This is a genomic window from Streptomyces sp. NPDC005794 (genome assembly GCF_042871445.1).
Lineage (GTDB): Bacteria > Actinomycetota > Actinomycetes > Streptomycetales > Streptomycetaceae > Streptomyces.
The window spans coordinates 115,344-173,014 of sequence record NZ_JBIAIN010000012.1 but is presented as its reverse complement, the minus strand read 5'-3'; the positions used below and the strand labels follow the sequence as shown (position 1 = coordinate 173,014).

The following is a 57,671-nucleotide window of genomic DNA, read 5'->3' as shown; positions in this document are numbered from 1 at the left end:
GGCGGTCCCGATGACATCCGTGAACGGCCCCACCTCCCCCAGCCACCGGCCCGCGGTGGCCGACCTCGCGCACCGGGCCCGCGACTTCCGGCTGCGGATGTCCGTCATCGGCTGCGAGACCGAGACCGCACTCGACACCACACGCGACCGCTACGGGCGAACCGTCCATGCAGACACCGCCGCAGCCGCCCTGGCCCGCCGTGACCAGGCGGCCGTGGAGGCGTACGCCACGCACCTCGCCCCGTACGCCGGCGCACTGCTCGATTCCGCTCGCCACGCGCTGGACGAACTGCCGCCCGCCCGGCACCTCGCCGGATGGCGGACCGTGCTGGATGGCCTCGCCGCCTCCACCTCCGAGATCCGCCGGGCGCTCGACCAGCCCCTCGCTCCTGGCTCGGCAGCCGAACGCGCGCAGCATGCGGCGTTGTGGCCCCACCTCGCCACCTGGGCGGATCACGGTTACATCGCCAGCAACCTCGCCGACCAGCACCAGCGGCCCCACCACAAGACTCCGCTGAGCGGTGAGGAACAGCACGCGTGGACCGAGCGGGCCCAGGCGGCACAGCGGCGCGGGGAGCTGGAGCTGACCGAGTCGTGGCACGCCGCTGACGGTCAGCCGATCACCCTCGCGTACCTGGTCGAGGACGACGACTCGACGGTGGTCGCCCTGCGAGGTGACCCGGATGCACCGGGCTGGCAGGTGATCGGTCACCATGTTCACGACTACGAGGTCGGGCAGGCGCTGCCCGCCGCGGTCCCGCCCGGTGTGCTGCGCGCGGACGTCTCCCGGTTCAACCGGCCGGCGCCCGCCCCCGAGGTCTCGCTGCAGGAACTCGTCCGGGACGTCATCGAGGCACAGAGCGCCGGGGACGCGTCCAACGCGCTACTCACCGCCACCCAGCGCGGGTACAACGCGGGCCCGATGATCCGTCTCCAGGAACTTGTGGAGACCACGTGCCAGTTCGCTTCCGCGCTGGAGACCGTGCAGGGCCGGCAGATCGCTGTCCGGCTCGCCGCGCTCGGCCGGCAGATCGACTTCCTCACCCGTGAAGTGCACGAGGCCGCCGAGGACCTCGGTGCGACCGTGGCCGTCCTGCCGCCGCACCGCACCCCCGTGCTGCGGGCCCGCCCACGCCCCGCGCCAGGGACGACACTTCCAGCCGCGTCGCCGCAGCGCACCACGCCGGCCGCGCGCCGCCCGTAGCAACCCTCGCACCCAGCCGGAGACACCCTGACTACTGCCACCGCCCACATCACCTTGTACCTGAGTCCCGAGGACGGGCTCGTCGCCCTGCCCCGCGGCTCTGGCGCCGACTGGGCCCGCACCGCACTGGATCTCTCCGCCTTCGAGGAGCACCACGAGGGCATCCACGTCCTGGCGCTGACCAGCCCGGCCACGGCGCAGAACTCGATCGACACCCTGTACCGCAATGCCCAGCACTTCGGGATCACCGTCGACATCACGCGCCGGTCCTTCATCGGCGACGTCGCCCGCCGTATCGCCCAGGCACTCGACGGGACGTGGGAGGTGGAGCTCGGCAACCTCCAGCTGCCCCAGTCCGACGCACGCCAGCGCTTGCGCTGGGCATGGTCCGCACCTGTCCGCTCGCTGTCCTCCAACCCGAGGGCCTACGGCGCGCTGTCGGCCGCGGCGTTCCTCACTCATGAGGACGGACGGGAACTGGTGGTGACCGAGCAGCCGTATGCCGATCAGCTCCTCGTTGGCGTCCTCGCTCCCCACATCGAATTCCTTTCCCTGGGCATCCAGCCGCCGGCCAGCATCGGCGTCCCCACCGAGCAGGCAGCGTTGAAGAAGATCACCCGCACGCTGCTGCCCTCCTACGACCGGGCCCTGGCCGACGCCCATCTGCTGATGCTCGACACCACGCTGGTCCAGGTACGGGAAGCCCGTGGCAGTGCGGAGCATGCCGACCTGATGCCTCTGGCGTCCGCTCTCCGCCAGCACGCGCCGTATCTGATCCGGCACCTGCGCAGCACACTGCCCGGGCCTCTGGCCGCGCAGTCGGCCGCCCTCCTCAACCGTGCCGAGAAGACGTTCACCCTCGCGCCGCCTCCGGAGGACCGGGCCGCCGGTGAGCTACTGGACCAGTGGCTGGAGCACGGCAAGCGCCTGACCGAGATGACCCGCTCTCTCGAACACGGCCTCATCGACCGGCCCTCCCTCGCACCCGCCGCCCAGCCTGGGCTGCCGCCCCAGCCTCCGAACGGGCCCGCCAGCCCACGCCCCGGGCGGTAGCCATGACCCGCCCTCACCCCCGGCCGGACCTCTATCGGCTGCTGGCTGCTGATGTGCTGGAAGCCCCGGGCCCGCCTCGCCTTCGCCCAACACCCCACCGCTTTCCCGCCACCACCGATAGGAGATCCGCCTTGCCCGAAGCACCAGCGGAGCCGTTCATGACGATCCGGCACACCATCACCGGCGAGATCACCACCACCGGCTACAACGCCGCCGCCCGGCGGATCCTGCTCCAGGACGGCTTCGAAGAGACGCCAGTCTGCGCCTGCCAAGCGACGGAACCCGGTACGGAGCAGACGCACGAGCCTGCTCGGCAGCCCGCGAGCTGCTCGTCGCCGGCCACCCCGTGCACCGGGACCGAGCCCTCGGCCGGCCGGTGAGCGCCGGCGGTACGCCGTGGTTGGCCCGGTCGCCGATGTCCGCACAGTCCGTGATCCGTTCCGAGGGCGGCCTGCCTCTCCAGCGCATCGTCAACCCCGCCCATACCCGCACCTATTGGAGGGGTCTCGTTTGACCACACCCGGAACGCCTACCAGTCCAGCGCGCACCAGGGGCGGCGAACTACGGGCCAAGGTAGCCCGGTTGCTGGCCGACCGGCCGGCGGACACCCTCACCATCGGGGACATGGCCAGGCAGCTGGGCCACTCCCACGGCGCCGTCCGCAACGCCGCCCTCACCCTGGTGCGACGCGGCGAGGCCGACCAAGGCGGAACCGGACAACCGGAATTCCGCGCGAACGGGAAAACCTCCGCAGCCGCGCAGACCGCTGTGATCAGCCCACCGGGCACCCACTCTTCCCGCGCCCAGGCGGCCACGACCCGCACCACCATTCCCGCAGCAGCCCCGCCGCGGCAGACCGGCCCGATCCGCCGCGCGGGGGGCCAGCTCTACCACCCCCGGGAGCTGGCCGATCTGCCCGACGTGGAGGCGCTGAATCGCTTGCGCGACGCCGACGTGCCGGTGCTGCTCTACGGCCCTCCGGGCACCGGCAAGACGAGTCTGGTCGAGGCGGCGTTCCCGGACCTGCTCACCGTCGCCGGTGACGGCGACACCACGGTCGGGGACCTGGTCGGCGAGTACACGCAGGACGACGCGGGAGGCTACGTCTTCCAGTACGGTCCGCTGGTCACCGCGATGACCGAGGGCCGCGCCCTGCTGATCGACGATGCCACCTTGATCTCACCGATGGTCTTGGCGGCACTGTATCCCGCGATGGACGGGCGCAGGCAGATCCAGGTCAAGGCCCACAAGGGCGAGACGATCAAGGCCGAGAAGGGCTTCTACGTGGTAGCGGGCCACAATCCCGGCGTCCACGGGGCGGTGTTGACGGAGGCGCTGTCCTCCCGGTTCAGCGTGCAGATTCAGATCGGCACGGACTATGACCTCGCCAAGGCACTGAGGATCGATGCCCGCGTGGTCCGGGTCGCCCGACACCTCGCCCACCAGGTCGAACTCGGCGAGCTGGGCTGGGCCCCCCAACTGCGAGAGCTGCTCAGCTACCAGAAGACCGAGGCCGTCCTCGGCACCACGGCCGCGCTCGCGAACCTCGTCGGCATCGCCCCCGTGGAAGATCGCGACGCCGTCGCCGACGCCATCATCAAGACGGTCGGCATCAAGAAGATCGCTCCCCTCACCCTCGGCAAGCAGCTCCCTGCCTCAGCCGCCCGGCAGCCACCGGGCAGCACCGTCTCCGCACACCGGGGCCGCTCGCGATGAGCGCCCACCACCACGTCCAGTCCCCCGCCACCACGCCGGACGACGCCGACCTCGCGCGATGGGACGACGACGGCGCCCCGCCCGCGCAACCCCGTTCCTCCCCCAACGCGTGGCTGCGCGTGGGAGCCGAACTCGGCGACCGGCTGGTCGCCCTCTCCGGCCGCCAAGACCTCCTCGTCACCTGCCGCCCCGGCACACGCAGCGGCGCACCGGCCGCCTATTTCCCCACCCTGGGCGAGGTCGAGTTCGACGCCCGCCTGTTCGCCCCGCTGAAGCCCCACGAGATCCATCCGCGGATCGTGGGCGACGAGGAGCGGTATCCCGCCGCCTGGGGAGTGTTCGTCCACGAGGCCGCGCACGCCGCCCACTCCGTCTGGACGGCGCCTGCCGGAGCGGACCCCCGTGTCGTCGAGGCCGCGCTCCTGCTGGAGGAGAGCCGTGTCGAAGGTGCGCACCTGATCACGCGGCCCACGGACCGCACCTACCTGCGCACCAGTGCCCGAACCCTGGTCATGCCCGACATCGCCCACCCCACCCTCCAGGGCATCGAGCACGCCGCCGGCGTGGCAGCCCTGGTCCTCGGCCGCCGTGACGTCGGCATCCTGGACGCCGGCGAGACCCGGGCCGTCGCCGATCTGTGCGAAAAGGTGCTGGGCGCAGACCTGCTGGCCACGCTCACCCGCATCTGGACCGCAGCCCACCAGTGCCCCGACCACGACGCCACGGCCATGCTCTCGCACGGTCAAGCGTGGTGCGACGCTCTGGACACTGCGGCCCCCGCCCGGCCCGTTCCGGAGAACCTGGCCGATCTGCTGTCCGGCGCCGTGGGGGCCGTCATGGACAGCACGGCAGCCACCGACGCCGCCGACCTCGCGGCACAGGCCGCCGCGGCCACCGCCGTGGCCGCGCAGTCGACGGCGCAGGCTCAGGACCGCGCCCAGCGGGCTGGCCAGCGACGCAAGGCCGCCGCCACCGCCAAGTCGGTCTTCAACGCCCGTGGCACCGTCAACCCCGACGGCACACCGGCCCCCCGCAGCAGCCCGATCACCGGCACCCGCAAACCCACCGCCGCAGAGAAGAGTGCCGCCGCGCGCCTGAGCCGCGCCCTGCGTGCCGCCGCCTACCGCGAGCGGACCGAGGAGCGGACCTCCAGCCCCACCCCGCCCGGCCGCCTCAACATGGGCCGTGCTCTCACCCGCGACGCTCAGCGCGCGGCCGGGTCGGTCCCCACCGCGGAACCGTTCACCCACACCCGCCGCCGGAACTCCCCCACCCCACCGCTGCGTGTGGGTATCGCCGTCGACGTCTCCGGCTCCATGCGTGCCGCCTGCGCGCCCGTAGCTTCCGCTGCCTGGATCGTGGCACGCGCAGCAGCCCTGACCGACCCCGACTCCCTTACCGCCACCATCGCCTACGACCAGCACCTGACCGCATTGATCCGACCCACCCACCGCGCACCAGAGCGCGTGACGACGTTCAATGCCACCGGCGGCCACCACAACCTCGGCGACGCCATCGACGCACTCGACCACGGCCTCGAACTCAGCCGCCCCGGCGCCGGCCGCCTCCTCGTGATCGTCACCGACGCCCAGTACGGCAGCGACGAAACCACTCAAGCCGTCACCCGCGTCAAGCGGCTCTCGACCGCCGGCTGCGCCGTACTCCAGCTCACCCTCACCGCGTCGTCCCAGCACCTGCCGGGGACCACTCTGCTGCACCTGCCCCGGCCCTCCAGCGCTCCCGTCGCCATCGCCACGGCGGCCACAGACGCCATCCGCCGGACACGCTGAGACGACGCAGAAGGCGAAAGCGTCCCCGAGACCACCGCCAAGCACTCCAGCCCATCATGAATCGCGCATCTGATGCACGACCCTCCGCACCGACGCAGGCCACCACCCCAACCGCCAACGAAAGGCACTCGATTTGAAGCCCCAGACCAGCAGCCCGAGCTCGACCGTAACGCCCATCAAACGGAATTCCCCGGGAGTCCCTACGCAGTGGACTGTCGAGCATGCCTGCTCCCACCAGGCCGTCCATGACCTGTCCGACCGTCCCGCCGACAAGCGAGCCGGCTTTGCCCGCTGGCTCGCGGGGAAGGACTGCACCGACTGCTGGAAGGCGGCGCGCGACGCCGACACCGAGTCGAAGGCAGAGTGGCTCGCGGCCAAGCGCGCCGCCGAGCAGGAGGCCGCGCTCGCATGGGCGAAGCAGTTCGACATGCCGCAGCTGGAAGGCCCGGAGAAGGCCCTGGACTGGGGTGAGCGCTCCCGCCACCAGCTGATGACGGCCGCGCACACCGCGTTGGTCCTGGAGGGGAGTTGGGACGAGGCGGATTGGGCGGAGCTCGAAGAGAAGGCTCGCGCCATCGCCCGTGCCGGATGGTGGATCGACCAGCGCGAAGCCGAGGGCACTGACCTGCTCGAACTCCTCGACGCGGCCACCGAGGCGGACTGCGGAACTCAGAACCCGTTCCGCTGATCGCGGCGGAACATAGCCGGGAAACGCCGGTTAGCCAAACCGGCGTTCCTCCGGACCATTGTTCCTCCCACCCCGCCACCGATCGTGTGGAAGGAACAGCATGTCCCAGCCCCCGCCCACCTCGGCCTTCGCGCCGACACCCGACCCGCTCACCCCCGACCGGGACATCACCCACCAGCACTTCCAGGCCGGCGACACCGTCGTCGTCCTCAAGGGCGTAGCCGGCGGTGAACTGTGGGGCGACTCCATGCGCGTCGTCACACCGTCCTGGCACACCCCGACCGACGAAGACGGATGGCGACTGCGCGACGCGACCGGCGGAGCCCAGACCTACGTCACCGCCCACCCCCGCTACCTCGTGCACCTCTCACGCCGCTGTCCCGACTGCCTGATCTACCTGCGCGCCATGGAGGACGTACTCCTCGCGCGGTTCGCCGACCGCAACGAGCTGATCGACTGCGGCTGGTACACCATCACCGCCCTGGGTCAGCTCGCGCACATCGCGGACATCCGGGGCGGCCGATGACTCCCCCCACGCACCGCCCCGGTCGTACCGCCGCGCTCCACAAGGCCAGGGCCCGAGCCGCCGCGGATCCGGTCGATTCTTCCTGGCCGCTGCGCCTGGCCGAAGACCTCCGCGACATCCGGGCCGACTGGAAGGAGTCCGCCGGGGTGTGCGCGGATGCCGCCTGGGCGGCACGCGCGGCCGGCCACAGCGTCCTGGGCCTGTTGTCCTCAAGGGATGTCACCGCAACCGGTCATGATCCGATCACCGCCCGCACCTTGGCGCATCTGTACCTGAGCGCCCTGCGGTTCGACTTCCGCTGCCCCACCCTCCAACGCCTTGTCGAACAGCTCACGCAAACCGCTCGTCAGCCGCTGGACTGTTACACCCGGGCCCTGTTCGCCTTCGCGCTGCTGGGCCAGTCCCGCCCGGAGGGCTTGGCGGTCACGGACGAGGTCCTCGCGGAGGCTGAGGAGCACCCCAAGACCCTGCACGTTCTGTTGCACGGACTATGGCTCGGCCAGGACCTGGACCGGGGCGCGGAGCGTCTTCTGGCCCTCAGTTCCCGGCCGGCCCTGGACACTGGTACCGACCCGATCGTCCTCTTCCGGGTGGCCGGTGCCCTGCGCCGCCTGGGCCGGTACGACGAAGGGCTGCTCGCCATCGACAGGGCGATCGATTCCCTCCCGCCGGGGGATCCGTCGGTCCACGCCGATTTGGTCCGCGAGCGCTCCCTGCTCTGTGCAGCCCGCGACCTTCATCAGCACTGGTCGCCCACCCCCATGTCGGGAAACAGGCCGTCATGATCCCCCGGTTGCACGTGCGGTCCCACTCGCCGCACGACGCGCTCGCCGAGGCGCTGGGCCGGCCGGTCTCCTCCACCGAGTGCCTGCCCGAGTACACGGTCGTCGCCCACTGGTCGGGGCTGGATTACTACGTCCTGGACGACGAGCAGACGATATGGACGTCCCTCCATTGGGCCGAGCACCTCGAAGGGCCCTACCTGGAGTCCCCGTTCACCGCCAGCCCGGACGACGACCGGAGGGCGATCCTCCACCTCGACGTCCGACTTCACCCGGCTGACCGGGAGCTGACCGGCGCCGAGTGGGCCGAGGCCGCCCAACGTCTCGCACGGGCCGCCGGTATCGAGATCCCCGGCGCCGCGGATCATGGCTGGCGGTGGATCGCCGTGCAGGCCCAGCCTGGACGCCTTGATCTGATCGCCAACCTGATCCACATCGACGGAACCTGGCGCGCCCCGCCCGCCGACGTCCTGCGACGCCTTACGCACGAGGCGCGCCGCATCGAAGAGGACCTTCACCTGATCCCCGTCCGCTCCGGCTCCGCGACGCGGCCCGCCCTCCGCGCGGCGCCGACGGCATCGGCCCAGCTCGCGAGCGTCCTCACACAGCTCGCCGACGAACAGGCCGGCCCTCTGGCCACGGTCCGCGGACTGGTCGAGCACACTGCGCACCGCGTCACCCGCCAACCGGGAGCCGCCAGCAGTGACACAGCGCACCGCCTGGAGCTGATCGCCCGCCGTCTGCACGCCATCCAGCAGGCCCTGGACACCACCGCAGCCCACCTGCTCCAGCCCCGGGTCGCCAACGTGCCGCTCTCCACCCGGCACACCGCCCACAGATCGCCGTAGGAGAAACGTCTCGCCCCACACAGACCGCTTCCTGAATATCCGCCGTGACCCGCACTCCGACGAACTCCTTGCCCGCGGCGGTGACCCCGAGGCACACAGCATTCTGCAGCGCGCACGCTTCATCGCCGTCGTCCGCGTTCACGACACCTACCACCGTGCCCCCGCCGGCCTCGCCGAGAACGAGGAATCCCGCATCGCCATCGAAGCCGTCGCTCGCCTGCGGGGCGCCGGCTATCAGGTCGATTGCGACGAGGAATTTGACACCGCCGCCTATCAGGCCAGTTACCTGCCTCTTGGCTCTTCCGTCTCCCATATCGCCGAACGCATTCACGAGGCCACCACCACCGAAGAGGCTGCGGAAGCCCTGATCGAGCTGACGGCCGCCCACGACGGAATCCTCGCCGCGTTGGATGAAATCCTCACCGCCACCGCCGACTTCCACGACGGGCTCGGCCAGGCAGCCGACCCCCACATCGCGCGGCGGCTGCGCTACCTCGCCGACGAGCACCTGCGCGTCATCCGCACCGACCTCTCTGACACCCGCAACGCGCTCGCCGACCGGCACGAACCACACCCCGGCCGCAACACCTGCAGCGGAGAGGTCCCGGCCACTGAACGCGAGCGCTCCGCCGTGTGCGCCTGCCCGCCCCCGCCGCGCGCGCTACCGGCTCCGCCGCCCCCGGTGGCCGCCGGACTGCGCCGCTGACTCCCACCTCGCCCAAGGACACCATGCACGACTACGAAACCTCCGAGCGCCTCGCCTCGTACGCCGACGTTCTCGCCGGCGAACTCCCCGGCACCTGGATCAGCTCCCCCGTTCCGGCCGACGCGAGGGACAGCCTCGCCGACCGGATCTGGGACCTGGACCTGGTCGCCGACTTTCTCGCCGAACACCCCCTTCAGCAGGCCGCTGTCCTGAGCCGCCCGGACGGCGCCCAGCTCGTCGTCCTTGACCGGCATGACGAGCGCGACGGATTTCTCATCGCCGCGGTCGCCCCCCGCGCTCTGCCCGACGAGGCATACCGCGCCGTGCTCGAACCCAACGGCATCGCCTTGACGGACGATCCGTTCCTGAGCGCCGAGCAGGTTGCCGGCGACCTGCTCCCCCGCTACGACACCGCACTCGCCCAGGTGCGGCACAACGCTCTGGGTGGCATCCAGCACTCCCAGGCTGACCGGGTCGTCCTGACCTGGCAGCCGGACGGCAGCGTCGCCACCGCGCCTGTCGACGACCGTGCCGGAGCGGTCCTCATCGCCAACGGCTTCGTCCAGGACCCACAAAGCGGCATCCACCGCCTCAACAACGACGATACCCAGGCGCAGGCTCGTGCCCTGCGTGAGATCGGCCCGCAGCTGGAGGCGCTCGGTATCGGAACCGCCCTTCAGCATCCCGCAGGCCGGGCCGCACCCACGTCTGCCCCGGCCGCCGTGCCGCCGGTGCCGGCAGGTACCCGCGCGCCGGCGGGCCGAGGGCGATGAAGCAGACGGAGCCTGACTTCCGGGTGCGGGAGTACGCCACCATCACCAAGGATCCGCGCACCGACCTGGTCGTTGCCATCGGCGGCACCGACAAGGCGGCGGACATCCTCCAGCAAACCGGCGGGTTCCTCTCCGCTGCCGCAGGGGCTTATCACCGGCTTCCCCACGGCCTGCCCGTCGAGCAACAGCGGCTGAAGGCGACCACCGCCTCGCACGCGCTGCTGGCCGCTGGTCACAGTGTCCACCTCGATCCCGCACTGAACGCGCTCTCCACCCCGAACGGCGAACGCGATGGGCCCTGCGCTACCTCGCCCAGCTCGGCGAGCGGGTCGCCGCCGCTGAGAGCAGCAGCGAGGTGGCCGAGGTGCTGACCGAGGTCGCCGCCCCGGTCACCGGGCTGCTGCCCCTCACCAGGGAAGTCGTCGTCCGTGCCTGGATCGCCGCCGAGCGCCTGCAGAAGACCGCCCCCAGCGAGGAACCCGACCCCATCGCCCGGCTCGGGGACACCGCCAGGTCCATGAGCCAGGCCGCGCACGTGATCCTCCACGCCCGCAACCACGCCGCCCGCACCGCGCAGACGCCGGCCTCCTCACCGGCGAGTCCCACCCGGCCCTCGGCCTCCCGCCGCCGTTGAACCCGGCATCGGCCAACGCCAACTCCCCCTCGCACCGGCCCGCCGCGCACCCCGTGAACCCGGGTGGCCCCGACACGCGCCGGGGCCACCCCGCCCCGCTCGATTCCCGGAGAAACCCGTAGCCCGCACGCCCCCGCCCATCAGCCACCGGCTCAAGCCCCGCCTCGCAACCGCTCTGTTCCGCCGCTACCTGCGCGCCTGCATCCTGACCGGCCCCGACCGCGCCTCTCCACTGGCCGGCGCTCGCCCGGAGGCCGTCCTCGCCGAGACGCAGCGCGTTGGACAGCGCCACCACCACTGACCGTCCACCGACCCGGAGGAGCATGTCCCACCCCGCCCCCTGCCCGGTAGAACTGGCCGACGACATCACCCGCCGGCTCGGCCAGCTCGCCGACCACCTCTCTCAGCTTCCCCCGCCCCAGGCCGCGCAGGTCATCGCCCGCATTCTCGACCCGGATGCCGGAGTGCTCGGCGGCATCACCCACCTCGTCATCACCGGCAGTGTGTTCGCCAAGGACCAGGCCGAACGCGGCCTCCTGCCCCCGGAGGTGTGGCTCGCTCTGGGCCGCGCCTCGAACGAACTGCACGACATCTCCCTCGACCTGGACGAACACCAAGACACCTTGCGGCAGGTCGGCACCCGGCCCTCCGCTACTGCGGCAAAGCCTCCGGTCCCCGCACCGCTCGTGGTCCGGCGGCGCCGGTGAAGAAGAGGAAGCAGTGGTCCGGCTGGGGTCCGGGTGAGCAGGCCGAGCAGCATTACCTGGTCCAGCCCCGGGCCCTGGCCGGCGGCGGTGACGTCCGGCACGTCTCGGAGTTCCTGCGCGCGTCGGGGTGGCGGGACAAGTCCAAGACAGGCGGCCCTCTGCACATGGAGAGCCCGGACCGCACCCTTCGTGTCGCCTACGACCCCTACGTCCTGCCCGGGGGGTGGACCATCCACGGCAGGGCGGACGGGGCGAACGGGGAGTGGGCGGCTCACCTGGGCCGGCAGACGCCCGTGGAGATCGTCGCCGGTCTGACCGACGCGCTCACCCGTCCCCGCTCCGCCCACGCCCCCAACGTCTGGGCGCCTTTGAAGGAGCAGGAGTGGGACATGGGTTTCCAGGGCGAGCACTACATGGCCACCAGCCCCGACGGCACCGCGTGGATGCAGTACCACCACAGCCCCGACGGCTCGGCAATGTGGTGGACCGGAGCAAAAGACCAGCAAGGCAACGGCTGGACGGCCACCTTCACGCCGAACACGCCGATGCACCTGGTGCAAGCCTTCTCGGCCGAACTCGCCGGGCCCGAGCCCGTGATGCGCCCGCGCGGACGCGTCCCCATGAGCGCGCAGATCCGTACCTGGTCGGTCTCCGTCAAGCCCTCCCAGCTCAGTGCGTGGCAGCAGGCCCGCGTCACGGCCGCCCGCGCCGCCACCTGGGCCCGCAACAGCGCGCAAAACACCCGGCCACACACCAACACCCGCCCGTACGCCACGGCCGGCGGCGCCCGGACCCGCCGCTGACCCGCCTCTCCGTTCGAAGGAGCCCGATGCCCGCACCCACCCCGGACACCATCCGCACCCTGACCGAGACACTCTCCGACCTCACCGACTACCTGCGTGATGACCCCGACCCCGCCCAGGCCCTCGCGCTCGTCGAGCCCTTGGTCCACGACTACACAGGCGCCCCCGTCCAGATCGCCGACATCCTTCGCGCCCTCGTCCGCGCCCTGCAGGACCACCCCGAGGCCCCCAACATCCGACACACCGGCTCTCTCTTCCAGGAGTTGCTCGGCGCCGCGTCGGAGCTGGAGGACCAGCACACTCTCCACTACGCGCTTGAGGACATTCGCGCCCTCTACCCTCGAAGCTGCACCGGCGAACCGGGATGCGCCCGGTGCCGGTGAACGAGCGGCAGCTCGCCGCCTTCACGTACAAGCACGCCACCCAGATTCCGTTCGACACCAGCCCGCGTCACCTGGCCGGCCCCGGGGACGCCCGCCACGTCACCCACGGCCTCGCCGCCGCCGGCTGGACCTGCACGTCCGACCCGCTCAGCCCCGAGATCGTGCTGCGCAGCCCGGATCACCGCTACAGCATGCAGTTCGACCCGCAGTCCGCCACCTCCGCGTGGTGGCGGCTGCAGGCCCAACCCACCCGCACCGAGCGGGGCTGGTACGCGGAGTTCGGCGAACTCGTCCCCGCCGAAACTCTGTGCCGTCTCACCGACGCCCTCATCGCCCCGACGCCCACGGAGCACGTCGATCCGTTCCAGGTTCTGGAGTCGGCGGGATGGATTCTCGAATCAGCGACCGCGGCCCGCTCCCCCGACGGAATGTGCCACGTACATCGGCCAACAGACGAAGGCGTATGGCGGTCTTCCTGGCGCGTGGAGACCTGCCAGCCGGGATACGAGACACCGATGGGGCCCCGGATCTGGCACGCCTTCGTCGACGAGTCGATGCCCGAGCACCTCGTCGGTGCCTTCGCCGCCGCACTCGCCGACCCCGCACCACTCCAGCGCGCCATGTACGACCGGCCCGCCCACTACAGCGCCGTACAGAGCCGCAGCCTGCTCACGCCCGAGGCCGTCGTCGCAGCCCACAGCACCCGGCTCGAGGCCATCCGCGCGCAGACCCGCGCCGCCCGCCGCCAGCAACGGGCGGCCCAGCCCGCAGTCACCCCGGCCACGGCCCGTGCTGTGCGCCCGGCCGTTCGCCGCTGATTCCGACAGGACCCTTCCCATCTCCGCCAATCACACCGCACACCGTAAGTTCCTCCACCACCTCGACCGCTAACTGAGCGACAGCAAGAAGATCCTCGACGCGTGGGACCTCTACTCTGACGAGCACACCGATCTCGATGGTTGGCCCTACGACGAGCATGCCTACGGCATGCGCGCCAGCCGGCGCGACGCCGATACCGCCGAGACGTTCGAGGACCTCCGCGCCGGCGCCCGCCACCTGCTGGCCACGGCCGACATGCAGCTCGGAAACCTCCCCACCGCCGCGGTGCAAAACCGCTGGGTCTACCAACTGGGCGTCCTGCAGACCGCACTCGACCGGCTCGACGAACTGCACGAGCAGTGGCGGGAAACCCGCGACAGCCTCCCCGCCAACGCCAAGCCCGGGACCCCGCTCTTCGATGACGCACTCGCCGAGCACCACGCCGAATCGTGGACCTACCTCGACGACTGGGCCTGCCACGGTCATACCCTGCGCGAAATCAACTCCGCCGCCCGGAACACCCCCTCGCCCCTGGCCCCACCCCCGACCACGGTCCCCGCACCCGACCGGCGAACCCCGGTACGGAGGTGAACGTGCCTTCGAGTCCCGAGACCGTCGAGGTCGACTTCATCACCCCGCGCCACCTCGCCGGCGGCGGCGATCCCGCCTGGATCACCGTTCCCCTCCACCGGGCCTGCGGCTGGAGCCACGGCCACGACCCCCTGATGCCTCGCGTCCTTCTCTCCAGCCCCGACCAGAAGGCCCTCCTGCGCCTGGAGCCCGACCCTGCCGGACAGTGGTGGACCTTGAGCCACGCCGCGGAGCCGGACAAGCCCGCCTGGTATGCGAGCTTCGGCGCCCGCACCCCCGTCGAACTCATCGGCGCCGTCACCGACGCCCTCACCGACCCGGCCCCGCCGGCGGACGCCCTTTCCGATCCGTACATGCCCCTTCGACAAATCGGCTGGTCCACCGCCTCCACGGACAACGGCCTCGCCTCACCCGACAACACCGCGTTCGTCAGCCGACTGGGCAGTGTTGAAGACCCGGGGGCCTGGTTCGTCACCGCTGCCCTCGCCCAGAACCGGCCGGTATGGCAGGCCCGCTTCGGTGAACACACCCCTGCCCGCCTGGTCACCGCGTTCACCGCTGCGCTCGCCGATCCGAAGCCTGTGCACCGCATCGACAGCGGGCGCAGTATCCCGACCCGCGACCCGAACATCGTCACCCGCCAGACCACGGACGTACGCGCCGACCTCCTCGCCGGGGCGCTGGAAGAACGCGTCCGCTCCCTCGCCGCCCGGCAGGCCACCCCGCCGACGAGTCCGGCCCCCTCGCGACAACCGCCGGCCAACAAGCGCCGCAGCCGCTGAACCTCCGTCCCCGCCCGGAAGTACATAGCCCTTGCCCCCTTCCTCCGCCAACAGCAACACCGACGGGTATGACCTCGTCCTGCGCCTCCTGTTCGGTGTCCTCGCCATCGTCGTTCCCCTGGCTCACCTCGCCTGGCTCTGCGGCAACATCACCGCCTACCTCACCGACACCGCCTGGGCCCCCTACCAGCCGACCGCTGCCCTGCTTCACCCCGAGCAGGTCTGGCCCCACGTAGGGGAAACAGCCCTGCTGATCGGAGCCCGCACCGTCCCCGTACTCCTGTTCCTGGCCCTCGGAACGGCAGCGGTCCTTCTATGGGTCCGGTACAAGAACCGTGGCAGCGGCCGGAAGAAGGTCACCGACATGGCCAAGGCCCGGGACATCGAGCCGCTGATGGCCAAGGCGATCACCGACAAGGCCCGCTCCCTGCGCCCGAGCCTGAAGGATGCCAAGCACATCGCCGCCAAGGACACCGGCATCCTCCTCGGCAACCTTCAAGGCAGCCGCCACGAGGTGCGGATGGGATTCGAGGACGTCGCCGTCGCGATCATGGCCCCCCGGTCCGGCAAGACCACATCGCTCGCCATCCCCTCCATGCTCAGCGCACCCGGCCCGGTCCTCCTCACATCGAACAAGGCCGCCGGAGACGCCTTCACCACCGCTTACGAGGCCAGGGCTGCGGCGGGAACGGTGTGGACCATGGACCCGCAGCAGATCGCCCACGCTGCCCGCGAGATGTGGTGGAACCCCCTCGCCAGCGCCACCACCCTGGACGGGGCGAACCGGCTCGCCGGACACTTCCTCGCCGCCTCGGTGGACGCCTCCCAGCAGGGCGACTTCTGGTCCAAGGCCGGGTCCAACATCCTGTCCCAGCTGCTCCTGGCCGCGGCACTCGACGAGCGGCCGATCACCGACATCATGCAGTGGCTCGCCTTCCCCGCCGACCGCACCCCGCTCGACATCCTCCGCGACCACGACTTCGCCGCCGTCGCCGCCCAGCTCAAGGGCACCGTCGAAGGGCCACCGGAAACGCGCGACGGCATCTACGAGACCGCCCGCCAGTACGCCGCCGCCCTGCTCAACTCCGAGATCGCCGCATGGGTGACGCCCCAGAAGGACGTCCCCGAGTTCCGGCCCGCCGACTTCGTCACCTCCACCGACACCCTGTTCCTGCTCAGCAAGGACGGCGGCGGCGGCGCCTCGGCACTGATCGCGGCATGCGCGGACTCGGTGATGCGCGCCGCCACCGCCCAGGCCGAACGGGCCGGAGGACGCCTCGACCCACCCATGCTCGCGATCCTCGACGAGGCCGCCAACGTCTGCAAAATCTCGGACCTTCCGGACCTGTACTCCCACCTCGGCAGCCGCGGCATCATCCCCATCACCATCCTCCAGTCCTACCGCCAGGGCCAGAAAGTCTGGGGAGACGCGGGCATGGACGCCATGTGGAGCGCATCCACCGTCAAGGTCATCGGCTCCGGTATCGACGACCCCGACTTCGCCGACAAGCTCAGCCGTCTGATCGGCGACCACGACGTCGAGACCACGTCCACCTCACACTCGGAGTCCGGCAAGTCGACCTCGGTATCGATGCGGCAGGAACGGATCCTGCCCGCCGACGCGATCCGCGCCCTGCCCAAGGGCACCGCGCTCTGCTTCGCCACCGGCATGCGCGCCGCCATGCTCGACCTGCGCCCCTGGTACCGGGAGCCCGGGGCGCAGGAATTGTCCGCGGCCTCCGCCCGCGCGTCGAAGGCGATCACCGCCCGCGCCGTCGCGAAACACGCGCCGACACAGGCCGACTTCGGGAAGGCCGTGTGAGCGATGCCCGGATGCACCCCGGTGCCGGTCCGCTCACGCCAGGTGAAGGACTTCGTGCGCGCCTGATGCCGTCATCACCCACGCCCGCAGACCAGATCTTCGCCATCGTCGGCCGGCCCGGCAAGCCCCCCTGAACCGCACGCCTGGAGACCACCTGCCCACCTACGAACCCACCGACCTCGACGAAATGTTCCCGCGCCAGGCCCTGGACGCCGTGACCGCGGACATACGTGACCACCACATCACCGCGGACAGCACCGGCCTGTTCAACGCCACGCGGCACATCGGTCTGCTGTGCCACCTCACCTCGCGCGTGACCGCCGACGCCGAGTACCAACTCACCCCGAACATCGCCGGTCTTCCGTCCGCCGAGATCCTCGGTACGACCGTCGGCCACCTCGGACGGGCCATCGCCCACTACACCCAGGCCCTCGCCCCGCTCATCACCCTCACCACCACAGCGCAGGACACGCTCCAGCAGAAGCTCGACTCACCCGGCCTCCGCAGTCGCCTGCGAATCCACCTCGATGACGCCGGACGAGCCCTGGCGGCGGCCCGTACCGCACTGGAAGTGCCACAGCCGCCCATTGATTCGAAGGCCCCTGCTCCGGCGCCGCTGCGCGCCCCGGCCGCCCGGCGCCGCGTATGACGACACCGCCTGCCGAGGGCCTGCTGTTCGAGGTACCCGCCCCGCCGACGCCGGTCGAACGGCTGCTGCTGCTCGCCGACCAGTACGTGCGGCACAATGACACACTCGACCGGCTCCTGCGCACCGGTTCGGAACCCGGGCCTGACGCCCATGTCGCCTCCGCCCAGCAACTCGCCTCCGCGACCCACGCCGCCATCACTGCGGTCACCAACGAGCGTCTCTTCGAGAGTCGCGAGTTGTCGGACGCGGTGGTCCGCCTCCAGCAGCTCGCCTTCCTGAGCAGTACTTCCACGGACCATCCGCTCCCGATGGCCCGCACGCTGACCGCGCTGGCCCCGGAGGCTGTCGTGGACTGCGCCGCACACGTCGCCGGAGAAATCCGGCGCCGGCGCTGGAGTGCCACCGCCGTTTCGGACCCGCAGCTGACCACCACCCAGCACGTCGCCCTGTGGGAGATCGCCCGCGGACACGTCGTGGCCACCAGCTCCCAGGGCCGGCAATACGTCCACTACCGCGACGAGCGCGTGCTGATCGGCACCCTGCGGTCGCTGGAGGCCAAAGACCTCGTCGAGCGCGTCCCTCAGTCCGCGCCCTCCGCCTACGTGGACGGACCGCTGCAGGACCGAATCCGGCTCACTTTGCCTGGGACCACCGCCCTGGCCTCCACCCTCGGCCTGCCTCCAGCCGCCGGGAACCCGCCGACAACGACACCGCCACCCGCCCCTGCCAGCGCGACGACGGCCGTCCGAAGCCGCTGACCGACCCTCCCCGCAATCACCGGAGCAACTCATCACCCTGCGCCACATCGACCTGCCGCTCCAGATCGACCTCCTGCGTGAGCTCGGAGCCGACTTCACCGCCCTGCACACCAAGGTCACCGCGCTCGACCCCGAACCGGGCAGTGACCTGCTGCGGCAGGTCGGCCCCCAGATCCTCGCCATCCACGACCTCGTGAGCCGATCCCTGGTCCGGCTGTCCGTCCTGGACAACAGTCAGTACACCGCCGTGCCCGGCAGCCGCTTCTCATTGGACACGCTCAGCGGCGTCACCGCGTCCGCTTCGATCGCCGCCTCCCAGCTGGCACGAGCCATCGGTGACAACCCGCTCGACGGCGCGGACTTCGCCGGTCCGCCGGCCGACGAGGAATCCCTGCGCCAGACGCGGCACGCCGAGGCCGCACCGGCCCTGGCCAAAAGCCTGGCCACCGCCGCCCAACACCTCGAACTGAGCGCGACCTGCTGCCAGTACACCGCATCCGCCATCATCCGCGACCTGACAGAACATCCCGAACACCGGCCCGGCCTGCCGGAGCTGTCGCCCGCCCAGTACGCGGTGCTCGAACGGATCGCCCGAGGCGGCACCCATCGATACGCTCCGTACCACCGGCCCGTGCGTGTCACCGACGGGGACGGCCGGGCCATCCACGCGAAGCCCTTCGGTGTGCTGGAGAAGGAGCGCCTGATCCGTGTAGCGCGGACTCCCAATTACGTGAGCCAGGACGTCGTGGTCACGGCTGCCGGACAGCTCGCGCTGGACTTCCAGAAGCCGCACCGCTCCCAGGCACCGTCACCGGCCAAGGTGCCTGCACCCCGCAACACGGGCGGTAGGAAGCGGTGAACACGTTCGCCCCGAACGATCTGGTCCTCGTCTCGCCGCGGTACCTGGCCGGCGGCGGCATGAACAAGATCAACGATGCCATCGGTCCCCTGGTCCACCTGTTCGCGTGGCCCTACGAGCACAACCCGCGAACCGGACGCATCGACATCGACAGCCCCTGCGGCAGCGTCTTCCTCGACTTCGACCCCAACCGCCAGGACGGCGTGTGGTGGACCATCGCCCACCACGAGCCCCACTGGCGGATCGAGTTCAGCCGGCAGACGCCGAGCGAGGCCATCGCGTCCGTAACCCAAACCCTGCCCCAACTGCTCGGTGACCGCCGGCACGCCGACCGCATCCCCCTCGCGACCGGCTCCGTCGCCCACCTCGCCAAGACCAGCGGCTGGGAGGCGTTCTCAATTCCGTCAGGTGTGGCGTGGGCCTCACCCGACGGCCACTGCACCGTGGAACACACCACGCACCCCACGCACCCGTGGCGGATCAAGCACTCGGTGTACGACGGCTTCGACACGCAGTGGAGCGCCACGTTCACCCCGGAGGTGCCCGAGCGCCTGGTCGCTCAGTTCTTCACCCACCTCGCCACGACCACACCGGTGGAACGTGTCTTCCGAGATGTCCCGTATTTCGTGCAGAAGCTGGACGAGGTGCTCATCACCCCTGCCCATGGGGCCACTGTGAATCCGCATGTCGCCCACGCCGGCGCCCAGCTCGGCCGTGCCGTACGCCACCGCTGACCTCGCCATGGACAAAAGCCCGCATCCGCGGGCCTGCCCGACCCCGTTGGCGGGCCAACCCGCGCAGGCCCCCTCCATACCTCCCACTGCAGAAGGTTTGCTCATCAGTCCGCTTCCCTCCGCCAGCACGCGCCGTGTATCTCTGCCCGACGGCGCGGAACTGACCGTCTACCTTGACGGGCCGGCCGACGCGCCCGTCACCCTCGTTCTGGTCCACGGGCTGTCTGTCACCGCGGACCTGTGGCGCCTGCACACCCCGCCCCTTGCCGCGCAGGGCATCCGGATCGTGCGCTACGACCAGCGCACACACGGGCACTCCACCCGGGGAACAGCCCCGATCACCCTGGAGAGGCTCGCCGACGATCTTTCCGTCCTCATCGACAGCTTCGCCGCGCACGGTCCGCTGGTCCTCGCCGGCCACTCCATGGGTGGCATGATCCTGCAGACCCTGACGACGATGCGTCCCGACCTGCTCCCCCGGATACAGGGCCTCCTGCTGATCTCCACGCCCGACGGGCCGGTCACCACCCGCCCCGTGCCCGGGCTGCGGACCCGGCTCCTCAGCTGGGGCCGCGACCTCCTCGCCCTCACCTGTACCCACGTGCCCGCGGTGGTGGACGCGATACGGCGCCGCCTGCCGCGCTCCAGCCCCTGGGCCCTGTCCACCGCCGCGCCCGAGAGCGGTGGCACCAGCGTGCCAGTCGCCTGCCGGCGCGGCCTGCACCACACCGCTACCCGTGACATCGCCGCGTTCTGGCAAGCACTCGCCGTCCGCGGATCCCGCCCGATCGACGGGCTGCGCACCCTCGGTCCGCGCCTGACCCTCCTGGCCGGTTCCGCTGACGTCCACGTGCCCGCCTGCCATACCCGGGCCCTCGCGCGCCGCCTGCCCCAGGCTCGCTTCGTGCTGGTCGACCAGGCCACCCACACGCTTCCCATCCGCCACCCCCACGCAGTCGTGGAAAGCCTGACCAACCTCCTGCCCACCGCCCGAAACCACTGACCCCACATGGAGAGGAACATCCTGCTCGCCGCTCAGAAACTCGACACACTCCTCGCCCAACCCGCATGCCAACTCGGTGTTTTCCTCCCCGCCGGCCTGCATCCGCAGAGCGCTGAGCAGCATCACCTCGACTGCCTCGCGCAGGCCGGAGCCGACCTGGTCGAGATCGGCTTCCCCCACCGCGCGCCTTTCCTCGACGGTCCCGTTATCCAGTCCGCCTACCGCCGCGCTCTGCGGAACGGGCACGTGCTGGATCGCGCCGTCCGTGCGGTTGAGTACGCCGCTCGCCTTCGGCCGACCGTCGTCATGGCCTACTGGGATTCCGTCAGCCGCTACGGCCCAGAGCACGTGGCAGGTCTGTTCGCCGACGCCGGTGCCGCCGGGGTGATGGTCGTCGATCTGCCCGCGCACATGGCCGCACGCTGGCATGAGACCGCGAGCAGCGCGGGCCTGTTCACGCCCAGCCTCGTCTCGCGTCAAACCCCTGAGTCCGGTCTGCCGAAGGCGGTCGCCGGGGCATCGGGATGGCTGTACGCACCCGCCAGTACGGCCCTCACCGGCCACCAGGGCGTCCTGGACATACCTGCCCTCGCCGCCTTCACCCAGCATCTTCGGACGGCAAGTTCGCTCCCCGTCGTCTCGGGAGTAGGGATCTCCACCCCGGCCCTCGCCGCACAGGTCGCCCCGCTGGTGGACGCGGTCGTCATCGGCACCCCTGTTGTCCGTACCCTGCTGGCGAACCCCAACCAGGCCCCCGCTGTGGCCGCCTCGTTCGCCCAGGCACTGCGCCCACCCCACCCCGCGGAGCACCGTGTCTGATTCCCCTGCACCGGCCGAAGCCCTTTCCCGCCTGAGCACCGACGCGCTTGCCCTGCACCGTGCCCTGCGCGCCGGCGGCAAGGGCCGCGCCCGCACTCTGGCCCTCTGGATCACCGATGCACAGGACCTCGCCCGCAGCGCGCTGGAAGCACTTCTCGACCTCACGCAGGCCCGGCCGTACACCACGGCCGATGAACTGCTATTCCTCGACCGCCTCGCGCAGATCGCCAAGGCTGCCCAAGGCGCCGGTGCCGAGCTGACCGCGGCTCTGGCTCGCGCCGTGGAGAACCAGCGCCGCTGCGCCGGCGCCGCGTCGGGACGGGTCGTTGTCCTCGGGCCCTCGCCCCAGCAGCTCATCGCTTCGGCCGCCGACCTCCTCGGCCGCATCCCCGCCCTCTGCCACGCGATACACCGCGACCGGCTGGTACCGCCCATTCACCACGCGAACCAGCCGTGTTGAGGGCGCGCCACCCCGTTTCCAACCCTCAGGACAGACCATTTCAGATCAGCCCCGATTCCGTGCCCTTTCCCTTGGTGCCGGTCTGTGCCGAATTCAGCGTGTTGCACGCGGCCTACGACGCCTCCATCAGCAAACGCAAGGAGCGCGGATCGGACGGCAAAGCCATGCACGCCCTGTCAGCGCTCAGAGCGGCTTCGGACGTACGACACAACCACAGCCCGACCCCGGGCGGGCCTCCGTTCCATAACCACTGAGGAGAATGACCTGACATTCCCGACCCAGCACCTCCACATCGAGACCGACATCCACCAGCAAGTGGCTCTCCTCGCGCGCGCCTTGGGGCTCACCGCAGACGAGACCATCGCTCATCTGCTCCGCCTCTACGCCCAGCCCTCGTTCGAGACACCAGCCCGCGCAGACATGCTCACCCCCGTCTACGCCATCTATCAGCGCAGGCGCATCGATGGGCACTTCGACCGTTCCACCGGCGCCTTGAGCATCCCCGCAGGCCCCGGGGCGGGGCAGTACAAAACTCCCAGCGGCGCTGCTCGCGCCGTCATCACGGCGCTACGCCCGCAGGTCTCGCCCGTCCGTACCGGATGGACGTTCTGGCGCCTTGCCGAAACTGGCGCCCACCTCGAAGTCCTCCGCGGCGCCGCCACTCACACACGCACCACCACGAGCCCGCCCGTACCGCCGCCCACCAGCACAGCCACGCCGCGCACCCGCTGACCCCCGTCGACCCACCCCGGGGACGCAGGCCCGCCGTCACCGGCGGCCCGTCCAATCCGCGACATCGCGCCCCCGTCCTGACTGGCCTCGGATGCCGCAGTCGCCCACCCTCGCCCGAGCTGCCCCGGCACCCCGGCTGTCCCGTCACCTCGCGGATCACCCCGCCCTCACCCCTGGAATCCTATGAACACCCCCACCCTGAAAATCCTTTCGCTCGGTGCCGGAGTCCAGTCCAGCACCCTGCTCGCCCTGTCCGCCGAAGGTGTCCTTCCCAAGGTCGACTACGCGATCTTCGCCGACACCGGCTGGGAACCCCGCGCCGTCTATAAGCACCTCGACCGCTTGGAGCGTGAGATAGCCGCCCCGGCCGGCATCCCCGTCCTACGCGTGTCCGCCGGCAACATCCGCGACGACGCCCTCGATCCGCACCACCGGTTCGCCTCCATGCCCCTCTACATCCTCAACCAGGACGGCAAGTCCGGGATGACCCGACGGCAGTGCACCGGTGAATATAAGATCAAACCAATAAAGAAGCAGGTCAGAGTCCTCCTCGGCTATCCCTACCCCGCCCGGATCCCGCGGGAGGTGTTCGTCGAGCAGTGGGTCGGTATCTCAACCGACGAGTTCCATCGCGCCAAGGACGCGGACGTGAAGTACATGCGTAACCGGCACCCGCTCATTGACCTGGGCTGGTCGCGCACCGACTGCATCCGGTACCTGACGTCGCTCAACCTGGCGGACACCCCCAAGAGCAGCTGCCTGGGATGCCCCTTCCACGGCAACGCTCAATGGCGCCACATCCGCGACACCTCACCTGCCGAGTGGGCGGACGTGGTGGCCTTCGACGCCGCCATCCGCCAGGGCAACGCCCGCGCGAACGCCAGCGGCAACCGGCTGCTGGGCGAGGCGTTCCTCCACCGCTCCCGCGTGCCCCTGGCCGACGCCCCTATCGATCACGTCACCGCCGCCGAGTGGGCGGCCCTCCAGCAGGAGCTGGGCAGCGACGACGACGTCGCGGTGCTGGAGGAGGGTGTACCGGACGGATGCTCGCCCTGGGCCTGCCGCGGCGACGCGGAGGCGTTGGCCCGCGACGACTTCGGGCTGGCGACGTGATCGTCCTCGATCTGTTCGCCGGACCTGGCGGCTGGAGCCACGCCCTGACGATCCTCGGGGTGCGCGACGTCGGCCTGGAATGGGACGAGTGGGCCTGCAAGACCCGCGCAGCCGCTCGGCAGTTGACCATCCGCACCGATGTCGCGATGTATCCGGTGGGGCCCTTCCTCGGAAGGACCGCCGGGCTCATCGCCAGCCCGCCCTGCCAGGCATGGTCGATGGCCGGTAAACGTCTCGGGCTCCTCGACCAGCCGCTGGTCCACCAGGCCGTTGCTGACCTCGCCGTCGGCCGCGACACCCGTGAACAGCTCCTCACCGCCTGCCAGGACGAACGCTCGTTGCTCGCCGCCGAGCCCATGCGCTACCTGCACGCCCTCAACCAGCACGGCCAACCCGAGTGGATCGCGATGGAGGAAGTCCCGGACGTCTTGCCGCTGTGGCGTCAGTACGCCGCGGTCCTGCGCAGCTGGGGCTTCTCGGTGTGGACGGGGATCCTGAACGCGGCGGACTACGGAGTGCCGCAGACCAGGCGGCGCGCGATCCTGCTCGCCTCCCGCACCCGCACCGCCGAGCCCCCGCCGCCCACCCACGCCAAAGTCGCCGAGCCGGAGTCGCTGTTCGGGCCGGGCCGCGCCCGCTGGGTATCCATGGCCGAAGCCCTCGGCTGGGGTGCCACCGACCGGCCGGTGCCGACCGTATGCGCCGGCGGAGGGCCGGGAGGCGGCCCGGAGCCCTTCCCGTCCGGATCCCGCAAGACCCTCAGCGACGCCCGCGACCGCGGGGCCTGGAAGCCCCAGAGCACCCTCGTCCTGCAGTCGCGCCGGGAAGGCGCGGGGTGGTCGGCCCGGCACGGGGCCAGGGAGAACCGGCCGGCCGACGAGCCGGCCCCCACGTTCACCGGCGAAGCACACCGCTGGTCATGGTCCCTGCGCAGCAACAACCAGTCCAACGCGACCGTCCGAAGGTCTGACGAACCGGCCGGCACCCTGTTCTTCGGCCATCGCGCCAACGAATGCGTGTGGATCGCCGAAGCCGCCCCCCGCACCGCTGGCGAGGAGCAGCCGGCGCCGGAGTCCATCCGGATCACCGCCCAGGAAGCCGGCCGCCTGCAGACCTTCCCCGCCGACTACCCCTGGGCCGGGAACAAGGGGCAGGTCTTCGGCCAGATCGGCAACGCGGTGCCGCCCCGGCTCGCCGCCCATCTGCTGGCCCCGTACCTCGGCAAGACCCTCCACCCCGACGACTTCACCCTGGCCGCGTAGATGCCCCACTCCACCGACCCGTACGAGGACGACCTGGACGACCTGCCCTCTCCGCGGCCCGTCCACTACGCCGAGCAGTCCCTGCTCGGGGCGCTCCTCCTGGACCCCCACCGGCTCTCCGACATCCGTGTTCTGGAGGCCGAGCAGTTCAGCAACCACGCCCACGGTGCTCTCTTCCAAGCCATGCGGACGGTGCCGCTGCCTGATCCGGAGGCCCACCGCTCCGATCCCGCCTGGCTCAACACTGTCCTCGACGCGGCCCGCCCCCGTGCCCCCGGGCTGACGGCCTCCTACCTTCACACCCTCGTCCAGGTCTGCCCGTGGCCCCAGCACGCGCCGACGTACGCCCGGATGATCCAATCCGATCACGCCCGGCGCACGCTGCTCATGCACGCCCAACGCCTCGACCAGACCGCGGCCGACGCAGCCCTGCCGAACCGGACCGTAGCCACCCTTGCCCAGGCCAACTCCCTCGCAGAGTTCCTGGACACGCTCGCCGGACGGTTCGCTCCGCACCCGGGCTCCCTGCCACGTACTGTCCTGCCGAAGCAACCCGCGGCACGCAGCAGCGAGGACGCCCTCGACGAGGAGCGACTCCTCCTCGCCACGGCCACCGCGCACCCGGCCGCTCTGAAGGACATGCGCTGGCTCCAGCCCGAGGATTTCACACAGCCCCTGCACGCAGCCCTGTGGCAGTGCCTGACCTCGCTGGTCCACCGCGCCGAGCCCGTGGACCCGGTCACCGTGCTCTGGGAAGCCCAGCATCGCGGGCTCCTCGCCGACGACCTCTCCGCCGGTGACCTGATGGCCCTGGTCTCCACACCCGTCGGGTCAGCCGACTACTGGGGCGAACGCCTCCTTCAACGCGCCCTGCTGGCACGCGCGTGCGACGTCGCCACACGGATCGCCACCTACGCCGAGGACCCGGCCAACACCACGCACCAACTGATCACCGGCAGCCGTCGTGCCCTGGCCGACCTCGCCGCACTGCGTACCCGCTGGCAGCGCAGCACCGCCCCTACGCCGCCGACGACTCCCCGTGCCCCGCGCAGCCCGGCCGTCTCCCGGGCCGGCCCGCCGCCCCGAACCACCGCAGCACGCGCACTCCGATGACCACCCGCTCCGGCCGACCCTCGCCGGCCGGAGCCGCGAAACGAGGCCAGATTGCCGCACCCCGAAGCAGCCCCTCACATCCGCCTCGACCTGTACCAGGAGCGCTCCAGCGCCGTCACCGCCACCACCACGGGCACCCCCACCCGCACGATCCAAGCCCTTCTCACCCTCCACGGCTTCGAGCCGCTGGACGAACAGACGATGGTCATGGCACGCATCGACCGCGAGGAACCGCACTACGCCGAGCAAGCCGCGCTCGCCCTGCGAGCCGAGAACCTCAGCGTGGACGTCACCCCCGAGCTGCGCGAGGAGATCGACACGGAATGGACCTGGGCCAACTACCCCATGCCCTGGTGCTCGCGCGAGGAGATCCGCGAGGTTTCCGACGACGCCCAGAAGATCTACGACGACATCCGGCACGGGCGCCTGATCATCCACGCCCACGCCCACGACGGCTGGACCACCGTCGCCGTCGGCACCTACCTCCACGGCCCGAGCATCCACCTCCACGGGGAAAACCACCTGCGCACCGAATCGCTGCGGTACGACACGCCCGTGGAAGCCATCACCGAGTTCGATCGCCTCTACGACGATGCCGTACGCCCCGGCCCGGCGCCGGCCACCAGCACCGAGCACGAAGCTGAACGGATTCGCACCTCGCTACCGGGTACGGCCGACGCGCCGACGGCACCGGCAACGCCCAGGCTCGTAGACGCGCATGCTGCCGCGGCCGGCAACCACGAAGCACTCCTGAACGACTTTCTCGAGTCGCACGGCGAGTGGGAAAAGTGGCACTGCATCCCTATTGAATCGGCGTGTTGAAGCCGATCTGACAGGGTGGCGCGATGAACAAATGGCGTGTCTTCTGGGTTCCCAAGCCGGCGCCGATCGCCACACCGTGCGTGCCAGTTCTGGCGGGATGGACGGACCTGCCGGAGCGCGAGGCATCAACCGGGATCCGGCCCGGCGACCCGATTCTGCTGGCACCGGACTACCGCATCGACGAACTCCTCGGCCTGTACACGCGCAGTAATCCGTTCCGGGGATACACAAGAGAGACGAAGCGGAACTACATCACGGACCTCTGCCTGTTCCTCAACTTTCTGTGGCTGCGCGGGAAGGTATGGACGATGGCCGTGGAGACGGATGTCGACGACTTCCAGTTCTGGCGCGAGTCCTCGCCCGAGAACCCGGTGCGGGTGGGCGGGAACAAGTGGAATCGGGAATTGGCCGCGCTGATGAGCCTGTACACGTGGGCGACGAAGCCGGCTAACGAGTTCCTACCGCGCAACCCGGTGCCGGTGCATCGGGTAGCGGGCCGGCATGGGCGGATTGTCGAGGTGCCGGACGGGAAGGCGAAGGACGCCCGGGGCAGCAATGTCCACTGGCTGACACCTCGGACGTTCCGTCTCTGGGTGGACGTCGGGCTGCGCGGTTACGGCACTGACTGTCTTCCCTCGCCGGGCTGGGTGGGCCGCCTGGAAGACCGCAACGTTGCGTTCGTGCGCTTGCTGACCTCTTCGGGGGTACGGCGGCTGGAAGGCGCCTCACTGTTGACGTTCGAGGTGCCGTCACTGCGTTTGGAGGGCGGCCGTTACTACACTGGGCGCCTCGCAGCGGCGGTCACTCGTTCCAAGAAGGCCCGTACCTACTACGTCGAGGCTCATGTGGTGGGCGATATCGAGAACTACGTCGACTCCTCGCGCGCACAAGCCATCCGAACGGCCCAGACCCGGGGCCGGTACGACGGCGTGCGAGACATGCGGCTGGTCACCCGGGTGAGCCGGGGACCGAAACCGACGGTGTACTGGTGCGACAGCAAGGGCGTCACGGGCCGCATTGCGCTGACGGAGGCGACCGCAGACGAACGGATGACGTGGTACACCGAAGGCCCGGCGGGACCGGAGCCGTTGTGGCTGTGGCTGAACGAGATGGGCCTGCCGTTTCAGCCGCACTCGTGGAACAACGTCTTCACCGCGGCGAACCAGCGGTGCCGGGCGGTTCTGGATCCGGAGCCGGAGCGTCGGCTGGACCCGCACCGCAGCCTGGCGCCGTACGCGACGCCCCATTCCTGCCGGCACAGCTTCGCCCTCTACATGCTGGTCATCCTGCACAACTTGATGGACCAGAGGTTCGGGTTGAGCCCGGAGGAGCGGCGGGACTACCGGCTGCTGTACGGGGACCCTTGGCGGATGGTGCAGGACCTGTTGGGTCATGCGTTCCTTGAGACGACCCGCGAGCGATATCTGGCCCCGGTCGCCGACCTTCAGCTGCGGTCGCTGCTGACCACCGCGCCTTCGTTCCGCGAGGGGGAGCCGTCGGCGCAGGAGATGGATGGGGTGTTCGCGCGTCTGGCGCGGGAGGCCGGGGGCATCCAGGACATCGACGCCATACTGCGGGTCGCCACGCGGGCGGCGCGATGAACAGACGTGGGCGTACGGCGCCGCTGCCAACAACGCTGGTGTGCAGGCCAGCGGTTCTGCTGGACGACGGCCTCGTCGTCGAGCACCGAGACCGATCGGGAGCCGTCGCTGTCTACGACTTCCGTGCTCTGCCGGTCGGGGACACCCTGCGCCTGTCGCTGGCCCGTCTGTTCGCCGCGCGATGTGTGCCGAGCCGGTGGACCTCGCACCAAAGCAGCAGGTACTTCTGGCTCCCCTTGCAGGCGTTCACCGCCTTCCTGGCCACACTGGACGCGCCGGTTGCCGATCTTGACCAGTTGACCGCGGGGGTGTGGCAGCAGTGGAGGCTCAGCCGGCCGAACGCCCCGCTCGGCTACCGCCAGATCACCACCGTGCGGGGGCTGTTGCTTGACGACCCGCGGCTATCCGCGGCGGCACGGGAGGCGCTCGCCCGCCGCGTCCTGAAACCCGCAGCCAAGGAAGCGTCCTTCCAGGACGCCGAGTTCGACGCGATCGTCACCACGGCGCGGCGTATGTTCCGTGCCGCGCATCTACGGATCACGGACAATGCCCGCCATCTCGCCCAATGGCGGTCGGGGACTTTCGCTCGCGGCAGCGAGGCATGGCTGCTGGGCGAGGCGCTGGACTGTCTGGCCCGGACCGGTGAGGCACCCCACGACACCAGGGTGCGTCGCCAGCGTAGCCGTGTGCTCGCTCGCTATGCGCGGGTGCTGGGCGGGGAAAAGCCCGAGCACACGTGGCAGCGACTGTTCTTGACCCGAATGGAGACGGTCGCGCTGGGGGTGCTGTTGCTGGCCGAGCACGGCTGGAACCTGTCGGTCATCAACCGGTTGAAGGTGCCGCAAGCGGCCCCGGACGCCGGCAGCAACGGCCCGCGGATCTACCGGGTCGAGCTGGAGAAGCACAAGCGCGGCGCCGGACGGTACTTCGAAACCCGCAACCTCACCGACGACGGGGCCGCCTCCCCTGGGCGGCTCATCACGCAGGCGCTGGAGGCCACCGTGTTCGCCCGCGCGGCCGTGCACACTCTGAGCCCCGGCACAGACCGCTTCCTGATCTGGCGCTCCGGAAGAGCCCCGCTGGAGGTCCATCCACAGGACGAGACCGGCAGGAAGTTGGGCATCGGGGTATTCGGGTTCGGAATCTCCGGCCGCACGGCCAAGGGCTGGGCGACCCAACAGGGCCTCCCCTCCTCGCCGTTCCGCAGGGGGCGACGGACGGTGAACACGCTCCACCGGCGCGCGCCCGGACAGAACAGCCAAGCCACTCACGACCGCGTCTACGCGCTGGGCGATCCCCAGGTCCGCCAGGCCGCGGTCCCGGTCATCGCCGAGGCGGCTGAAGCCGTCGTGGCCAAGGCCCGCGCCACCGTGCTCGCCGCCGAACTGCGCAAGCGAGCCGATCCGGCCGACCAGCCGACCGCTACCGCCGACTGCCACGACTACGACAACAGCCCCTATCCCGGGCCCGGCGGAGGCTGTGGGGCCTCGTTCCTGATGTGTCTGGCCTGCCCCAATGCCCGGATCCACCCCGCCCACCACAGCCGTCTGGCCCATCTGCACCACGCGCTCGACAGCCTGCGCACCGCCATGGAGCCGGGCCAGTGGCAACGCCAGTGGGAGAACGGGCACGCTCGCCTGGAGCACCTCAAGGGCCAGCTTGGCGCCGCGGTGTGGACTCGCGCCCTGGCTGACGTGACGGACACCGACCGCGATCTCATCGCCCTGCTGCTCAACGGAGACCTCGACTCGTGACGGCTACCCCAGCCCCCCTCCCTGTCCTTCCCGGACCCGCCACCCCCGTCATCCCCGCCCACCGGGTCGTCGACGGCTACGCCGGCCCCATCGCGTGCTACGCGGCATCGGCCTGGCCGCTGATCCCGATGAACGCCAACCCGGGTGTCACGCACAGCACCATCCACTGGTCTGCGTTCCCCGGCACGTTCCGGGAGGAGATGCGGCTGGCCGCCTGGACCTTGATCAACGGCGAGCTGCCCGCAGTGTTCCTGCGTGAGCGCCATCCCACCTGGCGCTCACGCCAGGCCCCCAAGGTCATCTATCAGACGATCGGGACCTGGTGCCGACTGGCCGTGTGGCTCACCGACCGGGGCATCACCACGCTGAGCGACTGCACCACACCGGTACTGGGTGAGTTCGGCCGTCACCTGTGCGATGGCGGGTCGGCCCGCATCACGGTGCACGGCGTGCTGTCGTCGCTGACCCGGCTGTGGGTCTTCGACCAGCTCAGTGGCCGTCCCAGTGGAATCGGCTGTCCGCCGTGGGAGACCGAGGGGGTGGACGACTTCCTGCCGACGGCGACGCCGGGCGGCGAGAACGCCACCGAGGCGATCGCCGAGCAGACCATGGGCCCCTTGCTCGTGTGGGCGATCCGCACGGTCGAGGAGTACAGCGACGACGTCCTGGCCGCCTGGGCTGAACACAACCGTGTGCGTGCGGCGGCTGCCGCCAACATCGCCACTCCCGCCTCACGAGCCGCTCTTCGGGCCTTCATGGACCGCATCGACTCCGGCAAGCTGTCGATTCCGACCACACAGTGGCTGGGCAGAACCACGATCGCGGGCGCGTATATCGCCGCGCTCACCGGCGCCTCCCTGAGCCAGGTCTACAGCATCACCCGTGATCACGGGTGGCGGCAGGCCGCCCTGGACCGGCCCGGTCGGTGCCCGCTGCGTGTACCAGTCACCGGCAAACTCGGCGGCTTCCCCTGGAGAGAGGCCGTCGACTACACCGAAGCAGGCTTCCTGATGCGCCAGTTGGGCACAGCGTGCTTCGTCATCATCGCCTATCTGACCGGGATGCGTCCCGGCGAGGCGGCCGGGCTGCGCAGCGGCTGCTGCCCCGACCCACGGCCGGACACCGCGGGGCGCACCGGGCGGCACTTGATCACGAGCACCGTGTACAAGACCGCCCGCGACGAAGACGGCAACCATCGCTCCGAGGGCGAAGTCCGCGCGGCTCCCTGGGTGGCCATCGCCCCTGTCGTGAACGCCATCCGGGTCCTGGAACGCATGGTTTCGCAAGGGCAGCTGCTGTTCGACCACCACGCCCACGACCTGCGCGGCACCCGGGCCGGCTCCGGCTCCCTCACCGTGCACACCCTGGGCACCCGGGTGGAGGACTTCATCACCTGGGCCAACCACGAGGCAGCCGCCCGCGGCCTGGCCCATGAGGTCATCCCACCGGATCCGCACGGGAGGATCGGTACCGAGCGGTTCCGCAGGAGCCTGGCCTGGCACATCGCCCGCCGCCCCGGGGGCCTGGTCGCGCTCGCGATTCAGTACGGCCATCTGCGGACTTCCGTAGCGGCCGGATATGCCGCGCGCAGCCGGGACGGCATCCACGACCTCCTCGACGTCGAGACGGCCCGCGCCACCATCGACACTGTCGCCGACCTGAATGCCGCTCTGGAGGACGGCCTCGGCATCTCCGGGCCCGCGGCCCGCCGGGCCATCAAGGCCGCCGCCACCGCGCCCCAGTACACCGGCACCGTCATCACCGCACGGCAGGCCCGACAGATCCTCGCCAACCCTCACTTGGCCGTCTACGACAATCCCCACACGCTGCTGATGTGCGTCTACAAACGCGACAAGGCCCTGTGCCACCGCGGCCTCAAGGACACCCCCAGCCTCGACCGGTGCGTCCCTGTCTGCCCGAACATCGCCCGCACCGACCAGCACGCCACCGGCCTCCGCCTCCGCGCCACCGCGTTCGCCCAGCAGGCAGGCCACGTTCCCGGCCCGCTGGGCGAACGGCTACAGAGCAACGCTGCCCGGCTGCGCGACCTCGCCGACACCCACCACCGCACCCGCACCACCCTTCAGGACGGCACCGCATGAGCCCCGCACCCGACGAACGCGACCGTATCCGCGCGGCCATGGACCGCATCCTGCTGGGAACCGCGCAGCACTCCAACGGCGCGCTGACGATCGTCGCCCTGGCTCAGGAAGCCGGCGTACCGCGCAACGCGCTCACCCAGCGTCACCTCGACCTCAGGAACGACTTCTACACACAGGTCAGGGCACGCGGACAGACGCCGCACTCCGAGATCCGCCTGCGCCAACAGATCGTCAAACTGAAGGAACTCCGCACCAAGGACGCCACCGAACTGGCCCAGCTGCGGACCGACGTCGAGCACCTCGTCCGCGCTGTCAACCAACTCACTGCGCACAACCGACAGTTGCTCCACACCCTGTCCCAGCCCACCTCCCCGGTCCGAGCGCTGCCGATGCAACCGCACCCGGACTCAAGCCACTGAGTTCCTGCGCGCGTGGTGAGCCGGTTCTCCTACTCGCGGCGGGCCCCGCCACCCCCTAGTCAAGCGCGGCCCGCTCGGCGGGCTACAGGTCGGCGACGCGGAAACTCCACCAGCACGAGCCGGCCCCGGAGTCCTGGCTCGTATGACGGCACCCACACGGTGGACATCGACGGCGCGCTCGCCGAGCTCGATGCCGACGGCCACCGGCCGCTGCGCCTCCCCGTCCAGGGCCGACCTCCGGCTGCGCGGCTCACGGTGGCCGGACCCTTCGGTCTTGCTGGGCGCGGCCAGGCGGTTCGGGCCCTGGCCCCTACACCGGCGAGTGTGGCGCTGGGGGCGGCCGGTTTCAGGTGGGGCGGCGGATGGCGTGTACGGCGGTGTCGTAGAGGTCGAGCATGTCGGCCTGTCCGCCCAGACGTACCCATTCCTCGTTGGCTGCCTGCAGGCAGACGATCGCTGCGGCCGCGATCGCGCGGGCCTGCAGGGTGCGGCGGTCGGAGTCGGGCAGTCGCGGCTCGATCAGCGGTGCGAACAGGTCCTGCCAGCGGGCCTGCTTCTCGGTGTGCCCAGCGCGCAGGGAATCGTTGCCGAACAGCAGCGTGATGAACTCCAGGCGCCCTTCGGCTGTTATGTCGATCTCCTCGAGCACCTGGAACGCCGCGCGCAGCGCCGTCCAGGCATCCTCGTCGGCCGGGCGCCCCGCGAGGCGTGCGGCGATCAGGTCGCCCTGTTCGTCCAGGCCGCTGAGCGCGAGGTCCTCCTTGTTGCGGAAGTAGTTGAACAGGGTCCGCCGGGAGACGCCCGCGGCGGCGGCGACCTCATCAAGGGTCGTGTTGTCGAAGCCCTTGGCGCCGAACAGCTCGATGGCGGTCCGGGCCAGCAGGGAGCGGACCACGGAGCGGGTCTGTTCCCGGATGGGGGAGGGGGCCGGTTTCTGAGTCATGCACCGATGGTACGCCGTATCACTCGATGCACCTGCTTGCACTCAGTGCAAAACCGTGCGTAGAGTGAACCCATGAGCAAAATCGACTACCACCGCCAGACCGTCATCGTCACCGGCGCCAGCTCCGGCCTCGGCGCCGAATTCGCCCGCCAGCTGGCCCGCCGCGGCGCGAACCTCGTGCTCGTCGCCCGCCGGGCGGACCGGCTCGAGAGCCTGGCCGCCGAACTCACCCGCGCCCACGGCGTCACGGTGACCACCGTCGCCCGCGACCTCGGCAAGCCCGACGCCGGCCGCACATTGCGCGCCGAACTCGAGTCCCGCGGCATCCACGCCACCGGACTGGTCAACAACGCCGGCTTCGGCACCCACGACGCCTTCAGCGACGAGGACCCCGACCGCCTGCAGAGCATGATCACGCTGAACGTCAGCGCGCTGGTCGACCTCAGCCGCGCCTACATCGCCCCGCTGACCTCCGCCGATACCGGCATCCTGATCAACGTCGCGAGCCTGCTCGGCTTCCAGCCGACCCCCTACATGAGCGCCTACGGCGCCACCAAGGCATTCGTCCTCAACTTCACCGAAGCGCTGTGGGAGGAGAGCCGCGGCACCGGTCTGCGCGTCCTGGCCGTGAACCCCGGTGCCACCCGGACCGAGTTCTACGACGTCGCCGGCAGCACCGCCGACTACGGCACGAAGCGGGCAACCCCACAGCAGGTCGTGAAGATCGCCCTCGACACGCTCGACCGCCGGTCCGCGCCCCCGTCGGTGATCACCAACGGCCGGTCAGTCGCTCTCCTCGGAAGGCTCCTGCCGCGCCGCTCGATGGTCCGGCTCATGGGCTGGATGGACCGCCGCCAGCGCCCGTAGCACCCATCGCCCCCGCCCTCATCAACAGCTAAGGAAACACCGCCATGACCAGCACCGACATCACCAGACAGCCCACCGACGCGGAGCGCTTCCACCACATCCTCCAGACCCAGCGCACCGCCTACCACCGCGACGGAGCGCCCTCCATGGAGGCCCGGCGCCAAGATCTGACCCGGTTCAAGGCGGCCCTGATCGCCCGGCGCGGCGACATCGAGGAGGCGATCAACGCCGACTTCGGACATCGCTCGCGACACGAGACCGCGCTGATGGAAATCGTGGGCGTCGTGCAGGGCATCGACTACCTGCACCGCAACCTTCGCCGGTTCATGCGCCCGACCCACCGCCACATCGAGCTGCTGCTGCGTTTCGGCAGCAACCGCATCGAATACCAGCCGCTCGGCGTGGTCGGCGTCATCTCGCCGTGGAACTATCCCGTCAACCTGTCGCTCATGCCCGTCGTCACCGCGATCGCCGCCGGCAACCGCGTCATGCTCAAGCCGTCGAAGCTGACCCCGGCGACGAACGCGGTACTCGCGTCGATGCTCAGCGAACTCTTCCCGCCGGAGCAGGTCACGATCATCAGCGGCGACGGCTCCGCGTTCTCCTCCCTGCCGTTCGACCATCTCGTCTTCACCGGCAGCACCGAGGTCGGCCGAGCCGTGATGAAGGCGGCCAGCGACAGCCTCGTCCCCGTCACACTGGAACTCGGCGGCAAGTCCCCGACCATCGTGGCCAAGGGACACGTCCGCGACCAGGCGGTGTCCGACATCGTCTTCGGCAAGCTTCTCAGCGGCGGGCAGACCTGCATCGCCCCCGACTACGCCCTGGTGCACGAATCCGAGATCGACGCCTTCATCGACGCCTACGACCGACTGGTGAAGACCGCCTACCCCGACGGCCCCACCGGCGACGACTACACCTCGATCATCGACGACAAGCAATACAAGATCCTCACCGACCTGATCGACGACGCCCGCGCTCACGGGGCCCGGATCATCGAGGTCGGACACCGGCCGGACGACGCGGCCCGCCGCCCGCACACCCTCGCACCGACCGTCGTGCTCGGCGTCACCGACGACATGCGCATCGCCCACGAGGAGATCTTCGGCCCCATCCTGCCGATCTTTGGATACCGCGACATCGACGACGCCATCAACTACGTCAACGCACGCCCGCGCCCGCTCGCGCTCTACTACTTCGGCGACAACGGCCCCGACCGGCGCAAGGTCCTTAACCGCACGACCTCCGGCAACGTCACCGTCAACGGCACCATCATGCACGTCGCCCAGGACGACCTCCCCTTCGGCGGCGTCGGCGCCAGCGGCATGGGCAAATACCACGGCATCGAAGGCTTCCGCACCCTCAGCCACCCCAAGGGCATCTACATACAAGGACGCTGGAACGCCACCCGCCTGCTGTACGCGCCCTTCGGCAAGCGCACCGAAGCTCTCCTCAACTTCTTCCTCCGATGAAGCAGGCATCACCGGCGCCCGCAGGCCCTTAGAGGTTCAACCGGCATGGCAGCTGCCTGGCCAGCAGCGACCCGTCTGAGATTGGCTCAAGCGCGACTCGCGGCATCATTGCCGCACGAGCTCCAGCACCTGCCCACACCTAGCGCCGAAGGTGGCGCGGAGCAGGTCCGCGGCGTCGGAGTCCTGGTCGAACAGCGACTGCATGTCGATCGCCAGCATGACGGCGAAGGTCATCGCGCTACCGAAGAACTCCTGAATCTGCTCATCCCGCAATGCTGCTTCGTCGCGGAGGAAGCGGTAGATCTGCAGGAAACCGTCGCGTACCGCTGCACCGATCGCTGGTTCAGCCCCGGAAACGAACCCTTGCAGTAGGACGGTGTGCAGTCCCCGCTTGGCGGCGAGGTCGAAGAAGCGCTCACCAATGGCATGCGCGGCGGTGTCCTCCGGCGCGAGTGCCGCGAGCGTTTCGCGCCACTCGTCGAGGAGGGTCGCCAACGTGTCCGCGAAGACTTCCAGGAAGAGCGCTTCTTTCGTACCGAACATCCGCACAACGTAGGGCTGGCTGATGCCGGCTGCTGCGGCGATCTGGTCAGTCGTGGTGCCGTGGTAGCCACGTCGTCCAAAGAGATTGCGGGCTGCGTCCAGGATCAGTCCGCGCCGCTTTGCGGCAGGCATACGGCTGCCGGAGGTGGTGCCGTCAGTGGGTTCATTGCTCATGTTGACAAGGTATCAACGGATAACTACCGTAGCTAGTAATCATACGATTACCTCTAACCGGAGTTCACGTGAAGCGTTCTGTCCCGGTCTGGCTCGCTGTCGTAGCCACGTCCCTCCCGATGTTCATGGCAACGCTCGACAACCTCGTCGTCACAAGCGCTCTGCCGGCCGTGCACGCCGACCTCGGTGCCTCGGTCGAGGAGCTGCAGTGGATCACGAACGCGTACACGCTCGCCTTCGCCGCGCTCATCCTTCTCGCCGTCGCCCTCGGTGACCGACTCGGCCGCCGGCACCTGTTCATCGCAGGCATCGCGGTCTTCACCGTCTCATCGGTCTTCGCCGCGCTGAGCGCCGACCCGACGGCACTCATCGTCTGGCGCGCGGTCGAAGGCGCCGGCGCCGCCGCGATCATGCCGCTCTCTCTGACCCTCCTCGTCGCAAGCGTGCCGGACCGCCTCCGCGCCGTCAGCATCGGCATCTGGAGCGGAATCTCCGGTCTAGGCGTCGCGCTCGGCCCGCTCGTCGGTGGCGCCGTCGTGGAGAACTGGAGCTGGGAGGCCATCTTCTGGCTCAACGTCCCCGTCGGCATCATCGCGGTCCCGCTGGCGATCTTCGCGCTGCCGAACACCCGTGGCGCCCGGGTCCCTGCCGACGTCCTCGGCGTCCTGCTCGCTGGCCTCGGCGTCCTCGGGCTCGTTTTCGGCGTCGTCCGCGGAAACGAAGCCGGCTGGACGAGTGGCGAGGTGCTCTCCGGGCTGATCAGCGGCGCCGTGCTGCTGGTCGCGTTCATCCTCTGGCAGGCACACACGTCCGCACCGCTCCTACCGCTCCGGCTCTTCCGCGACCGCAGCTTCACGCTCGCCAACATCGTTGCGATGACGTTCTCGTTCGGGGCCTTCGGTGCGGTCTTCATCCTCATCCAGTTCCTGCAGGTCGTGCAGGGTCGCAGCCCGCTCGAGGCCGGCGTCTGGACGACGCCGTGGACGCTCGCGCCGATGATCGTGGCGCCGCTCGCCGGGATTTTCGCCCCCAGGGTCGGCACGCGTGCGCTCATCACCGGCGGGATGGTCCTCCTCGCTGGCGGGCTGTTCTGGATGGCGGGAACGCTGGCCGCCGACGCGACCTTCCTCACGCTGCTGCCGGGCTTCGCACTCGCGGGAATCGGAATGGGTGCTGTGTTCGGACCAATCTCGACCGTCGTGCTCGCCCGGATGCCCCAGCACGACCACGCGAAGGCGTCCGGAGCGAACTCCACCCTTCGCGAGATCGGGGTCGCGCTCGGGATCGCCGTCCTCACTGCGGTCTTCACTGGCAACGGCGGCCAACTCACGCCCACCGGGTACGTCGACGCGGCGCAGCCGGCCGTTATGGTCGGTGCCGCCGTGGTCGCGGCCAGCGCGATCATCGCCGTGTTCCTACCCTCTGGGCGAGGAAGCGCATCCAACGGTACCGCTGCACAAGACCCTGCGGCAGCTGCACCGGAGCCCGCTTCTGCTGCCCTGCGCTAGAGCCCGTAGCCACCGAGGTCGAGCCCGCGCAAGTACCAATGGCCGCTAACCAGAAGGCCGACGAGGACCCGCGGCAGCCGCAGGTCGTTGATGATGAACTCCTGCCCGGCCTCCCCGTGGCCCGCCAGGTCGGGCAACCCGCTGGTCGCTGTCGCGCCCCAACTCCACGACGTGGTGGTGCTTTCGGGCCGCGGTTACTGGAGGCGGCAGGAGCGTCCTGCGGAGACCAACGCCGCACGCCTGGACTTCCTCGCCCGCGTCGACGGCCCTGCGCCCCCACGACACTGCGCAGAATTCGCCTGGCTGGGCACGGGTCGGCGGGAGAAGGGCCCAAGGCCCGGGTGGAGGCGGCCATCGAGTCTGGCGGCTTTGCCGTCATCGACCCCTCCTGCGGGCATGGCCACCTCTCCGAATCCGACCGACACCCTTGCCTGCCACCGCGCCGAGCGACGGCATAGGCATCCCAGGCGACCGAAGCGACCCAAGACGATCGCCAGCCGCATTCCGTGGTCTTTCCATACAGCTGACCACCCAACCAGATAGGGGAATCACCGATGTCAGAGCGCCATCCCATCCTGATCACCGGAGCCGCTGGCCATGTCGGCGGTGTGAGTCGAACGATCGTCGACATGCTGCTTGACCAAGGGCACCCCGTGCGCGCGTTCGTGCGGCAGGACGACGACCGCGCGCAGGCACTCCGCCAGGCCGGCGCCGAGGTCTTCGTCGGAGACCTGCTCACCATCGCCGACGTGACAGCCGCACTGAAGGGCGTCCGGCGCATCTACTTCAGCATGAGCCTGTCGCCGTACTACACCGACGCCGTCAGCCTCATGGCCGCGGCGGCGCGGGCCCAGGGCGACATCGAGGTCTTCGTCAACATGTCCGAGTACGAGCAGTCGTTCATGACGTTCGAGAAGATGACCGCACCGGAGCAGGAACGACGTGCATGGCTCGGCGGACTCGTCGCGGACTGGTCGCCGCAGCAGCGCGCTCATTGGATCGCCGAGCAGGTGCTGGAGTGGTCCGGCCTCCCGACCGTCAACATCCGGGCGGCCATGTTCGTCGAGAACCCCTTGATGACCTGGCTGGCACTGGAGCCGCTGAGCAACGGTGAACTGCGCCTGCCCTTCGGCCACCACCGGCTCGCGCCCATCGCGGGTTACGACGTGGCGGAGGCGTGCGCGAAGATCCTGGCCGACCCCGCTCCGCACATCTCGAAGTCGTACGAGCTCAACGGCCCGGAACTCAAGGACATGCACGGGTTCGCGGAGGACTTCGGGGCCGTGCTGGGACGCCAGGTCACCTACGTACCCGAAGAGGTCGAAACCTGGAACGAGACCTACGTGGACCCTGCCATGGCAGAGATTCCCCACACCGCGGAGCACATGAAGACCCTGACCCGGCTGGTGGGCGGCGGCGGATACCTCGGCGTCAGCGACCAGCTCCAAACCCTGCTCGGGCGACCGCCAAAGACCGTGCGCTGGGCGCTGGAGAACCATCTGCGCATCCAGAATCTGGCAGCCGGTTAAGAGGTCGTTTTGGCCAAGCAACGGCCTCACGACGTCATGACGTCATGAAGGCGGAGCCATGCGCCGCCGCAGATGCCCATAGGGGCCCTCGTCGGACTGGCCGTCATCCGCGGCGCCCGGATAGGCGGGAGAGTGTGAGCCGAGGGCCCCACGGGCCCGGAGGCCGTCAAGGTCGGGCAGGTAAATCCTGGCAGGGACTGGAGCGGGGCGGCTTCGGTGGCACGGATGTGCGTCAGGTCCTCGGGGCTGGCACCAAGAGGGCCGCGAGCGGTCACGCGGTGCATCGTGCGGGGGCGCTCAGCACCACACCCACACACAAGTGCGGCCGGCCGTTCGTCGAGACCGATCGGCGGATCGGCGGATCGGCGGAAATGGCGTTCACCCCGAGCAGCGACCTCGAGCACCAAAACGCACCACCACCCGTGCAGCGGCCAGCGCCTGGCCGCTGCGAACATCTCCGGAAGGAAGCCACCGATGGCTGATCACGACCTCGTTCTAGTCACCGGCGCCGGCGGCATGGGCCGCCTCGTCACCGAGCGGCTGCGCGCGCAGAACGTGCCGGTCCGCGTCCTGATCCGCCGCGAGGACGAGCGCGCGGCCGAGGTGCGGGCCTTGGGCGCCGAGGTCGTCACCGGGGACCTGACCCGGCCCGAAACGGTGGCGGCCGCGCTCGACGGCGTCCGCCGGACGTACTTCGGGCTCAGTGTGTCCCCGGACCACCTGCTGGCGGCGACCGTCATGGCCACGGTCGCGAAGGCGCACGGCGAACTCGACGTGCTGGTGGACATGTCGCAGATGACGGTGTCGCAGATGACCGCCACCAGCACCGCGGAATCCCACCAGCAGCGGCTGCACTGGCTGGCGGAGCAGGTGCTGGACTGGTCGGGCCTGCCCGTGGTGCACGTGCGCCCGACAACGTTCCTCGACAATCCGTTGTTCACCGCCCTCGCGGCGCGGTCGATCCGCGAGAACGGCACGCTGGCGCTGCCGTTCGGGACCGGACGCACCTCGCCAGTCGCTGCCGACGACGTCGCCCAGGTCGTCGCGACCATCCTGCGCGATCCCGGGGAGCACGCCGGGAAGGTGTACGAGCTGACCGGACCGCGGGCGCTCGACATGACCGAAGTAGCCCAAGAGTTCTCAGAAGCACTCGGCCGCACGGTGACCTATCTGGACGTCCCCCTGCAATGGTGGCGCACAGAGGTACTCGCGAACGCGGGCCTGCCACAGCACACCGAGCAGCACATCGCGACCATGGCGCAGCTGCACCGCGCGAACCGTTACGACAGGGCGACCATCGACGTTGAGCGCATCACCGGGAAGCGGCCCCTGACCGTCGAGGAGTTCGTCGCCGCCCGCAAGGACTTCTACCTCGGCTGACTGCCGCAGCAATCCCAGGTGAAGGGGCAGAACCGAAGTCAGGGTCAGGCACGTCGACGGTGTACCCGAAAGCGACTGCCATGCGCGACACATACCGATATCCAGCAGCGCCCTGCTGGGCGACGGCCAGCACCAGATTGATGGACAGTGACGCCCCACGAACTCAACATGCTGGACTTGACAGGGAACGGACCTGGTCGGACGAGACCACCCACGCAGTCCACGAATCCCTCGTCATGCGGGCCGAGTTCGTCCACGAGGCCGACCCTGACGATGCCCAGTGGAAGATCGCGGCGTACGAGAACCCGGTCGGCGAGCGCCTATGGCACGCCACCGCGACCGCCACGGTCCCCCTGCAGATCATATGCGCGCTCCTCGACAGCCTCGGCTCCGGCGACGCGACGAAGATCGCGGCAGGCAGCCCGCTCTCCGAGGAAACCATCAGCGAGGCCACACGCCCGCTGGCCGACGCCGGCTGGGAGCACACCATCGACGGCCGCCGGATCCGCTGGCAGGCCCCCGGCGGCCGTCACGTTGGGGTTCAGTTCGACGCCTTTGCCGCACAAGCCCATCCCTGCACCCAGGCCGCGTGGACGTTCTGGGGCGGCAACGTCGGCAGCCCCAAGTGGGCGCTCCGCTTCTCACCGCATGCAGCAGCCTCTGTACTGCAGAGCGTGATGTTCGAGGTAGCGAATGGGCGCACGCCAACCCCCATCACGGCCCACGCCCGGCACCACAACGTCATTGACCGCGCCAGCACCCACGCCCCACCCGCACCACGCGTCAGCTCGACAAGGAGGGGGTAACCCGTGCCGGCGGTCTCGCATCGCCCTAGGCAGTAGGCAGCGTGGTCCGTCTGCGATTTCCTCCGCCGCAGGCCGCGAGACCTGCAGGATGACTGTGCTGTATGGCCGACCTGTAGCACCACCGGGGAAACTGGCTCACATGGCACACGTCACCGCACACCTGTCCGAATTTTGCTCTACTGCCATGCGGCGGACGCGGGTTAACTCAGACCTTTCGCCCGGAGCTGGGCGGGAGAAGCCGAGAGGAGAGCACAGATGGCAGACGGGACATCCACACAAGCGGGGGCCAGCCCCGCCCTTCTGATCGCCGTCGAGGAGCTGGCGACGGCTCACGACCGCAGCGAGTCCGAGCGGTCCGACGTCACCAGCTCGCAGAACAGTGCCGGAGATGACGGCGACAACCGCGACCTCAACCTCCCGAAGGAGTAAGGAGAACCCATGGAGCACCGGCTCGTCACCCACATCGAGAAGGCTCTCGGCTGGGACGGGCCGGGTTCCGTGGGGACCGCGTTCGCACGCGGCCGTCTCACGGACCCGGAGCTACCCGCACGGCTGTTGACCCCACACAAGCTGCTGGACCTGATCAAGCGCCGCCACCTGGCCAATCCGCAGCTGCGCTGCTACGCCCAAGGCGACGAAGTACACCCGTCCACGTTCCTGTCCACCAACGTCAACCGGCGCAGGCAGGCCGTGAGCCAGGCCGACATGGCGGCCCTCGGACGGATCCTCAACGACGGCGGCACCGCAGTCCTGGACCATGTGGACTTCTTCGACCCGACACTGGAAGTCGCCTGCCGAGCCCTGGGCTGGTGGTCAGGCGAACTGACCTCTGCCAACGCCTACCTCGCGGTCGGCGAAACCGACGGTTTCCATCTGCACTGGGACGACCACGAGGTCATCGCTGTACAGATTTCGGGCGAGAAATCGTGGGAGGTGCGCGGCCCCTCCCGGCCGGCGCCGATGTACCGCGACGCGGAACGTAACCGCACGCCCTCCGAGGAAGTGCTGTGGAAGGGCACGATGCGGGCCGGGGATGTTATGCACATCCCCCGCGGCTTCTGGCACACCGCCACCCGCCTTGGCTCCGGCAGCAGTGGCCACTCGCTGCATGTGACGTTCGGATTCACCCAACGGACCGGCATCACATGGGCCAACTTCCTCTCCGACGCAGCCCGCGCCGATGAGGCATTCCGCCAAAATCTGGAGAGTGCGGAAGGGACCGCGCACAGGGTGCTGGCGGACAAGCTCAGCGCCCTGGCCGCCAGCTACAGCCCTGAGCGCTACCTGAACGAGCTGAGGTCCAGCACCCCGCCCGCACGCCACATGCCGCACGTGGCCGCGTTCGGCCGGCCGGATGGAGTCGTAGCCGTCACCGAGTTCGCACCATCCATCGTCCGATCCGGTGACACGGTCCAAGTCTGCGGCGGCGGCAAGCGGCTGACCTTCCACGAACGCGCGGAGCCGGGTCTCCGAGCGCTCCTGTCGGGCCACCCGGTCCACCTCGAGGGCGCCTCCGAGGAAATCACCACTCTGGCCGACCTGCTGCTCACGGAGGGGCTGTGCGAACCACTGACGGAAGTTTCGTCCTCGGGCTACACCGGTCTGGTCACGCCCGTGACCTACTCGAAGCAGCCGTCGACCTCGGCGTAACGCGCCTGGACACCGCGTCCAACTATCTTCGCCATCGCTCTCACGAGGCCCTGAAGACAACGGCTGGCGACCTGCTGCCGAAATTCTCGGTCTCTACCAAGGTCGGGTTCTTCCCCGAGGGCCACAGCCTCGATCCCGCCCGGCTGCGGACCGCCGTCGAGCAGGCAGTCAAGGATCTCGGGCGCGAGCCCGATCTGGTGTTTCTCCACAACCCGGAGCACTCGGCCTCCGACCCTGGAACGCTTGGGCCGGCATGCGCGGCCCTGGCCGACACCGCGAAAGCGGGGCTCTGCCGTTCCTGGGGCGTCTCGACCTGGGATCCTCGTCCTCTCATAGGCTTCGACGTGCCGTGCCCTGACGTCCTCATGGTCCGGGCGGGGCTGCTGGTCGGACTCGACGTCCTCGAAGCAGCCGAGACCCTGGCGACACGGTGGCGTCCGTCGCAGGTCTGGGGAATGAGTCCCTTCGGCGGAAGTACAGCCCAGGAGGTGTGGGAGCGATTCGATCCGACGGTCTTCCTGCGGGGACCCGCCTCGGCCACGAAGGTCCAGGCCGCGCTCCGCTCCTCCTACGGCTTGCCCCGGGTCGACGCGGTCGCGGTCGGCACGGACAACGTCGACCACCTGCGGGAGCTGACCGAGGCCGTGGCGTACGAGGTCGACGAGAACGTGGTCCAGGAGTACCGGCAGCTCCTCAAAGCCCGTCAGCTTCCCTGAAGCTCCTGCAGATGCTGCTCCGCCATCTTCCGCGCGGGGACCAGGCGGGGGTCGTCGGGTTCAGAGTAGGGGCCGAGGATCTTCGCGGCGACGAACAGCGTCATCAGCTTGCCGTCCCGGCTCGCCAGATCATCGCGCCGCTCTCTGCGGACGCGGTCGGCCAGAGCCGGGACGGCAAGGGAGGCCCCCCACAGATTCGCCGCATCCAGGCCACACGGGGCCATACCCCAGTCCTCCCAGTCGAATACGCAGAACACCGGCGCCGTCACATTCGCCCAGTTCAGATCCGCGTGGGCCGGACGCCAATCGGCCACCGCCGTATCGACGCCGGGAAAGACACTGTGGATCGTCCCCGTGACCAGTTCCTGCGTGAGGGTCTCGGTATCCGGCGTCGCAATCCGGTTCGTGTGCTGCGAGGCGAGGGCCTCCAGTGAGGCATTCAGTGAAGCCCACCACTCCTCAGTAAGTCTCGGGGCCTCTGCCACCACGGCGCTCCCCACGGGGGCACCCGGCAGCAGTCTCGTCTCGTCGGCCCGCCACATCACCCGTTCGGTCTCGTCCCGCCACGCGACACCGGCGAGCCAAGCCGGCTTGGCGATTCCGCGCAGTGCTTCAGCCGACGCGGTGCCGTCCCCGCCCTGAACTCTAATCCGGTCGAGCCCTCGCCGCTCGATGCGCACCCACGTGCCACGGTCTGTACGCGCGCCCACAGACCGGCGCTTACGCACCACAGTTTCGTGCTCAAGGCGCACCCCCAGCATGCACTCCACACGGTCCAGCACGACTTCCACAGGCTCTTTGCGCAGATCCACCGAACGCAGCGTCATACGCCAGAACGTACCAAGTTCCGGCCGCCATAGTCTGGCCCTTCAGAGCAGCTTGGCGACGGCCCGCGGTGCGGCATTGCGGGTCGGGACACTACGTCAGGCTGATTTGAATGCAGCGCTATCCGCATCTCTGACCGCGTGGGCGGAAGCGGGGCCTCCGGCCCGCCCGTCTCCCGCCTGATCGGTGTCCCTACCGTCTCCGGCATGAAGGACCTATACACCACCCGCCCGGCCTGACCGGGTCCGGTGGCTGGCGGGCAGACTCGCTCCGGACGCCGAACACCAGGTCACGGTCGACCACGACCGTGACCTGGTGTTCGCGCACTACGACAAGGAGGCCGCTGCCGTGACCTGGAAGACAGCCTGTGGCCATCACTCCCTGACAGCGTTCGCCGACGATAGCCCGGGGCGAAGCCGGAGAGCCAATCGACGCAATCCAGCACGTGCTTCCGCGCTTCTTGTGACGTTCGCGATTGACTGGGAATTCACACTTCTGCACTCCTGGCTTTCCGGCCAGGCTAGTAGCCCGGAAAGAGCTGAAGCACCTCGGGTCCGTCCGTCGCCACATCGCCCTCATCAACGCTCAGAGCGAGGCGGGGACGAGTCATCGTGGCCGTCGCATAAACCTCGTTCGCGAGCCCAAAGGGAAGACCCGACCGAGCAACGAGCTCGTCGAACGAAACACCGGTCTCATCGCAGAGGCGGACCGCCCTCTCCAGCAGAAGGGGGGCTTCCCGAGGACCCAGGTCACATGGCTCCGGATCCCCGTTCTGGGAGAGCATCATCATCGCGCGCTTGTACGTTGCGTCACGGAAGGTGCCGAGAGCGTGAGCGCGATAGACGATCGCCTTCAACGACGTTCCCCAACGCCGCTTCAGTCCGTAGAGCGTCTCCCAATCGAGCCGTTGCGGTAGCTCCGCAAGGATCTCCCCACTCGGCATCAAGAATTCCGCCGCAAAGTCATGCGCCTGATTCTCGATGATCCGACTACCGGGCTCTGCGTCAAGGTGCATAACCAAGTGCCCAGCCTCATGTGCGGCATCGAACCGAGAGCGAGCCTTGTCGTTCTTGGCAGGATTACGGAAGACCATGGGCCTGCTTCCGTACCAGTGAGAGAAGGCGTCCACTCGTTCGGACATTTCAGGGAGCTCCAGCACTACCGCGCCATGAGCCTCCAGAAGCCGTGTCATGTGGGGAATAGGTCCGGCGGGAACCCCTAGCGCATCGCGAGCATCCCGGGCCACGGCTGCGATGTCGGCCCGGCTGGGCTCAGATGGCAGAGCCAGGCGAGGTAGCGCAACAGGAGGCAGCTCCACATAGTGCTCAATAGTGGTAACCAACCTCCATGCAATCTTGCCGAATGCGACAGCCTGATCACGTTGGAGTTGAGTCGTTGCCCGAAGGCTTCGGAAATGGGCAGCGCTGGGCACGGTCGGGTGCGGGTGGCCAGCCGCGAAGAATGTGGCTGGCACCCCCAATGCCATAGCCAACTGCGCAACCACCGCAGTCGACGGCCGGCTCTGGCCCAGCTCGTACTGACTAACCGCCGCTGGCGTGAGCGCAACCTTCTTGGCGAGCTCGTTCTTGCGGAGTCCTCGAAGCTGACGGGCCGTCGTCAGGGCTTCAGGTTCGAAGGAGCGGGAGGCGAGCTCAGCGCCTCTCGAGCCTCGCAGCGGTGTCGGCATGATCTCTCAGTCTGTCTTCTCGCGCTTTTCACGCGGTTCTTCGGTACGCCGCCGCAGCGGCAGCTCGTGCTCGTCCAGGTCGCTGTAAGCAGGCGCCTTCGAAGCCTCCTCGGCAGTGCTTTCGTCGATGCTCGGCTCCGGCAGCTTCCGGTCCAGGCCCGTGCTGACTTCTTGGGGCGCCCCTTCCTGATCGACCATGACGTCTTCGGTCGAACGGGGAGCCGGAAGGCCAACCTGGAGATCGTTGTGGATCTCGACCGTGCCATCAAGCCAAGGCGACCCACCCTCGCGGTTATCTCGCGGTAGTCCCACCTCAATGACACAGTTGCCCGTCTCGGGGTCGCCCATGTGCATGACCCGCACGTGGCCCTGGCGAACGGCCTCAGCGAAGCTCTCGGCCCAGTCCGGGTCTTGATCGAAGGCCAGCTGGCCCTTCACTGAACTATTCGCTACCGCACCCCTGAGACGCGCAGCGCTACCGTCCCAGCTCAGCTGCTCCAGCTTGTCCCGCACCTTGCCAGGTACAGCCAGAGGAAACTTATAGATCCTCAGGACCCACGGGCCAGAGATGACCTCGATCGCTCCGCCGGCGACCTTTCGGACCGGAATACCTGCTTGGTTGAGCCTCTGGAAGGAGAGGTTGGCGACGTTCCGCCAAACCAGTTGGGCAAAGGTGCCGTTGTCATCCCCATGCGAGGGGTCATGACGATCGGCGTTGGTCGCGTACACCTCGCGCGCGACATCCCGGATGATCTCCAGCGCACCCGCCTGCCGGAGATCGCTCACTGCCTGCTGCAGAGTGATTTCCACGCGCCGACGATAGCAGAACCCACCCATATTTGCGTGAAAATCAAGTAGACGGGTCCCCTGGATGTCATTCCGCAAGCACGTACGCGAATCTGGAGGCTCGCCAGGTTGGTCGTGAGGAACAACTGCCAGCGGTCGTCGGGCCTTGACCTTGGTTGTTCAGCCGCCCCATTCCAGACGCACGGGTTCCCGAGCAGCGGCTAGGGCGCCGTCTAGGTCGGCCAGTCGTTCGGCAAGTGTGGTGGTAGCGAGTCGAGGCGGGAGGGCGGCTGAGAACTTGAGGCCGCGTACGGCACGTGGGTCGACGGTGGGCAGGGTGAGGGAGTCGGGGAGTTCGGCGCGGGCGGTCTTCCAGTCGTCGGGCGCAAGGTCTTGGCGCAGCCGGACGTGAGTGTCCGTCGGGCGCTGAATGGGGTCTGCGAAGTTGCCGAGGGAGGCTGCGAGAGTGGCGTTGGCGCGGTAGCCGGCCCAGGTCCACCAGCGTGTGACGTCCGCGTCGCGGACCAGGAGGGTGCCTGCAGGGTGTACTTCGTGGGGTGCGCGGTCCATACGAAGTTCGGCGATGGCGGCGCTTGCGCGGCGGGTGAGGCGGACGTCCGGGTCGGTACCGAGGAGAACATCGCGCATGGCCCGGGTGAGGTCGTAGGAGAGGCCGCGGGCTTCGCTTCCCTGCCATTTGGCGATGCCGCCGTCTTCGACGGGTTCGACAAATGCGCGGCGTCGGGCCCAGTCGATGAAGGTGACCTGCCAGCTGCGGCCTGCCAAAAGCAGGCGGCGCGGGCCTGGGCGTTCCTCGGTGAGGACGGCGGGGTCGGTGGTGCCGATCTCAGTGCGTCCGGCGAGCACGGTGAACTCGGGCGATGCAGTGAAGGAAGCGGTCAGCTCCATGAAGTGCCGTCGGCCGAAGTGTTTCTCGGCCTCCGTGCCGATGAACAGCATGCCGCCGTCGCTGTCGAGGAAGCCGCCTTCGACGAGGTGGGACAGAAGAGGGGCTGCGGAGCGGTCAAACGGAGCGAGGCCGTTCCATTGTTCGGGCCACAAGCGATCGCCAAGGCGGTGTTCCTGCAGGGTGACGGCGAGGAGTTGCTGTGCGACGAGGTGGCGAGGCGAAGGGGGTGGGGTGACGGGTTCGACCCAGCCGCGGGTCCACAGGGTCAGTAGGCCGGCGGCTTGGAGGAGGGCATCGGGCCGGGTGGCGAGGAACAGGCAGTTGCGGGAGGTTCCGGTGCGACGGCCTGTGCGGCCGATGCGCTGCAGGAAAGAGGCCACGGTGCTGGGCGAGTCGATCTGGATTACGCGGTCGAGGTCGCCGACGTCGATGCCGAGTTCGAGGGTTGAGGTGGAGACGATGACGCAGTCGCGTGCTTCGGCGAATGCCTGCTCGGAGCGGGCGCGTTCGTCGGTGGAGAGAGAGGCGTGGGAGAGAAACACGGTGACGTCGCGGGCTCGTAGTGCCGCGCCGAGCTCCTCGACCTGCTTGCGGGAGTCACAGAAGACGAGCCGCTTTTCGCCCTGGTGCAGGGCACAGATCACCTTGGCAGCGTTGGCGAGAGATCCGACGTAGTCAAGTTCCACCTCTCCTGCGGGGCGCGGGAGACCTTGGGTTTCGGTTGCAGCAGCGCTGGCCGCTGGCAGGGTGACGCCGGGGGCGACGACTCGACCGGGGCGGTCGGCGGGGCTTGCGCCCTGGAGCCAGGTGAGCAGGGTGTCGGGATTACCGACAGTGGCGGAGAGGCCGATGCGCTGGATCCGGTGGCCGGCCAGTCGCTCCAGGCGTTCGAGTACGGCGAGCAGGTGCCAGCCGCGGTCGTCCCCGGCGAAGGCATGCACCTCGTCGACGACGACGGCACGCACCCGACCCAGCATGTGCGAGTGGTCGGTCTTGACGCTGATGAGCATCGCTTCGAGGGACTCGGGAGTGGTGAGCAGGAAGTCGGGTGACTCGGTACGGATACGCCGGCGTACGGACTCGGGGGTGTCGCCGTGCCAAAGGGCAGCTCGGCGTCCCAACCACTGCGCATAGGTGTCGACCCGGTGCACCAGGTTATTGAGGAGCGCCTTGAGTGGGGCCAGGTAGAGGACGGAGGTGCCGGTCCAGCGCCTTTCTCGCATTGCGGACAGCATGGGGAAGGTGGCGGCCTCCGTCTTCCCGCCTGCGGTCGGCGCGAGCAAGATCGCGTCCTCGCCGTCCATCAGCGGGTGCACGGCGGCCTTTTGCAGGGGGCGTAGATCTGGCCACCCGAGCGTGTTGACGATGTGGTGCAGGACGACCGGGTCGAGGCGTTCCACTGGGTCGGTGCCGCGCGTCTGCTCCTGCACGTCTATAACTCCTGCACTGGTCCGTCAGAGTTCGGGTCCTGGGAGCATGGGACTTCAGATCTCGAGGTCGAGATCGTCCGCAGAGGCAGCTGGCGCGGGCGCGGCGAAGTTCCGTTCGGTGGCGGTGAGATCGTCGCTGGCCACTGTCAGCTTGTAGTGCGTGCGGGGATCGAAGTCAGCGAACTGGTCGATCCGGTCGAGCACATCCCCCACCAGCTTCTTCAGGTACAGCCGTGGTGCCACTCCGACCTTTCCGCCGAGAGCCCCACCCACTGCCCGCGCCAGATCCGTGAGGTACGCGTCGTCGGCGAGCTGCTTGATCCGGTCGGGAGACTGGGAACCTTCCGCGTACAGGTCACGGATGGTGGCACCTAGACTGGTCAGTGATTCCTCGGTGAATCCGGGCAGCCGGATCTGGACAGCCCGAGGGTTGTCGAAGCGGGGATCGGTCGTGAAGTCGGTGGCAAGGCGCTGGGCGAGCGGCGCGAGTCGCTGTACGCCCTGTTGTCCGTCGTAAAAGGCGGGCGTGCCGGTGATGACGAGGTACAGGCCCGGGAAGCGGCCGGAGTGGACCTCGTCGATGAGCTGTCGGAGCGCGTTGAGTGCCTTGTCGCGGGCGTCGGAGCGAACCCGTTGCAGGGTCTCTACTTCGTCCAGGACGAGGACGAGTCCGGCGTGCCCAGCGTCCCGGAGCACGGTGAGCAGACCCTGCAGGAAGCCGAAGGCGCCGAAGTGGTCGAGGTCACCGCGGACGCCTGCGCTGCGCCTGGCGGCTGCGGCGACGTGTGGCTGGCCGCCGAGCCAGGCCATGACCGCGGCGGCGGTGGCCTCGTCTCCGACGTCCAAGGACTGCTTGTATCCACGCAGGGCCGTAGCGAACGCAGGTGCGTGCCGGGAAACCTCGGTGAGGCGGGCGGTGAGCAGCCTCTCCACAGCCTGCGGCAGCTCGTTGTCGCTCGCGCCGTCGGCGAGTGCATCCTCTTCCAGTGCGTAGAACCAGGCGTCGGCGACCGGCCGCAGGGCGCTGGGCGGGAAGCTCGCGGTGGTCAGGCGTTCGGTGAGTCGCCGGTAGACGGTCTCCAGCTTATGCAGCGGGGTCTCGGTCTCCGACACCTGTACCTCAGCTACGGCAAAGGTGCGTCGTTTGGCGCGTTCGCTGAGCCAGCGCGTAAAGAAGGTCTTGCCGGATCCGTACTCACCGCGCACGGCCTTGAACACCGAGCCGCCGGCAGCAACAGTCTCCAGTTCCTCGTCTACTGCCTGCTCGAAGCGGCCGAGGCCAGTGGCGAGCAGGTCGAGGCCGCTCTCAGGGACGGCGCCGCGCCGTAGCGCGTCCACCACGGCGCGCCGCCTCACGGCGCCGACCGGGGCGGCCCCGGATGCTGAAGATCCAAACGCGTTCACCCGAACAGTCTCCCATCCTGCCGCCCACCTGGCCGGACACCAATGCGGACGCCAGGCCGCCAGCGCGCGGACCGGGCGGGACGGGAGACCGGCCCGCCCGATGCAGGCGCAATGCGCCGGTTCACAGCCCGAACTGCTCGGTCAGCTGGGCGCGGTGCAGGCGAAGGGTGCGGTTGTCAGGGAGGATCTCCAGGATCTGGGCCCCGTCATAATTGAGGAGCTGGGCGAGGGTCGCTGCGAAGCCAGGTGCACGGGTGGCGGGCTGACCCGCTCGCTCGGCAAGAGCGGTCATCGGCAGTGTGCCGGCCTCGACAAGCGCGACCAGTGCCTTTGGGAGGACGGTCTTGTCGCGTGGCTTACGGGCGAGGAGGTCCAGCTGTGCCTGGTACAACTCGGTGGCCATGAGCCGCTCGACCAGGGCAACAGCAGGGTCTTCGGAGTGCTTGGAGGAGGGTGCGGCCTCGGGCGCGGCCGCCGACTCGGCGGGTTCCTGCGCTACGGGGGGTGCCACCTCGTCCTCGCTGAACAAACTGATGGCGCCCTCGGGGGCAGGCGGGGCGGCCTTCCTGGTCTGCTTCCGGCGCGAGCTCGCCACGGCGGCGTCGGGCACGGCACCTGCGTCCGCTTCGTTCTTGGCGCCGGCCTCGACGACGCCACCGCCCTCGGCGTCCTCCGTCCACCAGGAGGGTGTCGGGTCGCCCAGCTCCCGCCATCCGATCGGCGGCTCGGCGCCGAAGGGAAGCAGGGCGAGGAGCGGGATGGTGAACTCGGCGAGGGTCGCCCCGCCGTGGTAACCCGCCTTGAGCGCGGTGTACCGGGTGTCGTGGTCCCGCAGCGCGATGATCCGCGATCCGGGCTCCGGCCAGACCACCCGACGTCCGGACAGCTCGATCTCGGCCGGAGCAACGGATCCACCCGGAGTGCGGTGGCGGGCCGAGCCGATCGTGCCGCCAGCCGCGTCAAGCTTGGTGCCGCGCCGCTCGACTACATGGCCGTGGTCGGAGGTGAGGAGCAAGGTCATGCCATGCGCGCGGGCAGCCCGCAGCAACGGTTCCAGACCGCCGATCTCCTTGGCCTGCCACGCGCCGTCGCCGAGTTTCTGCTCCTTGCCGAGGCGGTCGTCGACCGTGTTGAGTACGACCGCGACATGGGTGCGCTCGTCGGCCAGGGCTTCGGTGAGAGCGGTAGAGAAGGGCGAGCCGGTGTCGGGGCCGCGCAGGTCATCCTTGTGGAAGACAACCGCCGGAGCCCCGTTCCAGCAGGAGTGCTGGGGGAAGAGCCGCTTCTCGTCGCTCTGGTCACCCTTCATCAGGGTGCCCGCGAACAACGAGGTTCGGGATACGGCCGTGAGGGTAGGCAGCGCGGCAGCCACGGCGCGCCGGACGGGCGCTCCGGTCGCAGCGGGCAGCGGGTCGAACTCGGCCCACTGTCTACGCAGTTCTTCACCTAGCTCCGCCGCTATCGCCGCGCTCATCCCGTCCACGAGGAGGAACAGCACCCGTCGGCCGGGGCTGGCCACGACGGGTGCGACGACGCGGTCTAGCAAGCTCTCCACGGTGAGCATGGTGCCGGGAGCGGTGCCATCCGCGGTCCACACCGCGAGCCGCTCGGAGAATGCCCGGTCCAGTTCGCGGCGCTTGTCCCGCGCCTGCGCGCCGATCCGGCTGTATGCGTCGGCGAGTATGTCATCCGGGTCGCCGCCCGCTTCGAGGTGTTCCAAGGCCCGATCCACCCAGCCGAGTTCACAGATCTGACGTGCGGTGCCCTCAGCGACCGAGGCGATGTCGACCTCAGGCGAGCCGGCAAGCCACTGCCGCAGGCGCGCCGCCATCCTCACCCGCTCGATGCGCGCCCGGGTGGCGCCGTCGGCGGCCAGAGCGTGGTCAGCCAGCGCGGTGACGGCAGCGGTGATCGTGTCGGTGCCGCCGCCGGCAAGGGCACGACCAGCCGCAGTAAAGCGAGCGTCGAGCCCGGCCGAGAGCAGCGGACTGGCAGTCGCGGCAGCCTGTGCCCCGAACTGTGCCACGAGCTGTGCGGCCCGAGTCAGGACCGGGTCGGCGAGCCGGTGCTCGCCTCGGTCGACAAGACCGCGGACGAACGCCTCGCCGCTGGATCCGAAAGAGGCCAGGAGTCTGTCGAGGTCGTCGCCCTGCGCGGGAGGCTGCTCGCCAAGCCACCGCTCAGCGCGTCCACGCGCCCGATACAAGTCGTGGTCGGCCTCCGCGTGCCCCCACAAGGCGGCGCAGACGACCGCGTATGCGGCTGCGTCTGCCCCATGTTCGGCGTTCACCAAGGCGGTGATGATCTTTCCGGTGGAGCCGCCCTGTTCGGGTTCGGCAAGGAAGCGGGCCAGGCCGGCCCGTTCCGGTCCGCGCAGGTCACGCAGGAGGTCGGGGCCGCCAGGGGTGAGGGTCCATCGGAACAGTGCAACGGGGTCGATGCGGTCTCCGTCGTCGTGTGCGGCCAGCCCGCCCAGCGCATCCGTGTCGTGACGGCCGATCCTGAGACGGCGCCTGGCCAGCCGGGTTAGTGCCTCGTCTCGGGAGAGCACTCCCTTACCCAACGATGGCCAGCCGCGGGTGGCTGCCGCGTCCAGGAGCGCTTCGGCTGCCCAGGTCTCGCTGCGCAGTCGCCCGTCGAGGCCGCGCGCGTCGAACGCCTCCTGCACGACCTCCCAGTTGTCAACGGACCGGATTCTGCCGCCGTAGACGCGAGAGAGCAGCCCGGGGTCGAGGTCGGTGTCCTCACGGTCGGTGAGAACAACCAGGACCTTGGGGTCGGGGGGAGTTGTCGCGTCGAGGTGGCCCAGGACCTGCTCGTGTACGGCCAATACCGAGGGCCCGACGGCCACGCGCGCCCGCAGACCGCCCGCTGCCTGTTGCACAGCGGGCCCATCCCAGGCCGGATCGGCCCGCAGCAGCAGGACGCGGACCGTGCCGTCGCCGAGCCGGCTGCGGGCGGCAAGGTACTGACGGACAGTCCCCGGCGGCAGCCGGGCGAGACCAGTAGACACGGACGCTGTAGTGACGGCGTCGGACATCAGTCGACAACCTTCCAGACGACCTCGACGGTGGCGTTGGGGTTCTCGGCCGCGAGCGCCGCGATCTCCGCCTGCAGCTCGGCGGCAGCCCTCGCGGCGGTGGTCCGCCCGCCGCCGGAGCGGACAAGGGACCGAGACGGCGTGCGGGGCCCCGGCTGCGCCACAGGCTCCGGCAACACCTGCGGGTGAGCGGAGCCGCCGATCAGGTCCACACCGTCCGAGCTCGGCGATGGAGTGGCGGGGGTTTGGTGTTGCTCGGCCATGGTCTGTCGGGACCTCAGCAGAGACAACACCTCCCGGCCCCCCGCATTGAGTACGCCAGGCAGGTCGGGGTAGTCCCCCGGATCGCCGGCGGCAGCGTCCCGTACGCGCTCCAGGACGGCCGCGCCTCCTGCATCGAGGGTGTCGGCCAGGCCCAGCTGATCCCAGCTGGTGTTCTGCAGCGCGGTGGCAACCTTCCCGGCGCTCTTGAGGGACATGGCATAGCGGTGAGCGGTGAAGTCGCCGAAGTCGAAGCGTGCGAGCCGGTCAACGACGGTCTTGGCGTCTATGCCGACCTCGGTCACCGACTTCACCAGCTCCTGCGCCCGCCGGGCGAGGACGAGGCGGGGCGAGTCGTCGTCGAGGCGCAGGAAAGAACGGTGCTTCTCCAGTTCTCCGACGAGCCGTCCTGCGTCCTGGGCGAGCACGGCGGCGGCCTGCTTGATCTGTCCGGCGAACTGGTTGACGATCCGCCCGCGACGCAGTTGCGGCGCCCGGTCCCCGAGCACGGTCTCGTGCCGCTTGCGCGCCTCGGCCCAGTCGTCCTCACCGGGCAGCGCCTGCTCGCGCAGGGCATAGTCCCGCTTCAGCTCATGCGGTGCGGGCGCCGGTTCAACGGGGACACCGCCGCGTACCCACACCCGGTCGGTCATCTCCGCGTAGGCGGCGGCGAGCAGCCGGCGAAGCGGCTCGGACAGTCCGCGCGGCTCGGGAAGGTCGCTCCAGTCGTAGAGCTTGACCAGAGTCGGCTCGGCGGCTCCGTCCCGGCGGGCCTGGCTGGTGAAGTGGTCAGGCCAGGTGGTGGACTGCCGGTAGTACGCCTCCCGCATGGTGCCGAGCCCGAGGCCGCCCGCGATCCGCGCCATGGTCTTGCGGTCTTTGCCATCGACCTCGACCTGTCCGTCGCGGTCCTCGGCGGCCTTGCGCACGTACTCGAAGACGGCCCTGATCTCGGCAGGCTTCACAGACTTGCCGGCGCCATCGGGGTCCAGGTCGGGGTGGGCGGGGTACTGGTGGACAAGCAACCTGCCGGCCAGATCGCGGGCAGCAGCGTCCAGCGCTGCACCGAGCGGAAGCCGAAGCTCGGGCACATCCTGCTGGGCGACCAGGTGGGTGTCGAAGCCGAGATCGACGACCCCTTCCTGCTTTTGCGCGAGCCCGTACGCCTGCCGCAGCGCCTGGGTGACGCGCTCGGTGAGGATGTTGCGCTGCGACTGCAGCATGCTCTTGGCGCGCGCCTTGTCGTCAGCGTTGAGGCTGCGTGCGAATTCGGAGTCGAAGCGTGCCTCGTCGGCGAGAGCCTTGTCGATGACGACGAGACGCTCGAAATCACTGCGGGAGGCGTCGGTCAGGTGTGTGGGCAGCCAGGCAAGGGTGCGCGAGTCGCCGCCCGGCTTCTCCCGCAGAGCACGCAGCCGCTGCAGGTCGTCCATCGGACCGAACTCGCCCTCGTCATAAGGGAAATCGACGACCAGCCGCCAGGCGTCGTCCTGGCTGGGCCGCAAGGTCGCCTCGGACAGCGAGTCGACGTCGGCGACGTGGCCGAAGACCACCTCGATCTGTCGTTCGGTGCCCTTCCACACAAGGTCGAGCACGTCATATGCGTCGAAGCCCCCGGGCCCGTCGCCAACCCCGAGCGCGTCCTTGAGCAGGCTGCGCATCTTGGCACGCCGGTTGCCCAGGTTGTTGTGGACCTGGGCGTTGGCGAGGACGGCGTCCAGGTCGACGCCGGTGAGCTCCAGGCGGACCACCGCCCCCGGCCCGGTACCGGCGACTTTGATCTCGGGGAAGGTCGCCGCCCACTCCTTCACCTTCTGCTCGAGCCGGCCGACCTCGGTGCCCGCGATGCGGGTGGTGATGGAACCGTGGTTGAGGGCGTGCAGCCTCGCCAAAGTGAGGTCGGCGAGCGCGGGCACGCTGGGCGCGAGTGCCGACAGCAAGAGAGTCTGCAGGAGTCGGCTGTCGCCGGTGAAGTCGCGGCAACGGGCCGCGAGCTGTGGGTCGCCCAGGCTCTCGGGAGAGCGTCGGTACGCCTCGACCTGGTCGTCGGTAACCTGGTTGGTCTTCAGCAGGTACGGGCGCAGTTTGTCCCGGTATAGCTTGTCGGCAGCCTCGAAGTGGACGTTAGTCTCCCCGCTGAACGCCTTGTCGCCGCCGCCCGCGATCGCCGGATACAAATCGCCGAGCGGCACGAGCTGTCCGAGCCGCCAGTCGTCACGGTGGTCGACGAGCAGCTGGCTCATCAGCTTCAGGCCGGTGCGGGAGCGCTGCAGCGCGGCGGAGATGTGCACCAGAGTGTCCATGAACGCTGGCGGGAACGGGTACGTCCGCCTAAAAGCGTCCTCGTCCGCGCCGGTGGTGGACTTGTCGTGGCCCAGCAGGGTGTCCCACACGTCCGGGCCAAGCTTCTTGGCTTCGGCGAACGCCGCGTCCACCTTCGCCTCGGCCCCCGGCACGGGCTTGAGCAGGCGAGCCTGCGCGATCTGAGGAAGGTTGCGGTCCTCCAGGACAATCTCGTCGTAACGCCCGCCGTTGAGCTTCAAGGTGTCCTGGACTGCCGCCTCGGCGGCACCCGACATCTCCTCACCGACCAACTCACGCAGATCGCGCTGACGGGCGATGAACGACACCACCGGAATGGCACGCCGCTCGTCACCGCCCTCCACGAAGTTCGTCACCTTGCTGGATTCCCTGCCCAGCACCTTCTGATCGTGGATGAGAGTGGCCAGCCACAGGATCAGCTCGTCCATGAACAGGATGAGCCCGTCGTAGCCCAGCGCCTTGGCGTGCGCCGCGATGACGCTGAGGCCCCGGTCGAGGGAGATGAAGCCGCTGACGTCCTCGGCAGCTTTGCGCGCGAAGGCGGGGAACAGCGTTCTTGTGAGGTCCTGCACGAGGCGGGCACGCAATTCC

General features: G+C 69.4%; 56 protein-coding genes and 1 pseudogene (2 of these 57 cut by a window edge). 46 read left to right on the top strand and 11 right to left on the bottom strand.

All coding sequences use genetic code 11. The annotated features are described in order from the left end of the window. The 23 genes from ACFYQ5_RS20780 to ACFYQ5_RS20670 all read left to right on the top strand — a co-directional run. Positions 1-14 carry the 3' end of a hypothetical protein gene (locus tag ACFYQ5_RS20780; RefSeq protein WP_389199326.1) on the top strand. It extends 445 nt beyond the left edge of the window, so 14 of the gene's 459 nt are visible here — the last part of the coding sequence; its start codon lies beyond the left edge, outside the window; it ends in the stop codon at positions 12-14. Further along, positions 11-1,204: a hypothetical protein gene (locus ACFYQ5_RS20775; protein WP_389199324.1), complete on the top strand. Its 1,194-nt coding sequence runs from the start codon at positions 11-13 to the stop codon at positions 1,202-1,204. The genes ACFYQ5_RS20780 and ACFYQ5_RS20775 overlap by 4 nt, the downstream gene beginning before the upstream one ends. Positions 1,205-1,258: 54 nt before the next feature. Further along, complete coding sequence (locus ACFYQ5_RS20770) at positions 1,259-2,257, top strand: hypothetical protein (protein WP_389199323.1); 999 nt, start codon at positions 1,259-1,261, stop codon at positions 2,255-2,257. A gap of 158 nt (positions 2,258-2,415) precedes the next feature. After that, complete coding sequence (locus tag ACFYQ5_RS20765) at positions 2,416-2,637, top strand: hypothetical protein (protein WP_389199448.1); 222 nt, start codon at positions 2,416-2,418, stop codon at positions 2,635-2,637. A 130-nt stretch (positions 2,638-2,767) separates the two neighbouring features. Next, positions 2,768-3,973 (top strand): AAA family ATPase, encoded by a 1,206-nt coding sequence (locus ACFYQ5_RS20760; protein WP_389199322.1) that lies wholly within the window; start codon positions 2,768-2,770, stop codon positions 3,971-3,973. Continuing rightward, positions 3,970-5,763 (top strand): hypothetical protein, encoded by a 1,794-nt coding sequence (locus ACFYQ5_RS20755; protein WP_389199321.1) that lies wholly within the window; start codon positions 3,970-3,972, stop codon positions 5,761-5,763. The genes ACFYQ5_RS20760 and ACFYQ5_RS20755 overlap by 4 nt, the downstream gene beginning before the upstream one ends. A 250-nt stretch (positions 5,764-6,013) precedes the next feature. After that, entirely contained in the window at positions 6,014-6,451 is a 438-nt protein-coding gene (locus ACFYQ5_RS20750) for a hypothetical protein (protein WP_389199446.1), read from the top strand. A gap of 100 nt (positions 6,452-6,551) precedes the next feature. Next, a complete protein-coding gene (locus ACFYQ5_RS20745; protein ID WP_389199319.1) occupies positions 6,552-6,977 on the top strand; it encodes a hypothetical protein in 426 nt (141 codons plus the stop codon). Then, entirely contained in the window at positions 6,974-7,762 is a 789-nt protein-coding gene (locus ACFYQ5_RS20740) for a hypothetical protein (RefSeq protein WP_389199317.1), read from the top strand. Before ACFYQ5_RS20745 ends, ACFYQ5_RS20740 begins: the two co-directional genes overlap by 4 nt. Beyond that, positions 7,759-8,607 (top strand): relaxase/mobilization nuclease, encoded by an 849-nt coding sequence (locus ACFYQ5_RS20735; protein ID WP_389199316.1) that lies wholly within the window; start codon positions 7,759-7,761, stop codon positions 8,605-8,607. Before ACFYQ5_RS20740 ends, ACFYQ5_RS20735 begins: the two co-directional genes overlap by 4 nt. Positions 8,608-9,013: 406 nt before the next feature. Beyond that, on the top strand, positions 9,014-9,313 hold the full coding sequence (locus ACFYQ5_RS20730) for a hypothetical protein (RefSeq protein ID WP_389199315.1): 300 nt from the start codon (positions 9,014-9,016) through the stop codon (positions 9,311-9,313). A gap of 23 nt (positions 9,314-9,336) precedes the next feature. Then, on the top strand, positions 9,337-10,086 hold the full coding sequence (locus ACFYQ5_RS20725; RefSeq protein WP_389199313.1) for a hypothetical protein: 750 nt from the start codon (positions 9,337-9,339) through the stop codon (positions 10,084-10,086). Continuing rightward, positions 10,083-10,457, top strand: coding sequence for a hypothetical protein (locus ACFYQ5_RS20720; protein ID WP_389199312.1), 375 nt, complete (start codon positions 10,083-10,085; stop codon positions 10,455-10,457). Before ACFYQ5_RS20725 ends, ACFYQ5_RS20720 begins: the two co-directional genes overlap by 4 nt. Further along, a complete protein-coding gene (locus ACFYQ5_RS20715) occupies positions 10,451-10,720 on the top strand; it encodes a hypothetical protein (protein WP_389199310.1) in 270 nt (89 codons plus the stop codon). The genes ACFYQ5_RS20720 and ACFYQ5_RS20715 overlap by 7 nt, the downstream gene beginning before the upstream one ends. Before the next feature lie 323 nt (positions 10,721-11,043). Then, positions 11,044-11,427, top strand: coding sequence for a hypothetical protein (locus tag ACFYQ5_RS20710; RefSeq protein WP_389199308.1), 384 nt, complete (start codon positions 11,044-11,046; stop codon positions 11,425-11,427). Then, the gene (locus ACFYQ5_RS20705) at positions 11,424-12,230 is read left to right on the top strand and encodes a DUF317 domain-containing protein (RefSeq protein ID WP_389199306.1); all 807 of its coding nucleotides are present in this window, start codon (positions 11,424-11,426) and stop codon (positions 12,228-12,230) included. Before ACFYQ5_RS20710 ends, ACFYQ5_RS20705 begins: the two co-directional genes overlap by 4 nt. A gap of 26 nt (positions 12,231-12,256) precedes the next feature. Further along, complete coding sequence (locus tag ACFYQ5_RS20700; protein WP_389199304.1) at positions 12,257-12,613, top strand: hypothetical protein; 357 nt, start codon at positions 12,257-12,259, stop codon at positions 12,611-12,613. Then, on the top strand, positions 12,604-13,431 hold the full coding sequence (locus tag ACFYQ5_RS20695; RefSeq protein ID WP_389199302.1) for a DUF317 domain-containing protein: 828 nt from the start codon (positions 12,604-12,606) through the stop codon (positions 13,429-13,431). Before ACFYQ5_RS20700 ends, ACFYQ5_RS20695 begins: the two co-directional genes overlap by 10 nt. A 169-nt stretch (positions 13,432-13,600) precedes the next feature. Beyond that, the gene (locus tag ACFYQ5_RS20690; protein ID WP_389199300.1) at positions 13,601-14,023 is read left to right on the top strand and encodes a hypothetical protein; all 423 of its coding nucleotides are present in this window, start codon (positions 13,601-13,603) and stop codon (positions 14,021-14,023) included. A 2-nt stretch (positions 14,024-14,025) separates the two neighbouring features. Continuing rightward, a complete protein-coding gene (locus ACFYQ5_RS20685; RefSeq protein WP_389199298.1) occupies positions 14,026-14,805 on the top strand; it encodes a DUF317 domain-containing protein in 780 nt (259 codons plus the stop codon). 31 nt (positions 14,806-14,836) lie between these two features. Continuing rightward, complete coding sequence (locus tag ACFYQ5_RS20680) at positions 14,837-16,627, top strand: TraM recognition domain-containing protein (protein WP_389199296.1); 1,791 nt, start codon at positions 14,837-14,839, stop codon at positions 16,625-16,627. Between the two features lie 187 nt (positions 16,628-16,814). Then, complete coding sequence (locus tag ACFYQ5_RS20675) at positions 16,815-17,276, top strand: hypothetical protein (RefSeq protein WP_389199295.1); 462 nt, start codon at positions 16,815-16,817, stop codon at positions 17,274-17,276. Continuing rightward, positions 17,273-18,034: a hypothetical protein gene (locus ACFYQ5_RS20670; RefSeq protein WP_389199294.1), complete on the top strand. Its 762-nt coding sequence runs from the start codon at positions 17,273-17,275 to the stop codon at positions 18,032-18,034. The genes ACFYQ5_RS20675 and ACFYQ5_RS20670 overlap by 4 nt, the downstream gene beginning before the upstream one ends. Before the next feature lie 16 nt (positions 18,035-18,050). Here the strand turns inward: ACFYQ5_RS20670 and ACFYQ5_RS20665 are convergent, their stop codons facing one another. Then, positions 18,051-18,221 (bottom strand): hypothetical protein, encoded by a 171-nt coding sequence (locus tag ACFYQ5_RS20665; protein WP_389199293.1) that lies wholly within the window; start codon positions 18,219-18,221, stop codon positions 18,051-18,053. Between the two features lie 6 nt (positions 18,222-18,227). Here ACFYQ5_RS20665 and ACFYQ5_RS20660 point away from each other — a divergent pair, with 6 nt between their 5' ends. The 14 genes from ACFYQ5_RS20660 to ACFYQ5_RS20595 all read left to right on the top strand — a co-directional run bounded on the left by ACFYQ5_RS20660 (position 18,228) and on the right by ACFYQ5_RS20595 (position 32,827). Further along, a complete protein-coding gene (locus tag ACFYQ5_RS20660) occupies positions 18,228-18,893 on the top strand; it encodes a hypothetical protein (RefSeq protein ID WP_389199291.1) in 666 nt (221 codons plus the stop codon). Next, on the top strand, positions 18,890-19,627 hold the full coding sequence (locus tag ACFYQ5_RS20655) for a DUF317 domain-containing protein (RefSeq protein WP_389199289.1): 738 nt from the start codon (positions 18,890-18,892) through the stop codon (positions 19,625-19,627). The genes ACFYQ5_RS20660 and ACFYQ5_RS20655 overlap by 4 nt, the downstream gene beginning before the upstream one ends. A 97-nt stretch (positions 19,628-19,724) precedes the next feature. Further along, positions 19,725-20,630 (top strand): alpha/beta fold hydrolase, encoded by a 906-nt coding sequence (locus ACFYQ5_RS20650; protein ID WP_389199287.1) that lies wholly within the window; start codon positions 19,725-19,727, stop codon positions 20,628-20,630. Positions 20,631-20,636: 6 nt separating this feature from the next. Next, on the top strand, positions 20,637-21,449 hold the full coding sequence (gene trpA, locus ACFYQ5_RS20645) for a tryptophan synthase subunit alpha (protein WP_389199285.1): 813 nt from the start codon (positions 20,637-20,639) through the stop codon (positions 21,447-21,449). Next, positions 21,442-21,909 (top strand): hypothetical protein, encoded by a 468-nt coding sequence (locus ACFYQ5_RS20640; protein WP_389199283.1) that lies wholly within the window; start codon positions 21,442-21,444, stop codon positions 21,907-21,909. Before trpA ends, ACFYQ5_RS20640 begins: the two co-directional genes overlap by 8 nt. 315 nt (positions 21,910-22,224) lie before the next feature. Continuing rightward, positions 22,225-22,641, top strand: coding sequence for a hypothetical protein (locus ACFYQ5_RS20635; protein ID WP_389199282.1), 417 nt, complete (start codon positions 22,225-22,227; stop codon positions 22,639-22,641). Between the two features lie 240 nt (positions 22,642-22,881). Then, positions 22,882-23,754 (top strand): hypothetical protein, encoded by an 873-nt coding sequence (locus ACFYQ5_RS20630; RefSeq protein WP_389199445.1) that lies wholly within the window; start codon positions 22,882-22,884, stop codon positions 23,752-23,754. Continuing rightward, positions 23,754-25,016, top strand: coding sequence for a DNA cytosine methyltransferase (locus tag ACFYQ5_RS20625; RefSeq protein ID WP_389199443.1), 1,263 nt, complete (start codon positions 23,754-23,756; stop codon positions 25,014-25,016). The genes ACFYQ5_RS20630 and ACFYQ5_RS20625 overlap by 1 nt, the downstream gene beginning before the upstream one ends. Continuing rightward, complete coding sequence (locus tag ACFYQ5_RS20620; RefSeq protein ID WP_389199280.1) at positions 25,017-26,129, top strand: DnaB-like helicase N-terminal domain-containing protein; 1,113 nt, start codon at positions 25,017-25,019, stop codon at positions 26,127-26,129. Between the two features lie 51 nt (positions 26,130-26,180). Continuing rightward, positions 26,181-26,951, top strand: a complete 771-nt coding sequence (locus ACFYQ5_RS20615; RefSeq protein ID WP_389199278.1) for a hypothetical protein — start codon at positions 26,181-26,183, stop codon at positions 26,949-26,951. Positions 26,952-26,974: 23 nt separating this feature from the next. After that, a complete protein-coding gene (locus tag ACFYQ5_RS20610; protein WP_389199276.1) occupies positions 26,975-28,552 on the top strand; it encodes an integrase in 1,578 nt (525 codons plus the stop codon). Positions 28,553-28,590: 38 nt separating this feature from the next. Next, positions 28,591-30,306, top strand: a complete 1,716-nt coding sequence (locus tag ACFYQ5_RS20605; RefSeq protein ID WP_389199274.1) for a hypothetical protein — start codon at positions 28,591-28,593, stop codon at positions 30,304-30,306. Then, positions 30,303-32,408, top strand: coding sequence for an integrase (locus tag ACFYQ5_RS20600; protein ID WP_389199273.1), 2,106 nt, complete (start codon positions 30,303-30,305; stop codon positions 32,406-32,408). The genes ACFYQ5_RS20605 and ACFYQ5_RS20600 overlap by 4 nt, the downstream gene beginning before the upstream one ends. Beyond that, a complete protein-coding gene (locus ACFYQ5_RS20595; RefSeq protein ID WP_356307333.1) occupies positions 32,405-32,827 on the top strand; it encodes a hypothetical protein in 423 nt (140 codons plus the stop codon). Before ACFYQ5_RS20600 ends, ACFYQ5_RS20595 begins: the two co-directional genes overlap by 4 nt. A 346-nt stretch (positions 32,828-33,173) precedes the next feature. On the opposite strand, the gene ACFYQ5_RS20590 is transcribed toward ACFYQ5_RS20595, so the two are convergent. Continuing rightward, on the bottom strand, positions 33,174-33,770 hold the full coding sequence (locus ACFYQ5_RS20590; protein ID WP_356307334.1) for a TetR family transcriptional regulator: 597 nt from the start codon (positions 33,768-33,770) through the stop codon (positions 33,174-33,176). A 72-nt stretch (positions 33,771-33,842) separates the two neighbouring features. Between ACFYQ5_RS20590 and ACFYQ5_RS20585 the strand changes: the two genes are divergently transcribed. Both ACFYQ5_RS20585 and ACFYQ5_RS20580 read left to right on the top strand, forming a co-directional pair. Continuing rightward, the gene (locus ACFYQ5_RS20585) at positions 33,843-34,637 is read left to right on the top strand and encodes an SDR family oxidoreductase (RefSeq protein WP_356307336.1); all 795 of its coding nucleotides are present in this window, start codon (positions 33,843-33,845) and stop codon (positions 34,635-34,637) included. Positions 34,638-34,681: 44 nt separating this feature from the next. Continuing rightward, positions 34,682-36,109 (top strand): coniferyl aldehyde dehydrogenase, encoded by a 1,428-nt coding sequence (locus ACFYQ5_RS20580; protein ID WP_389199270.1) that lies wholly within the window; start codon positions 34,682-34,684, stop codon positions 36,107-36,109. Between the two features lie 105 nt (positions 36,110-36,214). Here ACFYQ5_RS20580 and ACFYQ5_RS20575 read toward each other — a convergent pair whose 3' ends face one another. Then, positions 36,215-36,826, bottom strand: coding sequence for a helix-turn-helix domain-containing protein (locus tag ACFYQ5_RS20575; RefSeq protein ID WP_356307340.1), 612 nt, complete (start codon positions 36,824-36,826; stop codon positions 36,215-36,217). Positions 36,827-36,894: 68 nt separating this feature from the next. On the opposite strand from ACFYQ5_RS20575, the gene ACFYQ5_RS20570 reads away from it, so the two are divergent. The 7 genes from ACFYQ5_RS20570 to ACFYQ5_RS20540 all read left to right on the top strand — a co-directional run bounded on the left by ACFYQ5_RS20570 (position 36,895) and on the right by ACFYQ5_RS20540 (position 44,415). Then, positions 36,895-38,334, top strand: coding sequence for a DHA2 family efflux MFS transporter permease subunit (locus ACFYQ5_RS20570; RefSeq protein WP_389199269.1), 1,440 nt, complete (start codon positions 36,895-36,897; stop codon positions 38,332-38,334). A 629-nt stretch (positions 38,335-38,963) separates the two neighbouring features. Continuing rightward, positions 38,964-39,863, top strand: a complete 900-nt coding sequence (locus ACFYQ5_RS20565) for an NAD(P)H-binding protein (protein WP_389199267.1) — start codon at positions 38,964-38,966, stop codon at positions 39,861-39,863. 474 nt (positions 39,864-40,337) lie between these two features. Then, complete coding sequence (locus ACFYQ5_RS20560; protein WP_356307348.1) at positions 40,338-41,243, top strand: NmrA family NAD(P)-binding protein; 906 nt, start codon at positions 40,338-40,340, stop codon at positions 41,241-41,243. A gap of 236 nt (positions 41,244-41,479) precedes the next feature. Beyond that, positions 41,480-42,049 carry a DUF317 domain-containing protein gene (locus tag ACFYQ5_RS20555; RefSeq protein WP_389199265.1) on the top strand — a complete coding sequence of 190 codons (570 nt, stop codon included), beginning with the start codon at positions 41,480-41,482 and terminating at the stop codon, positions 42,047-42,049. A 255-nt stretch (positions 42,050-42,304) separates the two neighbouring features. Beyond that, positions 42,305-42,478 (top strand): hypothetical protein, encoded by a 174-nt coding sequence (locus ACFYQ5_RS20550; protein WP_266396823.1) that lies wholly within the window; start codon positions 42,305-42,307, stop codon positions 42,476-42,478. Positions 42,479-42,487: 9 nt separating this feature from the next. Beyond that, on the top strand, positions 42,488-43,699 hold the full coding sequence (locus ACFYQ5_RS20545; RefSeq protein ID WP_389199263.1) for a JmjC domain-containing protein: 1,212 nt from the start codon (positions 42,488-42,490) through the stop codon (positions 43,697-43,699). Then, complete coding sequence (locus ACFYQ5_RS20540) at positions 43,609-44,415, top strand: aldo/keto reductase (RefSeq protein ID WP_389199262.1); 807 nt, start codon at positions 43,609-43,611, stop codon at positions 44,413-44,415. The genes ACFYQ5_RS20545 and ACFYQ5_RS20540 overlap by 91 nt, the downstream gene beginning before the upstream one ends. Here the strand turns inward: ACFYQ5_RS20540 and ACFYQ5_RS20535 are convergent. The 8 genes and pseudogenes from ACFYQ5_RS20535 to ACFYQ5_RS20500 form a co-directional block, all read right to left on the bottom strand. Continuing rightward, positions 44,403-45,242: a hypothetical protein gene (locus tag ACFYQ5_RS20535; RefSeq protein WP_389199260.1), complete on the bottom strand. Its 840-nt coding sequence runs from the start codon at positions 45,240-45,242 to the stop codon at positions 44,403-44,405. The two genes, ACFYQ5_RS20540 and ACFYQ5_RS20535, sit on opposite strands and share 13 nt — an antisense overlap. A 518-nt stretch (positions 45,243-45,760) precedes the next feature. Then, on the bottom strand, positions 45,761-46,432 hold the full coding sequence (locus ACFYQ5_RS20530; RefSeq protein WP_389199441.1) for an ImmA/IrrE family metallo-endopeptidase: 672 nt from the start codon (positions 46,430-46,432) through the stop codon (positions 45,761-45,763). 279 nt (positions 46,433-46,711) lie between these two features. Further along, positions 46,712-46,927 (bottom strand): annotated as a pseudogene (locus ACFYQ5_RS20525) (helix-turn-helix domain-containing protein); the annotation flags it as partial. Positions 46,928-46,933: 6 nt separating this feature from the next. Further along, positions 46,934-47,737 (bottom strand): hypothetical protein, encoded by an 804-nt coding sequence (locus ACFYQ5_RS20520; RefSeq protein ID WP_389199258.1) that lies wholly within the window; start codon positions 47,735-47,737, stop codon positions 46,934-46,936. Between the two features lie 156 nt (positions 47,738-47,893). Next, positions 47,894-50,053, bottom strand: a complete 2,160-nt coding sequence (locus tag ACFYQ5_RS20515) for a DEAD/DEAH box helicase (RefSeq protein WP_389199257.1) — start codon at positions 50,051-50,053, stop codon at positions 47,894-47,896. A 54-nt stretch (positions 50,054-50,107) separates the two neighbouring features. Then, complete coding sequence (gene brxD, locus ACFYQ5_RS20510; RefSeq protein ID WP_389199256.1) at positions 50,108-51,457, bottom strand: BREX system ATP-binding protein BrxD; 1,350 nt, start codon at positions 51,455-51,457, stop codon at positions 50,108-50,110. A gap of 121 nt (positions 51,458-51,578) precedes the next feature. Then, on the bottom strand, positions 51,579-54,497 hold the full coding sequence (pglZ, locus tag ACFYQ5_RS20505) for a BREX-2 system phosphatase PglZ (RefSeq protein WP_389199254.1): 2,919 nt from the start codon (positions 54,495-54,497) through the stop codon (positions 51,579-51,581). Continuing rightward, positions 54,497-57,671, bottom strand: partial view of a phage resistance protein gene (locus ACFYQ5_RS20500; RefSeq protein ID WP_389199252.1) — the 3' portion only. The gene runs 719 nt beyond the window's last position; 3,175 of the gene's 3,894 nt are visible here — the last part of the coding sequence; its start codon lies beyond the right edge, outside the window — the gene reads right to left on this strand; the stop codon is at positions 54,497-54,499. Before ACFYQ5_RS20500 ends, pglZ begins: the two co-directional genes overlap by 1 nt.

What these genes read in the sequence shown, in the direction of transcription:
- ACFYQ5_RS20775 (WP_389199324.1), top strand. Translation starts at nt 11, where the DNA reads ATGACATCCGTGAACGGCCCCACCTCCCCCAGCCACCGGCCCGCGGTG.
- ACFYQ5_RS20765 (WP_389199448.1), top strand. Translation starts at nt 2,416, where the DNA reads ATGACGATCCGGCACACCATCACCGGCGAGATCACCACCACCGGCTAC.
- ACFYQ5_RS20755 (WP_389199321.1), top strand. Translation starts at nt 3,970, where the DNA reads ATGAGCGCCCACCACCACGTCCAGTCCCCCGCCACCACGCCGGACGAC.
- ACFYQ5_RS20745 (WP_389199319.1), top strand. Translation starts at nt 6,552, where the DNA reads ATGTCCCAGCCCCCGCCCACCTCGGCCTTCGCGCCGACACCCGACCCG.
- ACFYQ5_RS20740 (WP_389199317.1), top strand. Translation starts at nt 6,974, where the DNA reads ATGACTCCCCCCACGCACCGCCCCGGTCGTACCGCCGCGCTCCACAAG.
- ACFYQ5_RS20735 (WP_389199316.1), top strand. Translation starts at nt 7,759, where the DNA reads ATGATCCCCCGGTTGCACGTGCGGTCCCACTCGCCGCACGACGCGCTC.
- ACFYQ5_RS20725 (WP_389199313.1), top strand. Translation starts at nt 9,337, where the DNA reads ATGCACGACTACGAAACCTCCGAGCGCCTCGCCTCGTACGCCGACGTT.
- ACFYQ5_RS20720 (WP_389199312.1), top strand. Translation starts at nt 10,083, where the DNA reads ATGAAGCAGACGGAGCCTGACTTCCGGGTGCGGGAGTACGCCACCATC.
- ACFYQ5_RS20710 (WP_389199308.1), top strand. Translation starts at nt 11,044, where the DNA reads ATGTCCCACCCCGCCCCCTGCCCGGTAGAACTGGCCGACGACATCACC.
- ACFYQ5_RS20700 (WP_389199304.1), top strand. Translation starts at nt 12,257, where the DNA reads ATGCCCGCACCCACCCCGGACACCATCCGCACCCTGACCGAGACACTC.
- ACFYQ5_RS20690 (WP_389199300.1), top strand. Translation starts at nt 13,601, where the DNA reads ATGCGCGCCAGCCGGCGCGACGCCGATACCGCCGAGACGTTCGAGGAC.
- ACFYQ5_RS20675 (WP_389199295.1), top strand. Translation starts at nt 16,815, where the DNA reads ATGTTCCCGCGCCAGGCCCTGGACGCCGTGACCGCGGACATACGTGAC.
- ACFYQ5_RS20670 (WP_389199294.1), top strand. Translation starts at nt 17,273, where the DNA reads ATGACGACACCGCCTGCCGAGGGCCTGCTGTTCGAGGTACCCGCCCCG.
- trpA (WP_389199285.1), top strand. Translation starts at nt 20,637, where the DNA reads ATGGAGAGGAACATCCTGCTCGCCGCTCAGAAACTCGACACACTCCTC.
- ACFYQ5_RS20620 (WP_389199280.1), top strand. Translation starts at nt 25,017, where the DNA reads ATGCCCCACTCCACCGACCCGTACGAGGACGACCTGGACGACCTGCCC.
- ACFYQ5_RS20610 (WP_389199276.1), top strand. Translation starts at nt 26,975, where the DNA reads ATGAACAAATGGCGTGTCTTCTGGGTTCCCAAGCCGGCGCCGATCGCC.
- ACFYQ5_RS20595 (WP_356307333.1), top strand. Translation starts at nt 32,405, where the DNA reads ATGAGCCCCGCACCCGACGAACGCGACCGTATCCGCGCGGCCATGGAC.
- ACFYQ5_RS20590 (WP_356307334.1), bottom strand. Translation starts at nt 33,770, where the DNA reads ATGACTCAGAAACCGGCCCCCTCCCCCATCCGGGAACAGACCCGCTCC.
- ACFYQ5_RS20585 (WP_356307336.1), top strand. Translation starts at nt 33,843, where the DNA reads ATGAGCAAAATCGACTACCACCGCCAGACCGTCATCGTCACCGGCGCC.
- ACFYQ5_RS20580 (WP_389199270.1), top strand. Translation starts at nt 34,682, where the DNA reads ATGACCAGCACCGACATCACCAGACAGCCCACCGACGCGGAGCGCTTC.
- ACFYQ5_RS20575 (WP_356307340.1), bottom strand. Translation starts at nt 36,826, where the DNA reads ATGAGCAATGAACCCACTGACGGCACCACCTCCGGCAGCCGTATGCCT.
- ACFYQ5_RS20565 (WP_389199267.1), top strand. Translation starts at nt 38,964, where the DNA reads ATGCTGCTTGACCAAGGGCACCCCGTGCGCGCGTTCGTGCGGCAGGAC.
- ACFYQ5_RS20560 (WP_356307348.1), top strand. Translation starts at nt 40,338, where the DNA reads ATGGCTGATCACGACCTCGTTCTAGTCACCGGCGCCGGCGGCATGGGC.
- ACFYQ5_RS20555 (WP_389199265.1), top strand. Translation starts at nt 41,480, where the DNA reads ATGCGGGCCGAGTTCGTCCACGAGGCCGACCCTGACGATGCCCAGTGG.
- ACFYQ5_RS20550 (WP_266396823.1), top strand. Translation starts at nt 42,305, where the DNA reads ATGGCAGACGGGACATCCACACAAGCGGGGGCCAGCCCCGCCCTTCTG.
- ACFYQ5_RS20545 (WP_389199263.1), top strand. Translation starts at nt 42,488, where the DNA reads ATGGAGCACCGGCTCGTCACCCACATCGAGAAGGCTCTCGGCTGGGAC.
- ACFYQ5_RS20535 (WP_389199260.1), bottom strand. Translation starts at nt 45,242, where the DNA reads ATGACGCTGCGTTCGGTGGATCTGCGCAAAGAGCCTGTGGAAGTCGTG.
- ACFYQ5_RS20530 (WP_389199441.1), bottom strand. Translation starts at nt 46,432, where the DNA reads ATGACACGGCTTCTGGAGGCTCATGGCGCGGTAGTGCTGGAGCTCCCT.
- pglZ (WP_389199254.1), bottom strand. Translation starts at nt 54,497, where the DNA reads ATGTCCGACGCCGTCACTACAGCGTCCGTGTCTACTGGTCTCGCCCGG.